This is a genomic window from Aeromonas sp. (assembly GCF_050252055.1).
In the GTDB taxonomy this organism is placed as follows: domain Bacteria; phylum Pseudomonadota; class Gammaproteobacteria; order Enterobacterales; family Aeromonadaceae; genus Aeromonas; species Aeromonas caviae.
Window position 1 is genome coordinate 167,527 of sequence record NZ_JBFWLQ010000005.1, and the last position, 56,274, is coordinate 223,800.

Here is a 56,274-nt window from a genome sequence, read left to right on the forward strand (position 1 = left end):
GGCCACGTTGCCCGAGCCCGACACCGAGACCCGCAGGCCATCGAGGGACTGGCCGCGATGGGCCAGCATGGCTTCGACAAAGTAGAGCAGGCCGTAGCCGGTGGCTTCCGGACGAATGAGGCTGCCGCCAAAGGAGAGTCCCTTGCCGGTGAAGACGCACTCGGCGCTGTTGGTGAGCTTCTTCATCATGCCCGCCATGTAGCTCACCTCGCGCCCGCCCACCCCGATGTCGCCTGCCGGCACGTCGGTGTTAGCCCCCAGGTGGCGATAGAGCTCCAGCATCAGGGCCTGGCAGAAGCGCATCACTTCTCCTTCGCTCTTGCCCTTGGGATCGAAATCGCTGCCCCCCTTGCCGCCGCCCATGGGCAGGGTGGTGAGGGCGTTCTTGAAGGTCTGCTCGAAGGCGAGGAATTTCAGCACAGAGAGATCCACCGAGGGGTGGAAGCGCATGCCACCCTTGAAGGGGCCGATGGCGGAGCTGTGCTGCACCCGGTAGCCGCGATTCACCTGCACCCGACCCTGGTCATCCACCCAGCTCACCCGAAACTGCACCAGGCGCTCGGGTTCCACCAGTCGCTCCAGCAGGCCGTGTTGCAGGTAACGGGGGTGGCGCTCCACATAGGGCCAGATGGAGGCGATCACCTCGCTCACGGCCTGGATAAACTCGGGCTGGTGAGGGTTGCGGCTGGCGACCTGGGCCAGGAAGGCCTCCTGGGAGAGGGAATGACTCATCTTTAACTCCTGTCGTGAATGATGAAAGTGGCGTCCTGCCAGAGAGGGGATCATGCCCGTCTTCAGGGTTCGCGGGGCTCAAGGGGCCCGTTGTTGCGCCCCGATGGGGGTGTCATTTCCCGTCGTCGGCGGGTCAGAGCAGATAATTCGCGATGACCAAAATCTTTTTATGCATTTTTGCTGGATAAATATCAAGCGTTAGATCATCTGGCTATCTGCCGAAGGCCGCACCCTATCTTCGGCGGCGGGGGCCCGGCCCATGAAGTGAGTACCATGAAGTGAAAAGAGGCGGGGAGTGCGCGGTGCAGCCCAATCAGGGCCGCGGCGTCACCGCACGCGGATAATGGGGGGGGCCTGCTGCTGCATCAGGGGCAGCCCCCCTGTGAGCCAGCGGCCAGGGTGCGACGGGGCCGGGCGCGGGCCCGTGCAATGTGCTACTGTAGCGGCGTTTTTTGCCGAACATGCAGGGCGCAGGCCCTTATTTCATGGAGTTGTATGCAGACGAACCCGACCACAGCGCGGCTGATCCAGCCAGCCATTCTCAAGGCCCATCCGACCCGGGAGGTGACCCATGCTGGCCGATGAATCCATGCGCCTGAACAAATACATCAGCGAGAGCGGCATCTGCTCCCGTCGTGAGGCCGATCGTTTCATCGAGCAGGGCAACGTCTTCATCAACGGCAAGCGGGCCGGGGTGGGGGATCAGGTGTTTGCCGGGGATCTGGTCAAGGTCAACGGTCAGGTGATCGAGCCGCGCGAAGCCGACAGCCTGGTCTTCATCGCCCTCAACAAGCCGGTGGGCATCGTCAGCACCACGGAGGCGGGGGAGAAGGACAACATCGTCGACTTCGTCAACCACAGCACCCGCATCTTCCCCATAGGGCGACTCGACAAGGACTCCCAGGGGCTCATCTTCCTCACCAACCACGGGGATCTGGTGAACAAGATCCTGCGGGCGGGCAACGATCACGAGAAAGAGTACCTGGTGACCGTGGACAAGCCGGTGACCGACGAGTTCATCCGGGGCATGGCGGCCGGGGTGCCCATCCTCGGCGCCGTCACCAAGAAGTGCAAGGTGAAGCGAGAGGCGCCCTTCGTGTTTCGCATCACCCTGGTGCAGGGGCTCAACCGCCAGATCCGCCGCATGTGCGAGCACTTCGGCTTCGAGGTGACCAAGCTCGAGCGCATCCGCATCATGAACGTCAGCCTCAAGGGGCTGCCGGTAGGGGAGTGGCGCGATCTCACTGACGACGAGCTGATCGAGCTGTTCAAGCTGATTGAGGACTCCTCCTCCGAGGCGAAACCGGCCAAGGGGGCTCAGGTTGCCAAGCCCAAGGCGGCTGCGGCCGGCACCCCGACCCAGGGCAAGAAGCCGCGGCGCAGCGACGATCACGAGATTGGCGGGCGGCCCAATGTGCCGGGTCCCGAGGCCTTCGAGAAGAAGAGCCCCGCAGGCAAGGGCGGGGCGGGCAAAGGGGCTGCCAGCAAAGGGGGGGCAGGTAAAAGCGCGCCCGGCAAGGGGGGCAAACCCGCCCCGGGCAAACCGCGGCCAGGGCAGGGCGGGCGCCAGAAGAAGGGGCGCTGAGCGCCAGGCCTTCCCGCACCCTGATGAACAACACCGGCCAAGGCCGGTGTTGTGCTTTCTGGCCCCCAAGGCCGGTGCTCGCCGGATCAGGCAGGCTTGTGGCCTGCCGTCTGCACAGCCATGGCCTGCTCCGGGGGCAGGCCCATGGCCCTTGGGTAGTGGCGCGGGTTGAGACGCACCACCAGCAGGCTCATCAGGACCAGGGCACCGAGCTGCCACTGCCAGGCGGCGGCGAAGTCACCGCTTGCATGGTGCAGGCGGGCCGCCACCCAGGGGCCGGTAGCCGCCACCATGAAGCCGACCCCCTGCATCAGGGCGCAGAGGGCGCCCGCCCGGCGCGGGTCGGGCAGGTGATCCAGCGCAATCACCATGATGAGGGAGAAGCTCCCCCCAAGCCCGGCGCCGCACAGCAAACACCAGAGCAGGGGGGCGGTCTGAGGAGCGAGCCAGAGGCCGCCAAAGCCCGCCAGCTGCATGGCGATGGCCAGCGCCATCCAGGGGCGGCGGTCCAGCCGACCGGCTGCCAGCAGGGGCAGGCCAAGGCCGCTCGCGGTCTGGGCCAGGGCGAGCCAGGCCACCAGCTCGCCCCCTTGCTGGGCGCTCCAGCCCGCCGCCATGTAGGCCGGGGCCAGCCAGGCCACGACGATGCCGTAGCCGCTGTTGATGATGCCAAAACAGGCGATGAGCAGCCAGGTGCGGGGCAGGGGGAGCAGCCGCTGCTCCCCGGTGGGGGCGGGCGTGCTGGCCGGGGCGGGCAGGGGCACCCGCCAGGCCAGCCAGCCGAGGGCCAGCAGCACCGGCAGGCCCCAGAGCGCCAGCGCCCGAGACCAGTCCAGATACTCGGCAAGGCGCGGGGTGAGCACGGCCCCGAGCGCCCCGCCCCCCATCATGCAGGCGGAGAAGATCCCCATCACCAGGGGCACCTTTTGGGCGAACCCCTCCTTGATGAGGCCGGGCAGCACCCCCTGCACCAGGGCCGAGCCCAGCCCGCACAGGGCGGCGCTGGCGATGAGCAGGGCGCCGCTCGCCAGGTCGACGCGCAGGGCGCTGCCAAGGGCGAGCAGCAGCAGGGCCGCCCCGAGCAGGGGGCGCGGGCCTGTGCGACCCAGGAGCGCCGGGGTGAGCAGCACGCCGACCCCGATAAGCCAGAGGGGCAGCAGGGTGACCCAGGCCAGGGTATCTACCCCGAGGGCCAGCCTCGCGTCAATGCGAGGGGCCAGGGGGCCGATGGCGGTGAGGAAGGGGCGCAGGTTGAGGGCGATGAGGATCACCAGCACCAGCAAGGCGCCGCTGCCCGGGGGGAGGCGGCGCTTATGCATGGGGCAGGGGACCGTAGAGGGTTTCGGCCGCGATGGGGCTCGCCAGCTTGATGAGGGGCAGGGGCGGCGGGCACAGGGGCAGTCGCAGGGCCGCGTAGGCCGCGCGGCTGTCATAGCCGAAGGGGGCGGCATCGTCGTTGTCAAAGGCGTAGTAGACCGCCTGGATGCCGCTCATCACCAGGGCCGACAGGCACATGGGGCAGGGGTGCCCGCTGGCATAGACGATGGCCCCGGCCAGCGGCCCCTGGCGACTCCCTTCCCGCAGCGCTTCCAGCTCCGCGTGACGGGTGGGGTCCCCCGCCTCCAGCATGCGGTTGACGGCGCTCGCCACCAGCCGGTTCTCCCTCACCAGCAGGGCGGCGAAGGGGCGCCCCCCTTGCTGGCGATGGGTCAGGGCCAGGTGCAGGGCCTGCTCCAGCCACTCCTGATGGCTGGGGGCCGAGGCGGCGGTGAGGGAGTTGAGGAGGCGGGCACCGGACTGGGAAGGGGGTGGCATGGTCATATCCTGGCAAAAAAGGGGGAGGACAGCAGCCTAGAGGGTCGCCGCATCATTTGGAAATTAAATGATAAAATGACTTCCAGTGGTTTTATAAATGGAGATTGCCCATGGAGCGCCCCCTGCTGGACCCCCAATTGCTGCAGAGCTTCGTCGCCATCGTCGAAACTGGCAGCTTTACCCGCGCCGCCGAGCGTATCCACCTCACCCAGTCCACCCTGAGCCAGCAGATGCGCCGCCTGGAGCAGCAGCTGGGTTGCACCCTGCTCGACCGATCCGGCCGCCAGGTGGTGACCACGGCCCAGGGGGAGACCCTGCTCGGGCTGGCGCGCCGCATCCTGGGGCTGCTGGCCCGGGCGGGGGAGCGGGTGAGCGAGGCGAGCCATCCCCTGCGCCTCGGGGTGCCGGAGGATTTTGCCGCGGGGGCCATGACCCCGGTGCTGGCCGCCTTCGCCCGCGCGCACCCGCAGGTGCGGCTGGAGGTGCAAAGCGATCTCAGCCATGCCCTGTGGCAGGCGTTCGAAGGGGGAGAGCTGGATCTGGCCCTCATCAAGCAGGGGCGCGGCCAGGGGGAGCCCATCGCCCGCTGGCGCGAGCCCCTGGCCTGGGTTGACAGCCGGGAGTGGCCCGCCGCCGGGCGCGACCCCCTGCCTCTGGTGGTGTTTCCAAGCGAGGGGCTCTACCGGCGCCAGATGACCGACGCCCTGGATGCCGAGGGGATCCCCTGGCGCATCGCCTATGTGAGCGGCAGTCTCGCCAGCCTGCAAGGGGCGGTGAGCGCGGGGATCGGGGTCAGCCTGCTGCCGGCGCGCCTGCTGCAACCGGATCAGGTGGTGCTGGCCCACTGGCCTGCGGTGCGCTCGGTGGAGCTGGCCCTGCACCAGGGGCCGGGCACGAGCGAGCCCCTCGCCCGGCTGGGGGAGGCGCTGATCGCGCTCTGTGACGAGGTGATGGGGCCGAGGTAGCCCGGGCGGTCAGGGGTCAGGCCAGGGCCTGTTTTGGCACCACGGCGAGCCAGATTTCCACTTCGCCGCTGCCGGTGGCGGCGTCAAAGCGGGCGCCGTAGCGCTCGAAATCCGGCTGCTGGGCAGATTGATAGTCCGATTGCGCGAGCCACGCCAGGGCCTGCCTCCAGGTATGTGGCAGGGTCGCGACATGCCCCTGATGCAAGAAGATGGCGTAGGTCTGGGGGGCGATGCGCATGCGGCCAAGCCCGGGAGGCAGCACCTCCAGGGTGGCGACCTCCACCCCGCAGAGGTATTCGCAGTGGGTGTCGGTGGCGGCGCAGATGACGCCATAGGCATGCTCACCGAGTTGCCCCGGCAGGGGAAGCAGGGCGCTGAGGTCGCGCCACTGGTCGGCGAAGTCCCCCTGCTCGAAGGGGTGGTGACGGCGCAGCCCCCCGAGGAGCATGGCGCGGCCTTGTTCGATGCGAATGGGGGCTGACATGGTGCCTCCTGCGGGGGCGCTCAGGCCTCCCGACCTTCCTCGAGCTTGCGCTCATAATCCCGGCGAACGATGGCGAGTGCCGCCAGCGCCAGCGCGGGGGCGATGTGGTTGGTTTCCAGCAGTTCAATCAGATCCACCGCGAGCTGGACCTCGGGGGGGGCATTTTCCAGGGACATCTTGGGTTCTCAAGGGCAAGGGTGGTCGCCATTATAGCGCCCGGCGGCGCGAAGACACGCCCCGGCAGCCCGGGGCGGGACAGGTCACATGTGCTGGCGCATCTCCTTGTCCAGCTCCTCGCGCAGGGCCATCAGCTTTTTGGCGTACTGCTGCAACTGCAGATCGCTCTCGCTCACCGGCTGCCACTGGGGCACCGGAGTGGGTTTGCCATGCTCGTCCATGGCCACGAAGATGATGATGCAGTGGGTGGTCTTGCGCCGCTCCGGGTCGGTGGGGTGGCGGCTGTAGACATCCACCGCCAGGTGCATGCTGGTGGTACCGGTGTGGATCACCTTGGCGTGCACCTCCACCAACTGGCCTATCTGGATGGGGCGCAAGAAGCGGATGCCCCCCACATAGACGGTGACGGCATAGCCGCCACACCAGCCGGCGGCGCAGGCGTAGCCGGCCTGGTCAATCCACTTCATCACCATGCCGCCATGGACTTTGCCGCCAAAGTTGACGTCGGCGGGTTCGGCGAGAAATTGCAGGGTCAGTTCACGGGCGCTCATGGTACTTCCTTATGTCGATGCAAGGGGGGGACTCCTTGGCTGTCCCCCGGGGACAATAGCAGCGGGCGGGGCCGGCACTGATCCAACCAGCGCCTCTTCTTGTCTGCGCCGTCATTCACCTTGAGTTCAGCGCAGGCGGCCCAGCATGACTCATCACGCGAGCGAGGAGGCCCCATGAAACAGATGCTGGAGCAATTGATGGGAGCTGGCAAGGGCTGGCTCAACGACGGTGGTGACACGCGCAAGGCCCAGATGAAGGGCATGGCGCAGGGGGGATTGGCCGCCGGGGCCATGGCGCTGCTGCTTGGCAACAAGAAGATGCGCAAATATGGCACCAAGGTGGCGGCGGTGGGGGGCGCGGCGGCTCTCGGGGGGCTGGCCTACAAACTCTATCAGGACTGGCAGACCCAGCAATCCACCCCGGCCCAGCCGACCCAGCCCCTGGACACCCTGGAGGGCAAGGCCCTGGATGCCCGCGCCAACCTGCTGGTGCGCGCCATGGTGGCGGCAGCCCGGGCCGACGGCCACATCGATGCCGCCGAGCGCCAGAAGATCCAGGAGTACCTGACCGAACAGGGGGAGCGGGATGCGGCCCGCTGGATTGACGCCGAGCTCTCCCGCCCCCTCGACCCCCATGTCCTGGCGCGAGAAGTGACGGACATGGAGCTGGCGACCGAGGTCTACCTCGCCTCCCTGCTCACCATCGAGGTGGATCACTTCATGGAGCGCGGCTATCTGGACGAGCTGGCGCGGGCCTTGAAGCTGGATGACAACCTCAAGGGGAGCATAGAGCGCCAGGTGGCCCAGCTGGGGGCGCCGGGCTGATCCCGCATTGCCATCAGGATTGTCCACAAGGCCCCGTCATGGGGCCTTGTCGTTGCCGGTGGGCTGTTGATTGCCGTGACGAGCCGATAAGATGCGGGTTCCAAAGGGTGACCGCCGAGCCTCTTTCCTCGCTGGCGCCCCTCACTGCAAGGAGCATCAGGTGGACATTCGCAAGGCAACTGAACAGGATATCGACGCCATTCTGGCCCTGAACCGGCAGATAGGTCAGCTCCACTTCGAGCAGGTGCCCGAGGTGTTCTGCCCCCCGTCCCCGGAGGACAGGGCCTTCTTGCTCGGCGCCATAGCCGACGAGGCGCGTCTTTTCTGCGTGGCGGTGGTGGCGGGGGAGGTGGCGGGTTTTCTCACCGCCCGCATCGACCTCAACGAGAGCGTCCCCTTTCTCAGCAAGCTGCCCGTCTGCCGCATCACGACCGTGGTGGTGGATGAGGGGCAGCGCTCCCGGGGCATCGGCCGGGCGCTGATCGCCCACGGGGACCAGTGGGGCAAGGCACGGGGCGCAAGCCAGTTGCGCCTGGAGGTGATGGCTTTCAACGAGCGGGCCAGGGCCCTCTACGAGCGACTGGGTTTCAAGGCCCAGTCACAGACCATGGCCAGGTAAGGCGCATTCGCTTGCAAAAGGGCCCGTTACGGGCCCTTGTCGTGTGAGGCGTCTGGGGGGCTCTGCCAGGTTTCCCGTTGCCGGGCGATGAGGCCCGCAAGCCGGTTGAGCGCCGCGTCCAGCTGAGGGCTCCAGGGATGGGAGCTGTTGAGGCGCAGGCAGTGGTTGTGCTGGCCCTGGCTGGAGAAGAGGGCCCCGGGGGCGATGGAGACGCCCTGCTCGATGGCGCTGGCATAGAGCGCCCGGCCATCGAGGCGGGCGTCAAATTCGAGCCAGAGAAAGTAGCCCCCGTCGGGGGAGGAGATGCGCGCCTCGGGGAAGAGGCGCATCAGGGCTGCCCGCATCTGCTGCTGGCGCTGGGCCAGGGTGTGGCGCAGGCGGCGAAAGTGGGCGTCCACCCCGCCCTGGCGCAACATGTCGGCCAGCGCCAGCTGACTGGGCACATTGGTCGACAGGGTCGACATCAGTTGCAGCCGCTGGATGCGCTCGGCGTGGCGCTTCGCCACCACCCAGCCGACCCGAAAGCCGGGCGCCAGACACTTGGTCCAGGAGCCGCACAGCAGGCTCTCTCCCCGCGCATCCCAATGGGTGATGGGCCTTGGCCGCTCGCGCCCGACATAGAGCTCCGCATAGACGTCATCCTCCACCAGGGGGACCTGATGGCGGTTGAGCAGCCCCATCAGCGCCTGCTTGTGCTCATCGGGCATGGTGTGGCCGAGGGGGTGCTGCACATTGCCCATCAGCCAGCACGCCTTGACGGGGCGTTGGGCGAGGGCGTCCTCCAGCAGGGCGAGATCGATGCCCACCCCGGGGATCACCGGGATCTCCACCACCTTGAGCTTGAGCCGCTCGATGGCCTGCAGGGCGCCGTAGAAGGTGGGGGACTCCACCACCACCCAGTCGCCGGGCTCGGTCAGCACCTGGAGACTGAGGGAAAGCGCCTCCATGGCCCCCGTGGTGATGATGATCTGCTGGGGATCCACCGCCATCCCCTCGCCGGCGTAGCGCCGGGCGATGGCGCGGCGAAGTGCCTCGTTGCCGGGGGGCAGATCTGCCACCGTGCTGAAGGGATCGAGGCGGCGCATGCAACTGCCGAGGGCCCGGCCGAGCTGGGGGTGGGGGAAGAGTGTCGGGTCCGCCACCGCCATGCCAAGGGGCACCAGCTCCCGTGACTTGCTCGCCTGCAGCACCTCGAACACCAGATCGTTGATGTCCACCGAGCCGCTGTAGCGGGCCTGCTGGGGCTGGCTCTCCCGCCGGGCCGTGCTCGCGGCCTTGACGTAGTAGCCGGACTGGGGCCGCGCCAGGATGAAGCCCCGGCTTTCGAGCAACTGATAGGCCTGGAGCACCGTCATGGGGCTGAGGCCATGGGTCTTGCAGCTCTGGCGGATCGAGGGTATGCGCTCCCCCGGCTGCCAGAGGCCGCTCGTGATCTGCTGTTGCAGCTGGTCTGCCAACTGGCCGTAGCGTGACATGGTGGGCCCAAACTGTTATAGGTGTTTTTCACTATAACTGCATCTGTTATAGGTGTCATGGACCATGGTGTACTTGGCGGGCGAAAACCTGTCCGTTAAATGCAACATAGAGAGTCATGCATGATAAGCCTGGATGATGTGGTCAGCCTCTCCCGAATACAGTTCGGGGCGACGGCGATGTTCCACTTTCTGTTTGTGCCCCTCACCCTGGGGCTGTCCTGGATCCTGGTGATCGCCGAGTCGGCCTACGTGATGACCGGCAAGGTGATTTACAAGGACATCACCCGTTTCTGGGGCAAGCTGTTTGGCATCAACTTCGTGATGGGGGTGACCACCGGGATCACCCTGGAGTTCCAGTTCGGGACCAACTGGGCCTATTACTCCCACTATGTCGGCGATATCTTCGGCACCCCGCTGGCGGTGGAGGGGCTGATGGCCTTTTTCCTCGAGTCCACATTGGTGGGCCTTTTCTTCTTCGGCTGGGACAAGCTCTCCCGCGGTCAGCACCTGCTGGTGACCATGCTGGTGGCGCTCGGCTCCAACCTCTCCGCCCTCTGGATCCTCATCGCCAACGGCTGGATGCAAAACCCGGTCGGCGCCGAGTTCAACCCCATGACCATGCGCATGGAGCTGGTGGACGTGGCCGCGGTCATCTTCAACCCGGTGGCCCAGGTCAAGTTCGTCCACACGGTGGCGGCAGGCTATGTGGCGGCCTCTCTGTTCGTGATGGGGGTGAGCAGCTGGTATCTGCTGCGCGGCATGGAGGTGCGCTTCGCCCTGCGATCCTTTGCCATCGCATCGGGCTTTGGCCTCGCGGCCATCCTCTCGGTCATCGTGCTCGGGGACGAGTCGGGCTATCGCTCGGGTGAGGTGCAGAAGGTCAAGCTCGCCGCCATCGAGGCGGAGTGGGAGACGGAGCCCGCCCCGGCTTCCTTCACCCTGTTCGGCCTGCCGGATCAGCGTGCCGAGACCACCCACGCGGCCATCAAGATCCCCTATCTGATGGGCATCATCGCCACCCGCTCCCTGGATGAACAGGTAACGGGCCTCAAAGATCTGAAAGCGCAGCACGAGGCGCGCATTCGCAGCGGCATGCTGGCCCACGAGGCGCTCGAAGCGATGCGGGCAGATGGCAGCAACCAGGCGGCCCGCGCCACCTTCGATCGCCACCGCAGCGATCTGGGCTACGGCCTCTTGCTCACCCCCTATGCCAAGGAGATTGGCAAGGCGGACGAGGGGGCCATCGCCAAGGCGGTGGAGGACTCCATCCCCCAGGTGGCGCCGCTGTTCTGGAGCTTTCGCCTGATGGTGGGCATCGGCGTGGCGCTGCTGGCGCTCTTTGCCGCCGCCTTCCTGCAGCTGTGCCGGGGCAGGCTGGTGCAATCCCCGCGGCTGCTCAGGGCCCTGCTCTGGTCTATTCCTCTGCCCTGGATTGCCATCGAGGCGGGCTGGTTCGTGGCGGAGTTCGGTCGCCAGCCCTGGACCATCAGCGACGTGCTGCCGGTGTCGGCCTCCGTCTCCCTGCTGCAACCGGGGCAGCTCTGGTTCAGCCTCATCGTCATCTTCCTCATCTACAGCAGCCTGCTGGTGGTGGAGTTGTTCTTGTTGCGTCATGTGATCCGCAAAGGGCCTGCCAGCCTGCAGACGGGTCGTTATCAAGGTGAAGTGTTGCAAAACGGGAGTCCTGCCTGATGGATTACGAAACCCTGAAAGTGATCTGGTGGGGGTTGGTGCTCTTCCTGCTGGTCGGCTTCGTGGTGATGGATGGCTTCGATCTCGGGGTCGGCATGCTGTTGCCCGTGGTCGGCAAGACGGATGACGAGCGGCGGGTGCTGCTCAACAGCGTAGGGCCGGTGTGGGAGGGCAACCAGGTGTGGCTCATCGCCGGTGCCGGCACCCTGTTTGCCGCCTGGCCCCTGGTCTATGCCGCCGCCTTCTCGGCGCTTTACGTGCCCTTCATGTTCCTGCTGTTCGGCCTCTTTTTGCGCCCGGTGGGCTTTGACTATCGCAGCAAGCTGCCGGACCCGGTCTGGCGCCGCTGGTGGGACCGCGCCCTGGTGGTGGGTGGTCTGCTGCCGACCCTGGTGTTTGGTGCCACCCTTGGCCTGGTGCTGCAAGGGCTGCCGTTTCGCTTCGATGCGGCCCTTCGCATCCACTATGGCGCCTTTGCGTTCCACTGGCCGCTGCTGTTGACCGCCATGGGGACGGCGCTGGCGCTGCTCTTGCTGCACGGTGCCAGCTTCCTGCAGTGCAAGACCCAGGGGGCCATAGCGGCGCGCAGCGCCCGCCTCGCCCTCTGGCTCGGCCCCCTGGCGAGCGCCCTCTTTGCCCTTGGCGGCGTCTGGCTTGGGGAGATGGCGGGGTATCGCATCACGGCCATCGGCGATCTCAACGGCGCCCTCACTCCGCTGATGAAAGAGGTGGTGGCGGTGCCGGCGGGCTGGCTTGGCAACTTTGTCGCCCATCCGGTGCTCTGGGCCGTGCCTGTGCTCGGGCTCCTGCTGCCCCTGGTGTGCGCGCTGGCAAGCCGCCTCGGCAAGTCCGGGCTGGCGCTCGTTGCCAGCGGCGGTGCCTGCGCCGCCATGATGCTGACCGTGGCCATCGCGCTCTTCCCCTTCGTGCTGCCCTCGTCCCTGGATCCGGCCAGCAGCCTGACCCTGTGGGACAGCACCTCCAGCGAGCGCACCCTGCTTATCATGCTGGGGATTGTCGGGGTACTGATGCCGGTCAACATCGGCTACACCCTCTGGGTATACCGGGTGGTGCGCGGCAGGGTCAGCGCCGAACAGGTGCGCCAGCACGGCCACAGCCTCTACTAATCCGCTTCAACACAAGGATCAACGCGATATGTGGTATTTCACCTGGTTGCTGGGGCTGGGGTTCGCCCTGCTCTGCGGGCTGGTCAATCTGCTCTGGCTGGAGGCGCGCTGGGCTGCCGATGAGGAGCTCAAGGAGCCCTGAGCCTCGCATCTTGCCCATGACAAAAGGCCGACACAGGGTGTCGGCCTTTTGCTTGCCCGGGGTCAGGCAAGGGCGGCGCGCCGCTCGCCCGCTTCGCTGACATGGGTGAGGCCGTAGGCCAGCAGCACGATGAGGGCGCCAATCCAGGGGGTGTGCATCAGGCCGAGGTGCTCCACCACGAAACCGCCGACCACGGAGCCCAGCGCAATGCCGACGTTGAAGGCGGCGATGTTGAGACCGGAGGCCACATCCACGGCATTGGGGGTGTGGCGCTCGGCCTGTTTCACCACCAGTACCTGAAGACCCGGCACGTTGCCAAAGGCGAAGGCGCCCCACACCAGCACGGTCAGTACCGCCAGCACCGGGTGCGGCGCGGTGAAGGTGAGCACCAGCAGCACTAGGGCGAGACCTGCAAACAGCAGCTTCAGCGCAGGCAATGGGCCCATCCGGTCGGCGAGCTTGCCGCCCCAGATATTGCCGACGGCGACCGATACCCCGTACACCAGCAGAATGAGGCTCACCGCGCCGGCGCTAAAGCCGCTCACCTGTTGCAGGATGGGGGCGAGGAAGGTAAACGCCGTGAAGGCACCGCCGTAACCGAGCGCCGTCTTGGCGTAGACCAGCAGCAAGGGCTTCCTGGTGAGCACCGAGAGCTGCTCGCGAACGCTGGAGGCGGCCCCCTTCGGCAGGTTCCCCGGTACCAGCAGCATGCTGCCCACCATGGCGACGAGGCCGAGCAGGCTCACCACCAGGAAGGTTTCGCGCCAGCCAAAGACCTGACCAATCCAGGTGCCAAGTGGGACGCCAGTCACCAGGGCGACCGTGAGGCCGCTGAACATGATGGCGATGGCGCTGGCCGCCTTCTCTTTGGCCACGAGACCCGTGGCGATGGTGCTGCCTACCGAGAAGAAGACCCCGTGGGCCAGCCCGGTGAGGATGCGGGCCACAATCAGGCTCTCGTACCCGGGGGCCTGCCAGGCCAGCAGGTTGCCGACGGTGAAGAGGGCCATCAGTCCCACCAGCAGCCACTTGCGCGGCAGCTTGCCGGTGAGCGCCGTGAGCACGGGGGCGCCGATGGCCACCCCAAGGGCATAGAGGCTGACCAGGAGGCCTGCCGAGGGGAGCGAGACATTGAGCTGCTCGGCGATGGTGGGGATGAGCCCCACGATCACGAATTCGGTGGTGCCTATGGCAAAGGCACTTAAGGTGAGGGCAAATAACGCCAGTGGCATAACAACTCCTTGGATTGGGACTCCCGACGGGAGAATGGCGCCAGTATGCCGAGGGTGTTTGTTGGTAAAAATGACGACAACGTCAAATTACTTTTGCCAAATCAGCAGCAATGGGGCCGTGAAAGTGGGAGTGGCTGAGGTTGCAGAGACAAGAGTGGGCCGTACAGCGCGAGTTGAATGCAGAGGCAAAGCGTACAGACCGAACTGGGAATAAAGAGGGAGGGCAGCGGAAGGATGCAGGGGAGGGGGCCAGCGGCGCGGGTGGCAGTGACGCGCGGTATTGGGGACAAAAAAAGCGGGAGGCATTGTGCCTCCCGCTGGTGCTGAAGAATGTCATTGAGCCTTATTTGCTCCCTTCTCCCCTGGCGGGAGAAGGGCTGGGGATGAGGGGGATCAATCCCAATCCGGCGCAAAGTCCGGGTTGGCGCAGCGCTCACCCCGATCCAGGGTGGCAATGGCGGCCATCTCATCGCTGCTGAGCCGTACCTTGAGGGCGGCCAGGTTGGCGGCCAGATTCTCCCGTTTGGTAGAGCTCGGGATCACCGTCATGCCCTGGGCCAGCAGCCAGGCCAGCGACACTTGGGCTGCCGAGACGCCGTGGCGCTGGCCGATCTCCATCAGCAGCGGCTCGGCGAGCACCTTGCCATAGGCGAGCGGCATGTAGGCGGTGATGGCGATACCGTGCTCCTGGCAGAATTCGACCACCTTGCGGTTTTGCAGCAGGGGGTGGATCTCCACCTGCTGGTGGGCGATGGCGCCCGGCCCCAAAATCTCGATGGCCTGTTTAAGCTGGGCCACGGTGAAGTTGGAGACCCCGATCTCCCGGGTCAGGCCCCGGGCTTTGGCCTCGGCGAGCTGCTCCAGATAGACCGCCATCGGCACCTCATCCTGGGGGGAGGGCCAGTGAATGAGCGCCAGATCCAGATAGTCGGTGCCGAGTTTTTCCAGGCTCACTTCCAGGCTCGGGATCACCTTGCCCGGACCGAACTCGCTGGTCCACACCTTGGTGGTCAGGTAAATATCCTGGCGGGGCACGCCACTCTCTCTCATCAACTGGCCGACTTCGGCCTCGTTGTCATAGATCTGGGCGGTATCGATATGACGGTAGCCAAGTTCCAGCCCCTGGAGCAGGGAGTCGCGAAGGGGCTGATCTTTCAGGCGGAAGGTTCCAAGACCCAGGTTGGGCATCTTCATCATCAAATTCCTCAGGTTAGTGTTTCTACGCTCAAATGATGGGCTTTGCCTGCGCCGAGGGCGGAGGCAGTCAGGCGCGCCGGTAGCGGCTCACGACCTGGTTGGCAAACCAGGGGGAGGCGAGGCTGGCAAAGGCGATGTAGTGGGGCTGCTGCTGGTGGGCGAGCAGGGCGGCTTCACTCTCCCACTCCTCGTACAGCATCCAGCCGTGGGGGCTCTCCAGGCTCTGGTGCAACTGGTAGCGAAGGCACCCCGGCTCTTGCAGGGTAGCGGCGATCAGCGGCTCGAGGGCGGCGCGAAACTGGGCGGCGAATTCGGGTTTGGCGTCAAGCTGGGCAATCACAATCAGGGGGGATGGCATCTGAACCTCCTCGTTAAGACGGGAGTCAGTATGCCCGCCCCAGACTGGGGGATACAGGGCAGCAGTCGCAAAACACTATTGAGGTGAGTGCAGCAATGTGGCCTCCCCATGGCTGGTCGTGGTGCAGGTGGGCCAGGGGAGGGCGGAGTATTATCAGGCGCTGGCCGGTTCGGACCAGACCGCAAATTCATTGCCGCTGGGCTCGACAAAGTGAAAGCGGCGGCCACCGGGAAAATCGAACAGGGGGCGCACTATGGTGCCCCCTGCGCCGGCTACCTTGCTCTGGGTCGCCTCGATATCGGCGCTGTAGAACACCAGGAGCGCCCCGCCCTGAGCACTCTGGCTGCACAGTTCGGTGCGGTAGAAGCCGCCATCCAGCCCTTCCCCTTCGAAGGCGCAATAATCGGGGCCGTAGTCGGCAAACTGCCAGCCAAAGGCGGCGGTGAAGAAGGCTTTGGTGGCGGCAAGATCCCTGGCCGCAAATTCCACATAGTTCAGTTTTTCATGGGCCCTTGTCATAAGGGTTTCCTTGTCGATATCGGTGGTTATTTCGGTTGCCAGCGCTTTTGCGTGGGGCTCGTGGAGTGCGGCAAGGCGTCCCAGGGGGTCAGCTTGAGCTGCTTGCGCCTAAACCAGAACCAGGTCCCCATCAGCAGACCGAGCCCGATGCCAAACAGCAGGCTCTGGCGCAGGGCAAACCCCGGGCTCACCTCATCCTGCCAGCCGAGGCACCACATCAACACCCCCCAGATAGCGCCGATGGGGAGTCCCAGGGCAAGAACGTTGATCAGAAAGCGTTCGTAGTGGGGCGGCCTGATGGTGAACCCCGCCTTTCGCAGCAGCCAGATAATCGGCGGGTTGTAGTTGAGCGTTTGCACGCCCTTCTCGGCCAGCTCCCGATGGGCGGCGGCCAGCCTGTTGTCGAATGTCATTGATCGTCCCTGTCATAGTGTGGCGCCATACGGTGCCGGTTGGCGGCATTGTACTGGCAATGGCGCAGATAAAACAGGTGGTGCGTCACGATACGAAGCGACGCCTGTCTTGCCAACTCCCGGCCATTGCACCTATAAAGACCCATTACTCTTGCCAGGATGACAACAATGAAGACCCATTCCGATGAATTGACCCTGTTTGTGGCGGTGGTGGAGGCGGGCAGCTTTCGCCAGGCGGCGGAGAATCTCGGCATGGATAATTCCGTGGTGAGCCGCGGCATCAAGCGCCTCGAAGAGAAGCTCGCCACCGTGCTCCTCAACCGCACCACCCGCCGGGTCAGCCTGACCGAGGAGGGGAGCTGGTTCTATCAGCGGGCGGTGAAGATCCTGACCGAGATGAGCGAGGCGGAAGGGTTGCTGCTGATGCGCCGGGAGCAGCCGGAGGGCATATTGCGGGTGGACGCCGCCACCCCCTTCATCCTGCATAGATTGGTGCCCATCATCGGCGAGTTTCGCCGCCGCTACCCCGCCATCGAGCTGCAACTGCACAGCTCCGAGGGCTTCATCAACCTGATGGAGCGGCGGGTGGACATGGCCATTCGCATCGGCGAGCTGACGGACTCCTCCCTGCGGGCCCTGCCGCTGGGCCGCTCGCGGCTGCGGCTGCTGGCCTCCCCCGACTATCTGAAGGCACGCGGTACCCCGCGCCAGCCGGCTGACTTGCTGGCGGGCCACGAGCTGCTCGGTTTTTTGCACCCCGATCACCTCAATCATTGGCCCCTATTGAGCGAGGAGCAGGGGGACAGGTTCGCCATCACCCCGACCCTGCGGGCCAGCAGCGGGGAAACCTTGCGTCAGCTGGCGCTGGCGGGGCAGGGGATCGTCTGCCTGTCGGACTTCATGACGGGGGATGACAGGGCGAGCGGCGCCCTGGTGGAGGTGCTGGCCCGCAGCAACAGCGGTGCCTCGCGCCCCATCCATGCGGTCTTCTACTCCGATGCCCAACGGGACATCCGGCTGCGGGTCTGGCTCGATTTCCTGAAAGAGCAGCTCGGCGCTGAAGCGTTGTAAAGGGCATGTCGACAGTTCCAACCCCTTCCCGGCCTCCCCCTCCACGAGGGGGAGGGGTTATTTTCTCCCACTCCTCAAGGGGAGGGGGCCGAGGGGCTTGCGAGCGCCAATAAAAGAGGCCGACATTGCTGTCGGCCTCTTTGCTTTTTTCATCTCAAGGACGCGTCGGTTACCCCATCACTCCTCTTCGGCCCAGCGGCGTGAGCGTTCCACCGCCTTCTTCCAGCCGCTGTAGCGCTTGGCGCGATCGTCGCGGTCCATCTGCGGGATGAACTCGCGGTCCACGCTGAACTTGTCTTCCAGCTCTTCAGAGCTCTTCCAGAAGCCGACTGCAAGGCCGGCCAGGAAGGCTGCGCCCATGGCGGTGGTCTCGATGCGGGTCGGACGCACCACAGGGGTGTGCATCATGTCAGCCTGGAACTGCATCAGGAAGTCGTTGGCCACGGCGCCGCCGTCCACCTTCAGGGCTGCCAGCTTGATGCCGGAGTCCTGCTGCATGGCATCCAGCACGTCGCGGCTCTGGTAGGCGATGGATTCGAGCGCCGCACGGATGATGTGGTTGCGGTTGGCGCCACGGGTCAGGCCGACCATGGTGCCGCGAGCATACGGATCCCAGTAGGGGGCGCCCAGGCCCACGAAGGCCGGTACCAGGTAGACGCCGTTGGTGTCGCCCACCTTGCTCGCGAAGTAGTCGGTATCGCGGGCATCGTGGATGATCTTGAGCTCATCGCGCAGCCACTGGATGGTGGCGCCGCCCATGAAGACCGCCCCTTCCAGTGCGTAGTTCACTTCCCCTTTCGGGCCGATGGCGACCGTGGTCAGCAGGCCGTTGCTGGAGCGAACCGGCTCGGTGCCGGTGTTCATCAGCATGAAGCAGCCGGTACCGTAGGTGTTCTTGGCCATCCCTTTTTCGAAGCAGAGCTGGCCGAACAGGGCGGACTGCTGGTCACCGGCGATACCGGCGATGGGGATGCGGGCGCCGCCGCCACGGGTTGTGTAGCCATAGACCTCGGAGGAGGGTTTGACTTGCGGCAGCATGGAGGCGGGGATGCCCAGCTCGTCCAGCATGCGCTCATCCCACTTCAGGTCGCGGATGTTGTAGAGCATGGTGCGCGAGGCGTTGGTCGGGTCGGTGACGTGCACCTCGCCGTTGGTCATCTTCCACACCAGCCAGGTGTCGATGGTGCCAAACAGCAGCTCGCCATTCATCGCCTTCTCCCGGGCCCCTTCCACGTTGTCCAGGATCCACTTCACCTTGGTGCCGGAGAAGTAGGCGTCCAGCACCAGGCCGGTGTTTTCGCGAACGTACTCTTCAAGGCCCCGGGCCTTGAGCTCTTCGCAGATGGCCGCGGTGCGGCGGCACTGCCAGACGATGGCGTTGTAGATGGGCTTGCCAGTGGCCTTTTCCCAGACGACGGTGGTTTCACGCTGGTTGGTGATGCCGATGGCGGCGATCTGCTCGCTGTGCAGGCCGCTCTTGGCCAGCACTTCGGTGAAGACGGAGGACTGGGTCGCCCAGATCTCCATGGGGTCGTGCTCGACCCAGCCCGCTTTCGGGTAGTGCTGGGTGAATTCGCGCTGGGAGGTCGCGACGATGTTGGCGTCCTGATCGAAGACAATGGCACGGGAGGAGGTGGTGCCCTGGTCCAGCGCAACGACAAATTTCTTTTCAGCAGACATGATGTTCTCCACGTTTTTATTTTCCACGTTGTTACACGTTGGGGAGGGCCGCTCTCAGGCGGCGGCCTCTTCTTTGTTAGACAGCTTGGCGGCTTCTTCGGTGGCGACGCGGTTGCCCGGGACGCAGGGAGCCAGCACTTTCACATACAGGGCGGTACCGATCTGGGCGCCGACGATGGGGCCAAGGATGGGGACCCAGAAGTAGGGGTTGTCACGACCACCGGTCAGGGCCACGTCACCCCAGCCAGCCACGAAGGCGAACAGTTTGGGGCCGAAATCACGGGCCGGGTTCATGGCAAAGCCGGTCAAGGGGCCGAGTGAGGCGCCGATCACCGCGATCAGGATGCCGATGAGCAGGGCGGCGGCGAAGCCTTTGGGGGCGCCGTTGTTGTTGTCACCCAGTGCCATGATGCCCAGCATCAGGACGGCGGTGATCACCATCTCGACCGCGAAAGCCTGCATGTTGGAGAGCAGGGCATTGGGGTAGGTGGAGAAGATGCCTGCGGTGCCGAGGCTCTCGACGCTGCCGCGCACCACGTTGTGGGTCAGCTCCCACTGGGTGAACAGGTTGCTGTAGAGGGCGTAGACCAGGGCGGCGGAGGCGAATGCCCCGGCTATCTGGGCGATGATGAAGGGCACCACCTTGCGCTTGTCAAAGCCGCAGAAGGTCATCAGCGCCAGGGTCACGGCAGGGTTGAGGTGGGCACCGGAGATGCCACCGGTGACATAGATGGCGATGGCGACACCCAGGCCCCAGGTAATGGAGATTTCCCATTGCCCGAAGTTGGCGCCAGCCAGCACCAGGGCGGCCACACAGCCGACGCCGAAGAAGATCAGCAGGCCGGTGCCGATAAACTCGGCGAGGCACTCGCCAAGCAGGGTATTGGGTCTTTGTATGCTCATAGTTGTTATTCCTTATATCCACCCACAGTAGGTTTGATGTTCCGTTTTGTTATCTTTCATTCCCATTCATTGCGCCCGAAAACGTTTCTTCTTGTTTTTTGAGCTTGCGCAAACGTTATGCTCGTTTGCGCTCGTTCTTGGACGAGAGAGAAAATAAACCTTCTGCGTCAATTCACCATACCCCCGCCACCGGAAATGTGGGCAAGATCCCATTCATTGCTAAGAAAATGTGACGAAAAGCAACAGTTGTCGGCCATATTACTCCTTAGTGAGTAGCCAAAAGCCACGCCATGCGTGGGCTGACCCTGGATGCGCGTTCACTCACTGCGTCACAATTTTTGTAATAAAACTGCAATAATTTAGCGCTCATCACAGATTAAATGTTCACAAATGAGCACAATAGGCTCGCTTGCGAATCAAGACGCGTCTGATCGCGGCATGAGCGGGGCGTCCTCAACCGCCCAGAACAACAATAAAAGGAAGCAGAACATGCTTAGTCTCTTCAGGCCTGCACCCCATATTGACCGGCTGCCGGCCGACAAGGTGGATCCCTTCTACAAACGCATGCGTTGGCAGGTGTTCTTCGGGATCTTCTTCGGGTATGCGGGTTACTACCTGGTACGGAAAAACTTCAGTCTGGCGATGCCCTACCTCATCGAGCAAGGCTTCTCCCGCGGGGATCTGGGTCTGGCCCTCTCCGGCGTCTCCATCGCCTACGGTCTCTCCAAATTCCTGATGGGGAACGTGTCGGACAGATCCAACGCGCGCTACTTCCTCTCCGCCGGTCTGCTGCTCTCGGCAGGCATCATGTTCATGATGGGGACCATGCATTGGGCTACCTCCAGCATTGGCATCATGTTCGTGCTCCTGTTCCTGAACGGCTGGGCACAGGGCATGGGCTGGCCCCCCTGCGGCCGTACCATGGTGCACTGGTGGTCGCAGAAGGAGCGGGGTGAGATCGTCTCGGTCTGGAACGTGGCCCACAACGTGGGCGGCGGCATGATAGGCCCCCTGTTCATCCTCGGCATGGGCTGGTTCAACGACTGGCGCAGCGCCTTCTATGTGCCTGCGGCGGCGGCGGCGGCCATCGCGGTGATCGCCTTCTTCGTGATGCGCGATACCCCGCAATCGGTCGGTCTTCCCCCCATTGAGGAGTACAAGAACGACTACCCGAAGGATTACAACGAAAGCCACGAGCAGGAGTTCTCCGCCAAGGAGATCTTCATGAAGTACGTGCTGCACAACAAGCTGCTCTGGTACATCGCCATCGCCAACGCCTTCGTCTACCTCATCCGTTACGGCGTGCTGGACTGGGCGCCCACCTATCTGAAAGAGGCCAAGGACTTCAGCGTGGATCACTCCTCCTGGGCCTACTTCCTCTATGAGTGGGCGGGGATCCCGGGCACCCTGCTGTGCGGCTGGATCTCCGACAAGATGTTCAAGGGCCGCCGCGCCCCGGCAGGCATCCTGTTCATGGTGCTGGTGACCCTTTCCGTGCTGGTCTACTGGTTCAACCCGGCGGGCAACCCGACCATCGACATGATGGCCCTGGTCGCCATCGGCTTCCTCATCTATGGCCCCGTCATGCTGATCGGCCTCTACGCCCTGGAGCTGGCGCCCAAGAAGGCGGCCGGTACCGCGGCGGGCTTCACCGGCCTGTTCGGTTATCTGGGTGGCGCGGTCGCGGCCAACGCCATGCTGGGCTATACCGTTGACCACTTCGGCTGGGACGGCGGCTTCCTGGTGCTCACCGTCTCCTGCGTGCTCTCCATCATCCTGCTGGCCATGACCCTCAAGCACGAGAACGAGTCGATTGCCGCCAAGGCGGCTGCCCATAAGGCATAAAACGTGATCCTGCCCTTATCGATTGGAAAAGGGATCAGGTACACTGCCAAAGGCCCCGCACCTGCCGGGGCCTTTTTTCGTCTCATCTGCGGAGTGCAAGCGTGAAGCAAACCCAACGACATCTGGAGATCCTGGACGTCCTGACCCGGCAGGGTTTCGTCTCGACCGACGATCTGGTGACCCATTTTGACGTCAGCCCCCAGACCATTCGCCGGGATCTCAACGATCTCGCCGAACAGAACAAGATCCGGCGCCATCACGGCGGGGCCTCACTGCATTCGAGCACCGTCAACACCGCCTACAGCGCCCGCAAGGTGATGCAGCTCAAGGAGAAGGAGCGCATCGCCCGGGAAGTGGCCGCCAATATCCCCGACGGCTCGTCGCTCTTTATCGACATCGGCACCACCACCGAGGCCATCGCCCGGGCCCTGCTCGACCACCGGGAGCTGCGCGTGGTCACCAACAACCTGAACGTCGCCAGCATCCTGACCGCCAAGGATGACTTCACCGTCATCATCGCCGGCGGCGAAATTCGCAACCGGGATGGCGGCATCGTCGGGGAGGCGACCCGCGACTTCATCGGCCAGTTTCGCATGGACTACGGCGTCATCGGCATCTCGGGCATCGACAGCGACGGCTCCCTGCTCGATTTCGACTATCACGAGGTGAAGATCGCCCAGGCCATCATCGCCCACTCCCGCCAGGTGTTCCTTGCCGCCGACCACACCAAGTTTGGCCGCAACGCCATGGTCAACCTCGGCAACCTCAACCAGATCCACGCCCTGTTCACGGATCAGGAGCCGCCGGAGAAGCTGATGCGCCTGATGTCCCAGCATCAGATCGCCTGCCATATCTGCTGAGCTTCCCCGCACAGGCATCAGGCCGCCTCGGGGCGGCCGCTTTTTTTCCTGCCTCCTCCCGGCTTGCGGCGTCTCCCTTGCGGCGTCTCCCTTGCGGCGTCTCCCTTGCGGCGTCTCCCTTGCGGCGCCTAAGCGGCCAGTTCCTGGCGCTGACACTCCTTCTTTGACCCCCTGATGTTGCCCCCGCACTCGGGCGCCAGGTTTGCACCGACGCTAGGCGCCTGCGAGGGATTCACGCCATCGCGTTCATCACCTTGCTTCATGGGCGCCCCCATCCGGGACTCTTTGTTCTCCTCCCTGCCCGAAATGGCTGTTTCCGGCAGACCTTAGCCTTACCAGGCCGTCACCGACTGGCAGCATTTTTAGCATTGTGAAAACAATCGCGATCACATTTCTCTCACGAAATGTTCGTTTATTGGTTTTTCATGTTCTAATATGAGCGAAATCAAACATTGCTGTCATGGCAAACACAAAATAAGAAAGTAGGTGAACATGAGCGAACATTATGATCTGGTCGTCGTCGGCGGCGGCATCAACGGGGTCGGCATCGCGGCAGATGCGGCGGGGCGGGGGCTGAAGGTGGCGCTGTTCGAGGCGAGCGATCTCGCCTCTGCCACCTCGTCCAACTCCAGCAAGCTGATCCACGGCGGCCTGCGCTACCTCGAACATTACGAATTCCGGCTGGTGAAAGAGGCACTGGCAGAGCGGGAGGTCCTGCTCGGCATGGCTCCCCACATCGCCCGTCCCATGCGTTTTCGTCTGCCTCATCGCCCGCACCTGCGTCCGGCCTGGATGATCCGAGCCGGTCTCTTCCTTTATGACAACCTGGCCAAGCGGGACAAGCTCAAGGGGAGCTGCGGCCTGCGCTTCCTGCCGCAGGACGGTCTCAAGAGCGGCATCAACAAGGGCTTTGAATACTCGGATGCCTGGGTCGACGACGCCCGGCTGGTGGTGCTCAATGCCATGCTGGCGCGGGACAAGGGCGCCGATGTGCAGACCCGTACCCGCTGCGTCAAGGCGGTGCGCGGATCCAAGCACTGGACCCTGACACTGGAGCGGGAAGGGGGCGAGCAGTTCACCGTCAGCTGCCGTGGTCTGGTCAATGCGGCGGGCCCCTGGGTCAAGACCTTCTATGACGAGAGCCTGAGCGAGAAATCCCCCCGCGGCATTCGCCTCATCAAGGGGAGCCACATGATAGTGCCGCGCATCCATGAGCGCGAAGAGGCCTACATCCTGCAAAACGAGGACAACCGTATCGTCTTCGTCATCCCCTACCAGCAGGACTATTCCCTCATCGGCACCACGGACGTGGAGCACAAGGGCAGCCCGCGCGAAGCCAAGATCAGCGATGCCGAGATCAACTACCTGTGCAAGGTGGTCAATGCCCACTTCACCAGGCAGATAAGCCCGGCAGACGTGGTGTGGACCTATGCCGGGGTGCGCCCCCTGTGTGACGACGAGTCCGATTCACCCCAGGCGGTGACCCGGGACTACACGCTCGAGCTCAGTGGTGAATCCGACGGCGCGCCGCTGTTGTCGGTGTTTGGCGGCAAGCTCACCACCTACCGCAAGCTGGCCCAGGCCGCCTGCAACAAGCTCAAGCCCTGGTTCAGCCAGATGGGAGAGGACTGGACCGCCAACAGCCGGCTGCCCGGTGGCGAGTTCGACTGCTCGGTGCGTGAACTGGCGCGAGCCTTTGCGCTGGAATTCGACTGGCTCGACGATCGCAGCGCCCTGCGCATCGCCGAATCCTATGGCGCTCATGCCCGCCTCTGGCTGAAGGAGGAGCGCGGCCAGCACTTTGGCGCTGGACTGTATGAATCCGAAGTGCGCTATCTCATCGCGCGCGAATGGGCCCACTCCCTGGAGGACATCCTGTGGCGCCGCAGCAAGCTGGGGCTGCGCCTGTCGGAATCCGAACAGCAGCAGCTCGGTGCCTGGCTGCTCGAACACCACCACGCCCTGCCCAAGGCCAGCTGATGACCCACGGCGGGCGGCCTTTGCCGTCCGCCGTCAAACTGCAATAAACCCCTGCTATAACAATTACCTGCATCCTACACACCATAACAACGAGATCTCTTGATGAAGCAACCTCACCGTACCCTGATAGCCCTTGGCCTCGGGGCTGCCCTGGCGCTGCCCGCACTGGCGGCCGACGAAGGCAAAATCGTGATCGCCCACCGTGGTGCCTCCGGTTACCTGCCGGAACACACCTTGGAATCCAAGGCCCTGGCCTATGGCATGGGCGCCGACTATCTGGAGCAGGACCTGGTGATGACCAAGGATGACCAGCTGGTGGTGATGCACGATCACTTCCTTGATGGCATCACGGACGTGGCCGAGCGCTTCCCCGGCCGGGCCCGCCCGGACGGTCGCTACTATGTGGTGGATTTCACCCTGGACGAGGTGCGCTCCCTGCGCATGACCGAGCCGTTCCAACTGGTGGACGGCAAGCAGGTGCCGGTCTATCCGGCGCGCTTCCCGCTGTGGAAGTCCAGCTTCAGGATCCACACCTTCCAGGAAGAGATCGAGATGATCCAGGGGCTCAACAAGAGCACCGGCAAGCACATCGGCATCTACCCGGAGATAAAGGCTCCCTGGCTGTTCCGCCACGAGGGCAAGGACATCTCCAGGGCGGTGCTGAACGTGCTCAAGGAGTACGGCTACACCAGCAAGAGCGACAAGGTCTATCTGCAGTGCTTCGATGCCAACGAACTCAAGCGCATCAACGGCGAGCTGATGCCCGCCATGGGCATGGATCTCAAGCTGGTGCAGCTGATGGCCGAGACCGACTGGAACGAGACCATGGTCTACGATGCCAAGGGCAAGGCAACCCCCTATGACTACGACTGGATGTTCAAGCCGGGGGCCATGAAGACCATCGCCACCTATGCCGAGGGAATCGGTCCCTGGAAACCCATGGTGGTGACCGAGCCGGGCACTCCCGGCAAGCCGGTCTTCACCGGCATGGTGAAAGAGGCCCACGCGGCCGGCCTCAAGGTGCATCCTTATACCTTCCGTCAGGATGAGGGGCAGATCCCGGCCTATGCGAAAGACTTCACCGACCTGCTCAACATCTTCCTCTACCAGGCCGATGTGGATGGGGTATTCAGCGACTTCCCCGACAAGGCGGTCGAGGCTATCAAGGCTCACGGTAAATAATAAAAGAAGAGCAACACGGGAATGCAAGCGGGGCCAGGTGCCCCGCTTTTTTGTGCCCGGCATTATCGCCGGGATGAAGGGCCGGATAAGGGGCCATGAGAGGGGGCAGAGAGATGATATTGAAACGGATGTGTGTAATTAAATCTTTACGATTTGGGGCTGGTTTGGCCTCGCGAGTCGCTACTTTTGAGTTGTTTCACTCTGTATTCTTGGTCATTTATCCATCTGTCAGCGTGCAAATACGCTAGTTTCACTTGATTGTTTGTTTTTCCTTGGTAAGGTGGGGGCGGTTGCGTAACAAAGCGCTGACTCGTGTAAACAAGAATGAACGGTCAGCGCCCTTGGCTTGAAACAGTAGAGAGAATGAGAAGATGCAAAGAGATCCCCTGAACAACATCCATATCCAGTCCGAACAAGTGATGATCACGCCTGCCCAGCTCAAGGAGAAACTGCCCATCTCCGATCGCGCGCTGGCATTCGTGCAAGGGGCCCGCAATACCATCGCCGACATCATCCACCGTCGCGATCACCGCTTGCTGGTGATCTGTGGTCCCTGCTCCATCCACGACATGGACGCTGCCAAAGAGTACGCAACCAGACTCAAAGCGCTGCATGACACCTATCAGGACTCTCTCTACATTGTCATGCGGGTCTACTTTGAGAAGCCGCGCACCACGGTCGGCTGGAAGGGCTTTATCAACGATCCGAACCTGGACGGCACCTTTGACGTGGAACTGGGTCTGCACCGCGCCCGCGAGCTGCTCTGCTGGCTGGCCGAGCTGGAGTTGCCGCTGGCGACCGAGGCGCTCGACCCCATCAGCCCGCAATACCTGGCGGAGCTCTTCTCTTGGTCGGCCATCGGTGCCCGCACCACCGAATCCCAGACCCACAGGGAGATGGCCTCTGGCCTCTCCATGCCGGTTGGCTTCAAGAACGGCACCGACGGCAACCTGGGCACCGCCATCAATGCGCTGCAGGCCGCTTCCAGCCCCCATGCCTTCATGGGGATCAACCAGCAGGGCCAAGTCGCGCTGCTGCAGACCCAGGGCAACCCGGATGGTCACGTGATCCTGCGCGGCGGCAAGCACCCGAACTACGACTCGGTCAATGTGTCGCTGGCGGAAGAGGCGCTGGAGAAGGCGGGCCTGCTGCCCGGTCTGGTGGTGGATTGCAGCCATGGCAACTCCAGCAAGGATCACCGGCTGCAGCCCAAGGTGGCTGACAACGTCATTCACCAGATCCAGGAGGGCAACCGCTCCATCATCGGGGTGATGCTCGAATCCAACCTGTTCGAAGGCAACCAGTCCAGCGAGCAGCCCAAGTGCGAGATGCGCTACGGCGTCTCCATCACCGATGCCTGCATCGACTGGGAGACCACGGATGCGCTGCTGGCCCGCTGCCACAGTCAGCTGGCGGCACCACTTTTGGCCAGAACATCGGCATAAGCCGTGGTATCTTGTTGTAACTGATTGAACCATCGAGGTATCACTGCCCACGCAGTGATACCTTGTTGCCTCTTGAATGACAGGGCGTCGCTGCGGGCGGCGCCAGTAGGGACTGGACATGGCGGAAGAGTTGAATGCCCTCAGGGACAAAATCGATGCGGTGGACAAGCAGCTGATTGATCTGCTGGCCGCCCGTCTCGCCCTGGTGGGGGAAGTGGGGGAAGTGAAAAGTCGGCACGGCCTGCCCATCTACGCGCCGGATCGGGAGGCGAGCATGCTGGCCCGCCGCCGCGCCGAGGCCGAGGCACTGGGGGTGCCGGGGGACCTTATCGAGGATGTGCTGCGCCGGGTGATGCGCGAGTCCTATATTCTGGAGTCCGCCAGCGACAAGGAGCACCACTTCAAGTGCATGAAGCCTGAGCTCGGCAAGGTGGTGATCATCGGTGGCCAGGGGCAGCTTGGGCGCCTGTTCGGCAACCTGTTCAGCCTCTCGGGCTACCGGGTCGAAACCCTGGGTCAGGCCGATTGGCCGCGCGCCGACGAGATCCTGCACGGCGCCGGGCTGGTGATGGTGGCGGTGCCCATCGACGTCACCTGCCAGGTGATCGACCGGCTCGGCAACCTGCCTGAGAACTGCCTGCTGGTGGACGTGACCAGCGTCAAGAGTGAACCGCTTGCCCATATGCTGGCGGTACACCAGGGGCCTGTGCTGGGGCTGCACCCCATGTTCGGGCCGGACGTGGCGAGCCTCGCCAAGCAGGTGATCGTCTGCTGTCAGGGGCGCGAGCCCGCCGCCAGCCAGTGGCTGCTGGAGCAGATGACCATCTGGGGGGCGCGTTTGCAGCAGGTGGAGGCCAGGGCCCACGACGAGGCGATGACCTTCATTCAGGCGCTGCGCCACTTCGCCACCTTCGCCTACGGCTGGCACCTCTCCCGGGAGCAGGCCAACCTCGACCGCCTGCTTGCCTTGAGCTCTCCCATCTACCGGCTGGAGCTGGCCATGGTGGGACGGCTGTTTGCCCAAGATCCCCATCTCTACGCCGACATCATATTGTCGTCGCCCCAGAACCTCGCGATGATCCGCCGCTACTACCAGAACTTCGGCGAGGCGCTGGGCCTGCTGGAGCGGGGCGACAGGGAGGGCTTCATCGAGGCCTTCAGCCAGGTCTCCGGCTTCTTCGGCGAGCGGGCGGAGGAGTTCCTGCGCGAGAGCCGCACCCTGCTGGCCCAGGCCAACGACCGTCGCCATCACGGCTGATGCACAAAGACATCCATATAAAAGGGGCCTGATGGCCCCTTTTTCATGTTTTTTGTGCTGCACCGATAACTACGGTAGATGAAAACACTGGTCTGGGCGTGAAATCGCCCTGTTTCATTCGGCAGGCGGTTGACGCAAGTCGGCGTCATGCCAGCCCAGCGGCAGGGTGAGCAGCTGATCGATCAGCTCCCGTCGGTCGGATTTCTCCAGATAGGCGAGGTAGAGCGGGCGGCTCAGGGATTGGCCCCCTTCCACCAGATGAAGCTGCCCCTGCTCCAGGAAGGGGCTCACCATGCGCCTTGGCAGGTAGGCGGCGCCGCCGTTGGCCAGCACGAATTGCAGGGCCATGCTGGCGGAGCTCGAATGCAGCACCGGGGTCTTCTGCAGGCTCTGCAATCGGCTCGATGGCGGTTCGAAGCTGGTGCCCCAGTCGAGATGAATGTGGGGCATCTGCATCAAGCTGTCGGCGTTTGCGGCCGGCTCCCGGCTCACCAGTTCGAACACCAGCTCGCCGATGGGGTGCAGGGCAATCTCGTCGATCTTGGTCGGCTCGGAGAGCAGGGCGAGATCGAGGGAGCGCTCCAGCAGCTGGCGACAGAGGTGCTCGCGGGAGGCCGTTTCGAGGCGCACCGCGAGGCCGGGGGCCAGGGCATAGACATGGTTGAGCCAGTCGTTGAAGTCGAGCTCCCAGAAGACGGCGGGGGCGCCGATGGCAAGCTGCTGGCTGAAACCGGGGGAGAGGGCCACGTCCTGCTTGGCGCGCCCCAAAGTATGCAGAATGGCGTCTGCGTAGGGCAGCAGACGCTCACCGGAGGCAGTCAGGCGGATGTTGTTGCGATGACGGGCAAACAGGCTGACCCCGAGTTGCTGCTCGAGCTGGCGGATCCGGAAGCTCACCGCCGACTGGGTCAGGTAGAGATTTTCAGCCGCCCGGCCAAAGTGCCGGGTCTTGCTGACCTCGATGAAGGTCCGAAGCAGCTCGGTATCCATTAATCGAGGGACTCGTCGCTGCCGCCACCGCCGCCTTCAAAGCTGCCACCCGCATCTTCATTGGCGCCGCCTGCGACGGTGCACAGACGGTGCACGCGCTTGGGACCAATCACCTTCAGGTATTTGAACCACACCTTGGCGTGGGGGTTGTTGCCGGCTGCGCCGGATTTGACCTGTTCGATAAAGGCACTTTCTACGTCATCGCGCGGGGCCAGGTTGCCCTGATAGAGCGCCAGCATCACGGTGCCATATTTTTCCAGACTGTCCGCTTCGGCCACGGTGAATTCGCCACTGCGACGCAGGCCACGGGGAAAATGTTTGAAGTCGTTGAAACGCTTGTCTGATTCGAAGCTCATAGTGCTCTTGTTCTGGTTAGTTTGACCTTTGCGGGCAAGTATCATCAGGCCGTCGCAGAGTGCAAAATCAATTTTCTTACTATGTTAATAAATATCTTTTATCGAACAGGGTTTGTCGCATCCCGAGGGGGCATTTTGCGGTGCGCTGCACAAAAAAGCCTGAAAAATAGTGGAGTTATGTCAGATTTTGTACAGGAAAAACCGCTCAAAAACGGGCTCGGAAGCTAAAAATAAGGCGCCGTATGGCGCCTTTTTATCATCATGACTGAGCTGAACCCGAGTGCGCGGCACTCACTCAATCATGGCTGGCTGTGCCAGGTTGTCGGCACGCCACAGACGATAGCGCACCTCGTACTCCTGGGGCACATAGATGACGAAGGGCAGCTTGGAGTTGTAGTTCACGAAGAAGCCCTGACCGTAGATCTGGACGAAACTCTCTTTTTTCTGGCCGTCCGGGCAGGCCATCAGGGTACTGACGGGGCCGGTGACCTGGCCCAGGGTCAGGTAGTTGTAACCCCAGCCCTTGACGCTGTGCTGTTCCAGATTGCCCGCGAAGCGGGGCAGGTTGCAGTCGACCAGCATTTTCTTGCCGACTTGCAGCTCGACCATCATGTCGGCTTCGTTCTCGACTTCCGGCAGACGGATCACGACACGTTCCTGGTTCACTTCGGCGGCGGGGAACATGCTGATATCAAATTTTTTCGGTTCGGCGGCGAAGGCATGGCCACTCAATAACAAGGCGCCCAGCAGGCTAAAACGCAACACGGTTTTCATCTGTACCTCTTGGGATTGGTTCAACGCCGCTAGACTAACCGCTCTGCCGGTTTCATGCCAGCGCTGCGGCGTGCAAAACCGCCCTGAACAGGCATCACATGACGCAATTTGATGCTTTTTTGACGGCCAGGGTCACCCTGGCGCCTCTTGCCTCGTGTAAAACAGGGGGCCGGGTGGCCCCCATGGCCAGGCTGTCACCTCACCAGCAGGACCTGTTTCGCCCAGGCGCGGGGGGCGCGCTGGGCGACGGAGCCGCTGGTGATGTCCAGGTAGGCGACGCCCTGAAGGGCCGGCACCGGGGTGGAGGACCAGAGATAGACATAGCCGTCGTTCACCTCCTTGCCATCCCCGGCCATGGCGCGGGGGAAGATGGTTTCGTTCAATGCCGGTTTGTAACAGGCGGACTCCAGAATGCTGGCGAGCTCCTTGATGGTGGGCAGGCGCCAGTCGTGATGACCACCAAAGCCATACAGGGCATGGCTCGGTTCGGTGCGGATCCGTTCCGCCGTCTGCAGTGCCTGTTGCCAGTAGAGGCGGGTGGGTTCCCCCTCGCAGCTCTGGTTGCGCCAGGTCTGGCCGAGCTGGCAGCGCATCCAGGTCAGACCGGTGCCCCTGTCGGTGACGGTGCCGTTGCCGTGATCCTGGAAACGGGCGGTGGGGCTGGTACGGGGCAGGGCGTCGTCGCAGATGGCGATGGCCAGTGCCAGGGGGCTGCACAGGGTGAGCAGCAGGGTCAGAAGATACTTGTTCATCGGGTTACCTCGGCCACCAGGCGCAGTTGCAGACCGTTGGCGTCATTGCTGTTTTGAACTGGGGTGGGATAGTCGGCTCCGGCGTCCTCGCCGAGGAAGATGTGGGCGATGGCGCTCAGAGGCGCGCTCTCCAGCCGGCGGGACGGGGTCAGGGTCTGGCTCCAGTAATAGCCATCGAAGCCATTGAGTCCGGTGCCGACATCGGGGAAGTAGCGCACATCCAGGGTGACGAGCTGGCCATCCTGGCGGGCGAGGGAGCCGTAGTGCTGCAAACTCATCAGCTCACGGGCGTGGGGCAGGCGCCAGTGGGTGATGCCGCACAGTTGCTGTGCATTGAGCCACTGACGGTACTGCTCCGTGGTGCAGATGGCCTCCCCTTCGGGGCAGGCGTAATCCCGCTCCTCCTGGGTCGGGTGATAGTTGTCGAACTCCCAGGCGAAGGTGCGGTGCAGATCCCTCGGACTGTCCGGATCCGCCAGCTTCTTCTCCCAGACGAGGCCGGTATTGAGATCCTCCACGCACTCCCACTCGTCGGCATTGTCCGCCAGGGGTTGCCCCTTGCCGTCCAGCTTGCGATAGCGCAGGGGCGCCAGGCCCAGGCTCGCCTCCTGGCCCGGGTGATCCGCAGGCTCCTGGGTCAGCAGGTAATCCACCCCGTCCGTGTAGGTGGTGACGCCGCTGGCGGTCACCAAGGCCCGGGGTTGCTGCTGCATCAGCACGGCGGCGAGTCTGTCCTGCTGGCTCAGTAGCTCGGGGCTTGCGGCAAAGTGCCGGGCGAGCTCGGGCAGCAGGGTGACCAGGCCTTGCCAGATCTGCTGGCGGCGTTCGCTGGCGGCCAAGGCGGGCAGGGTGGCCTCGTCATCGAAGGCGGTGAGGGCCAGCTCGGCGAGGGCGCGGTTGAAGTCGCCCAGCTGCGCCAGTGCCGCCAGATCTGGGCCGGGGTGAAGGGGCGCCAGGGCGAGCAGCACGTCCGTCAGGGCCTGAGCCGGTGGCAGCCCGTCCGAGATACGCGTTTGCAGCAGGGTGCTGAGGGGGCTGGGGGTGAGGTGCTGGTTGTCCTGGCGCGCCGCCGGGTGGGCCAGGGGCAGGGCGGCGGGATCCGCCGGAATGAACAGCAGGGGAGCGGTGAGCAGATCAGGGTGGCGCCGGGTCAGAGTGTGGGCACCGGCCTCGCCGCTGACGGCGGGCTCATTGGCTTCGCAGCCGTCGTTCTGGTTCAGGTTGATGCACAGGGTGCCCGCAGCGGGCAGGCTGACCGTCAGGCGGTAGTCCGGCGCGGTCAGGGGAGCCTCGTCCGAACCGCCGCCACAGGCGCTGAGCAGGGGGGCCAGCAGGCAGACGATCGGGGTCATTCTCATGGTCATGGTGTGTCCTTGGAGGGGCCTTGGCCCCTCTCTTCTTTATATAGGGAGAGTCAGAGGCGACGCAGACGGCGCCACAGGGCCAGCGGCAGCAGCCAGAGCAGGGAGAAGGACCCCCCGCCACTGCTGTCCGAGGTATCGAAGCGGATGATGCCGTCATCCGGCACGGGCACGGTGTTGCCGCACTGGGCGCCGGTACGCTGACTGATGCTCCACCCGTTCAGGAGACCCTGATTGCCCGGTTTGCTGTCCACCACCTCCAGGGTCCAGCGACCGGCCAGGGGTTCTCCTTCGAAGGCGCTGAAGGGTTGCAGGGACTGCAACTCGGTGGGGAAGACCCCTTTCAGGCTCGGCAGGGGGCTGTAACCCTTGTCCCAGATCTGGACCCGGGTGCCGGCGGGGGAGCTGAGCCAGATCTCCAGCTCATCCAGCGCCTCGTGCTGCAGATCCAGGCTCAGTTGCAGCCTGTCGCTCACACGGGCATCGCTCTTCTCCAGCAGCAGGCTGGTTTCGCTCAGGCCGCGCACCTCCTCGCTCTGGGCATCGTTCAGTCGCTGTGACCGACCACTGGCCCGGCTGATGACGGGGGTGCCGATGGGCAGGGTCAGGGATTGCTGCCACTGGCGCTCGGTGGGGCTGGTACCGCTCATGGCGAGATTCACCGAGAGGCTCGCCTCGTCGCCGCAGGCGAGCGGGCTCTGGGCCAGCAGGCGCAGGGTGGTGGTCATGCTGGCACCGGCGGCCAGGGTTGCTGGTTGCCAGTTGTCAGGATCGGCCTGCAACCCGGTTGGCAGGGTGAGGGCCAGCTCGTTGAGGGTCACTTCCCCTTTGCCCGGGTTGCTGAGGGTCAGCTGCACCGACTGGCGCTGCCCCAGCGGGATGGCGCTCCCCTCGGCGAGGGCAATATTGACGGGAGCTTGCAGCAGCCCGTGCTGGCGAAATGCCTGCTCCAGCAGACGGGCATAGGCTCGCGTCGGGTAGAGACGGGCGGCAGTATCCACGGTGATCCGGGCCAGTTGCGGCATGCGAATGGCCGGCCCCAGGCCGAAGTGGGATTCGATGATGACGCGATCAAACTCGTCCCTGGCCGCCTCACCGTGCTCGGCCACCGCCGTCAGCAGGGCCTGGAACAGCGGGGTGCCCCAGAGCTGATCCCCGTTGCTGCCGTTGATGGTGCGGTGGGCGGGGTAGCGGTAGTCCGGATGGTAGCGGGCGCGCAGATCGTCGAGCTGGCGCGGGGTGCGGTCGGTGAAGCGGGCATCCCAGTTGAACACCATGGCGGGTTCGAACTGGCGACCGGCTTCGCTGCGCTGGCGATGACTGGCGGCCAGGTAGTCGCCAAAGCCCTCGCCGATGGCTCCCCAGTCACCCTCTTCCCCGAGATCCGGCAGGATGTGGTGCTGTACCCCGTGGCCGAACTCGTGCCAGATGACCATGGGATCCTCGGCATCGGGCACGCCGCTGCGACCCAGCTCCAGCCTGCGTTCGAACGGATCGTAGAGGGAGTTGTCCTGATAGCCCGCGTCCGTGTCGATGTCGAGCGCCCCGGGGATGAGATCGGTGAAGCCGAGCGCCTTGAGGTGGCGCTGGGCGAGATCCAGATGGTAGTAGGCGTTGATGTCCGCAAAGCCGCGATCGTCCCGGGTCAGGCGAAAACCCTGCACGTCACTGCTGCTGTAGGGGGCCGATTCGGGGGCCATGACATCCACCACCCTGGCATGGGGGCCGCTCAGGCGATACTGCCCGGCTTGCAGGCTCACCGGCAGGGGAACCGGATCCTGATAGGCGGCCTGTGCCAGCACCAGCGCGTCGTGCCAGACCAGGCTGGCGTCCTGCAGGCGGGTGCGGGGATCGGGGTCGAACACCCGGGCCTGAACCTGCATATCGCCGGCGTCGGCGACATGCAGAGGGCGGGTGGTCGCCTGAGCCCCGAGACGGCCAAGCTCCTGCTCCCCGTCGCAACGGGCAAACAGCTGCACCTGGCTGGCCTTGGCATTGCCTGCCTTGTGCTCGCGCACCCGCTGGCGCAGGGCAGGCACCAGGGTATCGCCGTCTCGCCAGTACCAGGCTTCGACCGGCCCCAGCGTCTCTATCTGGTTGCCGTCGGTGCGCAGGGGGGCGAGCAGGGGATCCAGGGTGCCGCTGGCATCGCAGCCGGGCGCTGTGCTCTGCAAGGGGCGCAGGTTTTGGTAGAGGCGCCAGGGGCGGCCGTCCCCGTCGACACTGACGGCGGCCTGGGTGGCGGCCACCGGCAGGCCGTTCACCAGCTGGCGAAAGCTGTAATGGTGGCCGAGCAGGCTGGCCCTGTCGTAATCGGGGGCGAGGAGCACACCGAGGCGCTGCTCGAGCCAGCGCTTCGGCGTCGTGGTGAGGGGTGGTTCATCGACAAACTGCAGATCGGCCGCCAGCAGCGGCGATGAGATCAGGGTTGCCGCCAGCCAGAGGGCCAGGGAAGAGGGTTTCATGGTTCACTCCAGAAAAAGAGGGTAAGGGGTCAGTGGTTGACGCCCGCCAGGGTGAGCAGGAAGGCAAACTCCTGCGCCGCACGCAGCGCCGCCGTTCGGGGGGCGCCCAGGTGGCCGCCGTCGAGTTCGGTGCGCAGCAGATAGGGGCCTGTTCCCGTGCTATGGGATCGCAGGCGGGCTATCCACTTGAGGGGTTCCCAGTAGGGCACCTGACTGTCGTGCAGGCCGCCCGTCACATAGACGGGGGGATAAGGGGCCTTGTGCAGGTTGTCGTAGGGGCTCAGGCGACGCATCGCGGCATAGTCACCCGGGATGGCCGGATTGCCCCACTCGGCGTACTCCTGCCGGGTGAGGGGCAGCTCGGGATCCTGCATGGTGCCCAGCAGGTCGACGAAGGGAACTTGCAGCACGGCCCCGGCGAAACGGGTGGGCGCCTGGTTGAGTGCCGCTGCCACCAGCAGGCCGCCGGCGCTGCCGCCCATGGCAAACAGCCGGGCGGGATCGATGGTGGGATCCCGTGCCAGGGCATCGGCCACGGCGAGAAAATCATCCACGCTGTGCTGTTTGTCCCGGCCACGACCCTCCCGATACCAGGATTCGCCGAGCAGACCGCCCCCGCGCACATGGGCGATGGCGTAGACGAAGCCGCGATCCAGCAGGCTCAGCACCCGGGGCTGGTAGTAGGGGCGCATGGGGGTGCCGTAAGCCCCATAGCCGTAGAGCAGCAGTGCCCTGGGGTGGGTAATGCCCTTGCGCCAGACCAGGGAGACAGGCACCTTGACCCCGTCCTTGCCCGCGATCCAGCGTCGCTCGCTCTGATAGGGAGAAGTGTCCCTGCTCTCGGGTGTCCCCTCCCAGGCGCCGGAGGCGAGATCCAGCCAGCGCTGGTGAGGTGGCTCGGCCATCCCCTGGCGGCGAATGAGCACCTTGTCGCTGGCCGGTTCCTGGCTGCCCTGGATCCAGGCCGTGCCTGCGCCATCGGTGAGCGGCAGGCTGTGGGTCAACGCACCCTTGGCGTCCAGCACATCGAGCCAGTCATCCCCTTCCTTGCGGTATTGCAGCACGGTGTGCCGGGCAAAGAGGCGCCACTTCTCGAGTTCCCGGCCCTCGCCGGACCAGAGCCGTTGCCACTCTCCCTTCGCCACCAGGCTCAAGTCGGCCACCTGATAGAGGCCGAGGGCGCCGTCCCGGTTGCTCTTGATCAGCACCCTGTCCCCCTGGGTATCCAGGTAGTATTCGAGGCCGCGCTCGCGCCCCTTGAGCAGGTCGGCCCGACCCGCGTCCAGCAGGTATTGCTCCGAGCTGTCGTGGTTGTTGCTTTGCAGCACCAGGTGGCGGCGATCCGTTGTGCGATAGAGGCCGAGCAGCCAGGCGGGATCGCGCTCCTCATACACCAGGGTCTCCTTGCCATCCTGCCAGGCCAGCAGTTGCCAGGGGCGCAGGGTCTGGCGCTCGTTGGCGAGGGTGTAGAGGGTCTTGCCATCCAGACTCCAGAGCAGATCGCCGGCGCGGTGAGGCAAAGAGGCGAGTGTCTCGCCACTCGCCAGATCCAGCAGGGTGATGCGGTAGTCCCGATCTCCTCTGCGGTCTTCGGCCAGGGCAAGCAGTTGCCCGTCCGGGTGCAGGGCCCAGGCGGCGAGCTCGTAATACCCCTCGGCCGGCTGGTGGGGAGCCAGCCGCTTTCGGGGAGCGTCATTGGCGTCGCTGCGTTGCCACAGGCTGCCGTCCGCCTCCATGCGCCACTGGCTGCCAGCCTGGCTCAGCCAGTCGTCCGGCACGGGTTCGCCCCGCTCCCGGCCCTGCCACTCCGTCTGCAGGCGCTGCACCAGTGGCGCCTGGCCGGCGAGCTGCCGCTCGGTCCAGCGGTTCTGCTCGCGCAGCAGCGTCAGGAGGGCGGGATCCTGGCGGCTGTCGTCACGCCAGCCACCATAGGGATCGAGACGGGCTATCTCCCCCTTCATCAGTTGCGGGCGCTCGGGGATGAGGGGCGCAGCCTCCAGGGTTGCCTCAGGCAGGGGGGAGGCGGGGGCCGGCGTGGCCAGCAGGCTGGCCAGGATCAATAGGCTGTGCATCAGATCCCCACGAAGGTGTAGCGCAGGCTGGCACTCAGGGTGCGGCCGCTCTGGGTGAAGAGGGACGCATCGGTCCCGGCTTCCAGCCCGGCCACATCCTGATAGCGGGTGTAGCGGGTGTCGAACAGGTTGTCGAGCTTGAGGTTGACCTTGAGGGCGTCGGTGACCAGCCAGTCGGCCGTCAGGGCGAAACTGAGCCAACCGGCACTTTCGAGGCAGTCCCCCTGGCGGCCGGTCAGGCTGTTGCCGCAGGTGGGCACCCGGCTCATGGCGGCGGCATAGTCCGCCTGAATGCCCAGACTCCACTCATTGGCCTGATAGCTCAGACGGGTGTTGCCCTCGAGGGGCGTCAGGGTGCGCAGCGCTTCACCTTTGTTGTCCTCGCCATCGACCCAGCCGAGTTTGGTGGCGAGCTCCCACTCCTGGGTCAGCCAGTAGCTGGCGGCGAGTTCGGCCCCCCAGGTTTCGGCCTTGGCGACGTTGCGATATTGGCGCAGGATGACGCCATCGCTCAGGCGCAGCCCCACCTCGCGCCAGTCGATGAAGTTGTAGTAGCGGTTGTAGAAGAGCGCTGGCTTGATGCTCCAGTTGTCCCCTTCTCCACTCAGCCCCCACTCTATGCTGTGGCTGGTTTCCTCCTTGAGCCCGGTGTTGGCGATGATCTCGAAGGGCGGCAGGGCGAAGTAGTGGGGGATGTTGCCGTACACCTTGTCGTAGGAAGGCGCCCGGAACCCGTTGGCATAGCTGAGCCAGCTGCGCCACTGGTCGTTGAAGCGGTAGCTGGTGGCCAGGCTCGGGGAGAGGTGCCAGCTGTGGTTGCTGTCGTGGCTGCCGTCCAGCGGCGTGAGCCACTGGTGATCCATGCGCAGGGTGGGGGTGAACTGCCACTGGCCCAGGCTGGCCACGTCGCCGAGCCAGACTCCGGCCCTGTCGGTACGGGCGCGGCTGAAGGGGGCGGACTGGCCGGGTTGGGGAATGCCGGCCTCCAGACTCAGCTTCTCCACCGGCCGTTCGTGGGTGGTGCGCTCCAGCTCGATGCCGTAACTGAGTTGATGGGAGATATGCCCGGTGGCGAGATCCCGGCGCACATCCAGCTCGGTACCGATCCTGTCTTCGGTGAAGGTGGCGAGTTCCCGTTCGCTGCGATAGCGCGGATAACCGCTCAGCAGATCGTTTTGCAGCAGGCTGCGCTTGTTGGCGGTGTTTTTCGAGTGATTGCCGTAGGCACTCCAGGTGAGGCTGTCGGCCAGTATTGTGTCGAGGTTACTCGCCTCCCAGGCCAGCTTGCCCCCCTGGGTGCGTTGGCTGCCCTGCTCGTGGTACTGGCGCACCTGCCACTTGCCATCGGGCTGGGGCACTTCGCGCGGCCCCTGATCCCGTTCGGCGTTGTCCTCGAAGTAGTCGAGTTCGAGGCGCAGCAGATGATGTTCGTTCAGCTGGATGCGAGAGCTGGTGGAGGCGCTGAGGCCATCCAGATCCGCCGGGATGCGGCTCTCGTCGTAGTTGGCGGTCTCATGTCCCTGCCAGCCGGAGAGGCGCAGCAGGTGTTCGGTATCCCGTATCCGGGCGGCGCCGGTGGCGCTCAGCTTCTGCTTGTCACTGTTGCCATCGTGCAGCACCTTGCTGCCGAGATAGGCATCCTGGCCATGAAGGTAATCTTCCGGCTGCTTGGTGCTGATGACGATGGTGCCGCCGATGGCATCGGAGCCATGGAGGGAGGAACCGGCTCCCTTGGCTACCTCTATCTGTTTGACATCGTCGAGATCGAAGCTGAAGCGGCCCACCTTGTCGTTGAGGTCGTCGGCGCCAAAACCGTCGCTGACCCGCACCCCGTCCTTGATGATGAGCACCCGGTTGCCGCCCATGCCGCGGATGATGATGTTCTGGGGGCGGCCGGCGGAGCCGGTCACCGAGACGCCGGGTTCGTTCTTGAACACATCGGTGAGCTCGGTGGCAACCTGGCGATCCAGATCCTCCTCCGTGATGACGGTGATGGAACCGGACACGTCGGAGAGCTTCTGTTCGATGCGCTGTCCCTTGACCACGATGGTTTCCCGCCCCTTGAGTTCGGGGGGCATGTCCGTTGTGTCGACCCCGGCGGGATCGCTGGCAGCCAGCGCCGTACCGGACAGCAGCATGGGCCAGTAGTGAAGAAGTCGAATTTTCATATTTGAGAATAATTATTATTTAAGCCTGAAGGGCGCGGATTATTGCAGAGGGAGTCAAGCAGATCAATAAATGACAATCATTATCATTTTGTTTTTATGACATTGATCGAATTGAATTTTTTGAGAGTTAAATCAGTAAGGTGGTGGCATACGTTTGCGAGTGACGCCATGGGAAACAGGAGGACGGGTGTGGTGCGGGCAAGAAAAAGCCCGCCATAGGGGCGGGCTCAAGGAGGTGGGCTGGCGCAGATCAGGGGGCGCGATAGAAGCGATTGAGCTCGTTCATCACCTGGATCAGGGTGCCCATATCCGGGGTGCCGTGCTTGATGGGGCGATAGGTGTCGCGGTCCAGCAGCTCGAAGTCCCCCTGCTTGTTGAACTGGGTGATGGTGTTGCCCTGATAGATGGCGAAGTCATTCTGATCCCCCGCCAGCAGCCAGGCGCGTGTACTGGCTTCGAACAGGTTGCGCCCCGTGCTGTAGTCACGATAGGGGTTGCGTACACCCAGCATGTTCTTCATCAGGGTCGGTACCAGATCCAGGTGGCTGCTCGCCTGCGCCTGGGGCGCAGGTTCGGCACCAGGCCAGGCCAGCACCAGAGGGACCTGTACCTGATAGGTCGAGTAATTGCTGCCATAGCCCCAGCTGTTGCTCTGGGTCTCGTTGAACTCCTGGCCATGGTTGGAGGTGACCACGACGATGGTCTGATCATCAAGCCCCTGCAATTGCAGTTGGGTCAGCATCTGCTCCAGCAGTTGATCGGTATAGAAGACCGCGTTCTTGTAGCGGTTCTCCAGCTTCTGCAGGTTCTCGGGCCGATAGGCAGTGGCCGGGTTGAAGCGGGTCAACTCGGGCTGGAAGGGGCCCTTGATGCTGGCGGGCACCTGATAATCCCCCGGGCTAGAGAGATAGACCAGAGAGAACCAGGGTCTGTCCGCGGTGCGCGTGCCAAGCCACTGCTGCCAGTCGTCGATGAGCCTGCGGTCATCGGTCTGGCGGGAGACGAAGACCTGCTTGCGCAGACCCGCAAGCAGGCTCTGGCGATACTGCTTGGCATCTTCCAGTGCACCGAACAGGCCGAACTGGTAGTCCTGACGCAGCATCTCGTCGAACAGCACAGGGGGGCGCTTGTCGGCCCGGATGTCCCCGTAATAGTGGCCGGGCAGCCCGTAGAAGAGGCTGAACATCCCCATGGCTTCATCATTGCCACCACTCATGTGCTGGCGGAAATTGAAGTGGTTGTCCGCGTAGCGCTGCAGATTGGGCATGTTGATGTTGTTGAGCATGTCGGCTCGCAGGGAGTCGACCACCACCACCAGCAGGTTCTTGTGATCGCTGGGTGCGCTCACGCTGAGGGGGCGCAAGGGATAGAGCAGACGGTGCTCAGCGCTTCCCTGATCTTCGGCCTTCTTCTCATACTGCTCGAGGTCGAGCCAGCCATGCTTGGCCAGGAAGCTCCTGGCGGTCATGGGGTAGGAGAGGGGGAAGTTGGCCCGCTGCATGGTGATGGGTTGATACAGGGTCGCATCCGCCCAGCTGTTGACCAGATGGGTCAGGATGAAGCAGACCAGCAGGGCCAGTCCCACCTGATTGCCGTACTGGCGGCGTTTGCGCTTGTTGATCTTGCGCCACACATAGGCCGACAGCAGCAGTTGCAGCAGGAAGATGGCGGGCACCGCCACGAAGATGATGCTCCAGATAGAGCCCTCTTCGGTCTGTGCCTGATCCAGCAGCAGTTGCCACACCTGGCCATTCAAGTGGAACTTGAACAGCTGGAACACCTGGGTGTCGATAAGCAGCAGCACCAGCGCCAGGGTGGCGATAATGGATGAAATGAAGCGCAGCGGCTTCTCCCTGGGCAGGATGAAGCTCAAGGGGAAGATGGTCAGCAGATAGGTGACGAAGCTCAGGAACGAGAAATGACCTATCCAGCTGATGACGAGATAGGTCACGCCGAGCGTGGTCGACGGCCAGCTGATGGCGCCCAGGTAACGGGTCGAGATCAGCATGGCCAGGATGATGTTGAAGAAGGAGAACCAATGCCCCCAGGTGATCAGGCGAGAGACATTATCGCGATAGGGGTTGCCGGTTTCGACCATAATGATCCATCTGCTTGAAAAACATCAAAGAATGCGAAGAAACTCAGTGCGCATCGTGGCGATGGCCCACCGAGGCGGTGAGTGCCTGGATGAACTTCTCGGTGATCGCCTGGCGCTGGGCCGGGGCCATGCCGTTGATGATGTTGGTGGTCAGGTTGCCAAGGACCATCAGACTGAGATCCACCGGTGCCTTGTGTTTCTCCAGGGCGGTGATCAGGTCATTCATCAGGGCGTCAAACTGCTCGTTATTGTACTTTGATACGATGGGCATAATCTTGGGTTCACCTCGGTTCAAAGCGCCTTATAATACTTCACCCTTTCGGCTAACACTATGGCTTTGTGACATGAGTCTCGATATCGACAAGATCATTCTTCACTCCCTGCGGGCGGGCAACGATGGCCAGCCCCACGCCGATACCCGCAGCCAGACCCTGCCTGCCGACGAGGCGGTACAAGGGCTGATGGCGGAGCTGCATCGCATCTACAACGGCAAGGGGGGAAAGGGCTTTGGCTTCTTCGCCGATCCCGAGGCCGCCGTCGCCGAGCTGGCGGAGGGGGAAGACGCCCCCAAGCAGCCTTCCCCCGCCTTTCGCATCGCCCTGGAGCAGTTGCTGGCGGAGCAGACCGAGTTCGTCCCCTTTTCCGTCAACCTGACCCAGATGCTGGTCAAGCAGCTGGTGGAGCATGCCCTGGACGAGCAAGGGGTGTTGCTGATTGCCAAGTACAACTATGTGGGGGTGGATTACCTGATGATCGCCCTGCTGGAAGGCAAGGAGAGCGTCACCGTGAGCGAGGCGCTGGAGCTGCGCCACATTCAGTACCTGGATATCGGCAAATTGAACCTGGTGGCCCGCATCGATCTCACCGAGTGGAAAACCCAGGGGGATTCGCGTCGTTATATCACCTTCAGCAAGGGCCGGGTCGGTCGCAAGCTGGGGGATTTCTTCATGGATCTGCTGGGGGCCCGGGAGGGCATGGATGCCAAGATCCAGAACAAGGGGTTGCTGCAGGCGGTGGACGATTACTGCGACAGCCGCCAGCTCGAACCGGCCGAGCGCAATGACTACAAGAAGCAGGTCTTCAAATATTGCACCGAGCAGGCCAGCGCCGGCGAGGAGATCGAGATCAAGGAGCTGTCGGCGGAATTGCCCGGTGATGGGGACCTCGATTTTTACAGCTTCATCGGTCAGGAGTACGAGCTGGAGGAGCGCTTCCCGGCGGACCGCTCCACCCTGCGGGGCTTGACCAAGTTTGTGGGCTCCGGTGGCGGCCTGACCCTGAGCTTCGAGCAGAAGTTGCTCAACAGCCGGGTCTTTTACGATCCCCAGACCGACACCCTGACCATCAGGGGAGTCCCGCCCAATCTCAAGGATCAATTGCTGCGCCAGTCGTAATGTGATCCAGCCGTCATTTCTTGCAAAAAGGCACCGGAGTCCGCTCCGGTGCCTTTTTATTTAAGGGGGTGATGTAGATGGAAACCACCTCAGTACTTTTGTTAACACATTGAACAAAATATCGGGAGTGAAAGGGTTTTCAGTGGGGTGAAATCCCTTTCAATGGCGTAAATTAATTTCCTTTCTGTAATTTAATTTCCATATCTTGGCAAAAATATGGGGATATCCCTTCCTAAGTCGCTGAAATAAGAAAATGTTTTCATAACTTTCTGGAAGAAAATACGTAATTGCATTTCAAAAATGCGAGGCGTGTCATGTGAGGCATTGACTGCTTGGGATAATATTCATCTGCACACAATGCTCTTACAGCGCGGAACTAATACAAGGAAAGGCTCATGAAAAAGAAATTGCTGTCATCCCTGATCGGTCTGGCTACCCTGGGCGTGGCCTGCTCTGCCACTGCTGCCATTGATGAAGGTCAGCTGACCATCTGGATCAACGGTGACAAGGGCTACAACGGCCTGGCCGAAGTCGGCAAGAAGTTTGAAGCCGAAACCGGCATCAAGGTCACCGTCGCCCACCCGGATCAGGTTGAAGTCAAATTCCAGCAAGCCGCCGCCACCGGCAACGGCCCGGACATCTTCTTCTGGGCTCACGACCGTTACGGTGAGTGGGTCAAGTCCGGTCTGCTGGTTCCCGTGACCCCGAATGCCGCCACCAAGGCCAAGTTCGAGCAATTCGCCTGGGATGCCATGACCGTCGATGGCAAGACCTATGGCTACCCGGTCGCGGTAGAAGCAGTCAGCCTGATTTACAACAAGGATCTGTTGCCCAACCCGCCGAAGACTTTCGAAGAGATCGCCAAGATCGACGAAGACCTGAAGAAAAATGGCAAGCGCGCCATCATGTGGGCCTATGACACCCCCTACTTCAGCTACCCCCTGGTGGCTGCCAACGGTGGTTATGCCTTCAAGAAGACCGCCACCGGCTATGACGTCAAAGACACCGGCGTGAACAACGCAGGTGCCAAGGCTGGCGTCGGCTACATCTCCGAGATGATCAAATCCGGTCACCTGGAGAAGGGCATCGACTACGGTGTGATGGACGCCAAGTTCAACAAGGGCGAAGTAGCCATGATGATCAACGGCCCCTGGGCCTGGAGCAACCTGGACAAGAGCGGCATCAAGTATGGCGTAGCCCAGCTGCCGACCCTGAAAGGCAAGCCGGCCAAGGCCTTCGTTGGCGTACTGGGTGCCACCATCAACGCCGCCAGCCCGAACAAGGATCTGGCCATCGAGTTCCTCGAGAACTACCTGCTGACCGATGCCGGTCTGGCGCCGATGAACGCCGACAAGCCGCTGGGTGCCGTGGCCCTGAAGTCCTTCCAGAAGACCCTGGAAGCCGACCCCAACATCAAGGCCACCATGCTGAACGCCCAGAACGGCGAACCGATGCCGTCCGTGCCCGAGATGAGCCGTTTCTGGTCCTCCTTCGAAACCGCCCTCAAGAACGTCACCTCTGGCCGTCAGGGTGTTGACGAAGCCCTGGATACCGCTGCCAAGCGTATCGTCCAGTAAGCATGCACTACCCGGGAGGCCTTCGGGCCTCCCACTCTCTCAATCTCTCTTGGCGCAATAAAGGTTAATTGGCATGGAAGTAGTACCTTCTATCGAATCCTATGCCGGTCCGAAGAAAGACAAGTACGTCTGGCTGAAATGGACCATGGCGGCACTGATCGCAGTGCTTAATGGTTATGCGGCCGTGATGATGTATGCCAGCGGCGAGTGGGTATTTGCCCTGCTCGATCTGGTGGTCGTATCCGTCGGTCTCTATGTCTTCATGAACAAGAAGACCTATGCCCACCGTTATATTTTCCCCGGTGTGGCAGGCATGGTTGTTTTTATCATCTTCCCTCTTGCCTACACGATCGGCATCGCCTTCACCAACTATTCGGGATCCAACTTGCTCTCCCTTGAGCAGGCTCGGGATTACCATCTGAAAAAAACCTACAAGGTGACCGGCGGTGAATTCGATTTCACCCTCCTGGGTGGTGAGAACAATCAGTTTCAGCTGCTGCTGAAACAGGACGACCAATCCTTTATCAGTCAACCCCTTACCTTGCTGAACAACAAGGCGCGTACCCTGGCCGTCCGTGAAGGACGGGTCCGTGACGAGCCCCAGGTTGTTCAGTTGCAGCCTCTGGACGGGGCCACGGTCGGCGAGGCGGCACCCATTCGTGCCATCGTTGATCACCGCACCCACCTGAGCGCCCTGGATGTGGTACTGCCGGAAGGCAATATCCATCTGACCCTGAGCAGCCTGCGCAAGTTCGCCGCCCAGAAACAGCTCTATACCCAGCTGGTCGACGGCGCCGTGCTCAAGTCCGGCGTCATGATCAAGGACAGCAACCTGCTGCGTGACAACCAGAGCGGCGAGCTGATGCTGCCCAACGGTGACACCGGCTTCTACCAGTACATCGATGCGGAAGGTCACTTCGTCGGCAAGGGCGTTGCCCCCGGTTTCGTGGTGAGCGTGGGTTGGAAAAACTTCATGCGCATCATGACGGACCCGGGTATCCAGAGTCCCTTCATGCAGATCTTCGTCTGGACCGTGATCTTCTCCGCCTGTTCGGTGGCGTTCACCCTGGCGATCGGCATGGTGCTGGCGTGTCTGGTGCAGTGGGAGCAGCTCAGGGGGCGTGGTTTCTACCGGGTCATGCTGATCCTGCCCTATGCGATACCGGCGTTCATCTCCATCCTGGTGTTCAAGGGCTTGTTCAACCAGAACTTCGGTGAAATCAACCTGTTCCTGGAAGCGGCCTTCGGCATCAAGCCGGACTGGTACACCAATCCCTTCCTGGCCAAGGTGATGATCCTCATCGTCAACACCTGGCTCGGTTACCCCTACATGATGATCCTCTGCATGGGCCTGCTCAAGGCGATTCCGGAAGATCTCTACGAGGCGTCTGCCATGGACGGGGCGGGGCCGGTACAGAACTTCTTCAAGATCACCGTACCGCTCTTGATGAAGCCGCTGACACCGCTGTTGATTGCATCCTTTGCCTTCAACTTCAACAACTTCGTACTTATCCAGTTGTTGACGAACGGGGCGCCGGACATCATCGGGGCCACCACGCCGGCCGGGACCACCGACTTGCTGGTGAGCTACACCTACCGGATCGCGTTCCAGGGCTCGGGTGGTCAGGACTACGGTCTGGCCAGTGCCATCGCCACCGCCATCTTCCTCATCGTGGGTGCGCTGGCCTTGCTCAACCTGAAATTGTCCAAAGCCGACAAGCAACTGTAAGGAGGCTTCAACATGGCAATCGTACAACCCAAATCAGTCAAATACCGGGTGTGGGCAACCCACCTGGTGATGTGGGGCTTCCTGGCACTGATCATCTTCCCGCTGATCATGGTCATCGCCATCTCGTTCCGTAACGGCAACTTCTCGGTGGGGGAGATCATCCCCACCAATCCGACCCTGGATCACTGGAAGCTGGCGCTCGGCATGTCCATCACCAACGCCGACGGCAGCATCACGCCGCCGCCGTTCCCGGTGCTGACCTGGTTGTGGAACTCCATCAAGGTGGCGGGCATCACCGCCCTGATGATCGTGGTGCTCTCCACCACCTGTGCCTACGCCTTCGCCCGTCTGCGGTTCCGTGGCAAGTCCACCATCCTGCAGGGCATGCTGATCTTCCAGATGTTCCCGGCGGTGCTGGCACTGGTGGCCATCTACGCGCTCTTCAACAAGATCGGTGACTACATCCCCTGGCTGGGTCTCAACACCCACGGCGGCCTGATCCTGGCCTACATGGGGGGCATCGCCCTGCACGTCTGGACCATCAAGGGCTACTTCGAGACCATCGACTCCTCCCTGGAGGAGGCGGCGGCCATCGATGGCGCTACTCCGTGGCAGGCGTTCCGCCTGATCCTGTTGCCCCTGTCGGTGCCCATTCTGGCGGTGGTGTTCATCCTGGCCTTCATCGGCTCCATCACCGAGGTGCCCATGGCCTCCATCCTGTTGCAGGATGTGAACAATCTGACCCTGGCGGTCGGAGCCCAGCAGTACCTCTATCCGCAGAACTACCTGTGGGGTGACTTCGCCGCAGCCGCCGTGCTGTCAGGCTTCCCCATCACGGTCGTCTTCCTGCTCGCCCAGCGCTGGCTGGTGGGCGGTCTGACCGCAGGCGGCGTGAAAGGTTAACGGTTCATGGCCGGGGGAGCTGGCTCCCCCCGTCATCACGATTTGCAAAGATTCAAGAGCGGAGCTCGACATGGCTGAAGTAGTACTCAACAACGTTCGCAAAAATTACGACCCGGCTGTCCACAAGGACACCCTGCGCAGCATCAACCTCGATATCAAGGAAGGGGAGTTCATCGTCTTCGTCGGCCCTTCCGGCTGCGGCAAGTCCACCTTGCTGCGGATGATCGCGGGTCTGGAAGACATCACCAGCGGCGAGCTGACCATCGGCGGGCGCTACATGAATGACGTGCCGCCGGTGGAGCGCAACGTCGGTATGGTGTTCCAGTCCTACGCCCTCTACCCGCACATGAACATCTACGAGAACATGGCTTTTGGCCTCAAGCTCAAGAAGATGGACAAGGAGAACATCCACAAGCGGGTGATGCGCGCCGCCGAGATCCTGGGTCTCGAGCCTTTGCTGGACCGCAAGCCCAAGGCCCTTTCTGGCGGTCAGCGTCAGCGGGTGGCCATCGGCCGCTCCATCGTGCAGCAGCCGCAGGTGTTCCTGTTTGACGAACCGCTGTCGAACCTCGACGCCGCCCTGCGGGTCAAGATGCGCATCGAGATCGCCAAGCTGCACAAGGAGCTCAACTCCACCATCATCTACGTGACCCACGACCAGGTGGAGGCCATGACGCTGGCCAACCGCATCGTGGTGCTGAGCCCGCTCAAGGGCGAGGCGGCCACCAACCTGGAGCAGTTCGGCACCCCCCTCGAGCTCTACCACAACCCGGACAACAAGTTCGTGGCGGGCTTCATCGGCTCCCCCAAGATGAACTTCCTGGCGGGCGAGCTGGTGGAGATCGGCGAGCAGGAGTGCGTGGTCAAGCTCACCTCCGGCGATACCGTGCGTGCCCGGGTGGATGCCCGTCGCGGCGCGGTGGGTGACAAGGTGGAGCTGGGCATTCGCCCCGAGCACCTGGTGCCGCTGGGTCATGCCCATGCCGACAGCCGCGTGAGCGGCGTGGTGCAGGTAGCCGAACACCTGGGGGCAGAATCCTTCGTCTACATGGACGTGGATGGTCACGACTTCACCGTCAAGGCGAGCTCCGACATCGACGTGGCCACCGGCCAGGAGTACAGCGTCGGCATCCCGGCCGAAGCCTGCTACCTGTTCGATGCCAAAGAACAGGCGTTCCCGCGCACGGCCAAATATATCCGCGCCTGAGAGGGCGAGAGTGCCAGGTTTTCCTTTCTATACGTTCAATGCCTTTTGCCGGTCGCAAGACCGGCTTTTTATTGCCCGTCATCCGAAGCCCGGGTTCCGGCCAGCGGGGGCGGCTGGCCGGGGTCCCGTCACTGTCCGTGCTTGTCTGACTCGAGGGCGGCGGTGACGTCCGGCACGAAGTGCTGGCTGGTGAGCGGTGGGCGCTCATACCCTTCGGTCTTGATGGGGGGCAGGGTGATGGGCTCGTAGTGGATCGCCTCGTAGGGCACCTTGCCAAGGAGGTGGGAGATGCAGTTGAGGCGGGCGCGGCGCTTGTCGTCGGCGTCCACCACGAACCAGGGGCAATCCTCGGTATCCGTGTAGGTGAACATGTCATCCTTGGCGCGGGAGTATTCCACCCAGCGTGAGCGGGATTGCAGATCCATGGGGCTGAATTTCCAGCGCTTGATGGGAGTGTTGATGCGCTCCTTGAAGCGTTTCTCCTGTTCTTCGTCGCTGACCGAGAACCAGTATTTGATGAGGGTGATGCCGGAGCGGATCAACATCCGCTCGAATTCGGGGCAGGCGCGCAGGAATTCGCGATACTCGTCGTCGCTGCAAAAGCCCATCACCCGTTCGACCCCGGCCCGGTTGTACCAGGAGCGGTCAAACAGCACCATCTCGCCCGCCGAGGGCAGGTGCGCCACGTAGCGCTGGAAGTACCACTGGGTGCGCTCCCGATCCGAGGGGGCGGGCAGGGCGGTGACCCGGCAGACCCGGGGGTTGAGGGGCTCGGTGATCGCCTTGATGACGCCCCCCTTGCCCGCGGCGTCGCGCCCCTCGAACAGCACCACCACTTTGAGCCCCTCCTGCTTGACCCACTCCTGCAACTTGACCAGCTCCTCCTGCAGGTGGGCGAGGTGATGTTCGTAGGTCTTCTTGTCCAGACGGGGGCGTTTCTTGCTCTTTTCCTTGGCCATCATCCTCTCCTTGGTGACTCCTCGTTGTGAGTCTCTCCAGCTTGCACCAGGCGGGCACCCCTGCCAAGGGTGGCGTGTTACACTGCCGCCTCATCAGCCGTTGGCAACAGAAAAACAGGAAAGCCAGTTTCATCGCCGCTGGCAACAGGAGAAAACATGAAGCAGTTTATGGAGATAGCGGGCCGCCGCATGGCCTATCTGGACGAGGGGCAGGGTCCGGCACTGCTCTTTGGGCACAGCTACCTGTGGGACAGTGCCATGTGGGCACCGCAAATCGAGGCCCTCAAGGGGCAGTATCGCTGTATCGTGCCCGAGCTCTGGGGTCACGGGGATTCCGATGTGCTGCCCGAAGGGCCCTGCACCCTGGCGACCCTGGCCCGGGATCACCTGGCGCTGCTCGATGCCCTTGGCATCGACGAGTGCGTGCTGGTGGGGCTCTCCATCGGTGGCATGTGGGGCGTGGAGCTGGCGCGCATGGCGCCTGCTCGCCTCAAGGGACTGGTGCTGATGGACAGCTTCGTCGGCCTTGAACCCCAGATCACCTGCGAGCGCTATCTCGGCATGCTGGCGATGATCGAACAGGTCGGCGCCGTGCCTGCGCCCATCGCCGATCAGGTGGCGCCGCTCTTCTTCGCCCATCAACCGGATGCGGCCCTGATGGCCGGTTTCAAGGCCCGGCTGGCCCAATGGCCCGCCGACAAGGTGGCGAGCCTGGTGGCGGCGGGGCGCAGCTTCGTGACCCGGGAGGATCGCATCGACTGGCTCGAAGAGATGAGGCTGCCCGCACTGGTGATGACGGGTTGCGAGGACAAGGCTCGCCCTGTGCTGGAGGGGTATCTGATGGCCGAGGTGCTGGGGTGCCCGTTCAGGGAGATCCCGGGGGCCGGTCACATCTCGACCCTGGAGAACCCCGCGTTTATCAACCGGGCGCTCGCCGAATTTCTCGCCGAAGTGGCAGGGTGACGCTGCGCCGGATAGCCGTAAAAAAGGAGCCATGGGCTCCTTTTTTGTTGCCCAGTCCGGATGGGGCTACCAGATGTAGCCCACCCCGAAGCCTGCATAGAGTTCTCCCTGATGCTGGACGATGGGGCTGTCCGCGATGTCGTCGTCGTAGCGTTCGTAGTTGATGCCAAAGCCGCCAATCCAGTTGGCGCTGAAGCGATAGCTGCCGATGAGGGAGACCATGGGGGAGAGGGTGGTGCCCGTGTTCCACGCTGGCCTGTCCGCCCTCGCTTCGTCTTGCGAGACACCGCCGAAGTAGTAGTTGGCGAGGTTGTGGCTGCGCAGCATGACGCCGGCTCCCGGCATCAGCAGCAGGGGGCCGCGGATGATGGGGAAGTTGGCCCACAGCATCAGCTCCTGACCGTTGCTGGTGCCGGTCACATCCGTGGTGGCCCGCACGCTCCAGAGGGCGTAGGGAGTGATGAGATCGGCCCCAACGCCGGCCTCGAACTGCCCCTTGCGCTTCTCCATGCCATGGAGGAAGGGATCGTCGTCCGGGTCCAGGTTGCCAAAGCGCATCCGGCCGAAGGCATAGGTCGAGAGGTTGCCATCCCGGCTCAGGTAGTAGCGGGCCCGATCCCCCAGATACATCAGGTTGTCACCAAAATAGAGGGCCCCCGGGATGGGCATCAGGGTGTCGTCCTGGTGCTGGTAACGGGCCTGACCGCCGATGACGGCCCCGCCCAGCACCAGCCCCTTGGGAATGGGGCTGTCAGGGCTGTCGCTGGAGAAGGCGCTGAGGGCCCCGATATCGAGGTCTGCCCGGACGGGAGAACAGAACAGCAGTGCCAGAAAGGCACCCAGAGAGGCATGGCGCAGGGCAGGGACTGGGGACATGACAGATCCTTGTCGGTGGGTGGGCAGTGGGAACGAATCAGACCGGCGTAGCAAGTCAGACGGAAGTCGGTTTTCAATTAAACCCGACAAGGCAAGCATGAGCCAGCGTCACGCAGGTGCTGCTGGTGGCCGGTATCTGGAAGGGGCGAGACCCGGCCTCGCCCCTTGCCAGGGTCAGGGGGTGGGGCGGGGGAGATCTTCCCGCTTGGGCCAGGCGTTGAGCACCGCTTTGACCAAGGTGGCGAGGGGAATGGCGAAGAAGACGCCCCAAAAGCCCCACAGACCGCCAAACACCAGCACGGCGATGATGATGGCCACCGGGTGCAGGTTGACCGCCTCGGAGAAGAGCAGGGGGACCAGCAGGTTGCCGTCGAGGGCCTGGATCACGAAATAGGCCACCATCAGCCAGGCGAAGTCGGGGGTCAGCCCCCACTGGAACAGGGCCACCATGGCCACCGGCACGGTCACCGCGGCGGCGCCGATATAGGGGATGAGCACGGAGAAGCCCACCGCGACCGCCAGCAGGGCGGAGTAGCGCAATCCCATCAGGGCGAAGGGCACATAGGTGGCGATGCCGACGATGACGATCTCGATCACCTTGCCGCGGATGTAGTTGATGATCTGGTCGTTCATCTCCACCCAGACCCGGTTCACCAGGGTGCGGTTGCGGGGCAGGAAGCGGCGCAGGCCTCCCATCAGCACCTGTTTGTCCTTGAGCATGAAGAAGACCATCAGGGGCACCAGGATGGCGTAGATGAGGATGGCCACCACGTTGATGAGGGAACTCAAAGAGGCGCTCACCAGTTGTTCGCCGCCGGTCAGGATGCGCTGGCGAATGTTGTCGATGATGGTCTCCACCAGGCTGACGTCGATGATCTCGGGGTATTTTTCCGGCAGGGTGCGCACATAGTCCTGGGCATGGGCCAGCATGGCGGGCGCCTCCTTGGCCAGGTTGACCCCCTGGCTCACCAGCGTCGGGATGAGGCCCAGCAGCATCAGGGTCGTCACCGTGATGAACAGCAGCAGGACCAGGCTGGTGGCCAGGGTGCGGGAGAGGCCGCCCCGTTGCAGGCGACTCACCGGCCACTCCAGCAGATAGGCCATCACCAGGGCCACCAGCAGCGGTGCCAGCAGATCCCCAAACAGCCAGAGCACGGCAAAGCAGAAGACCAGCAGCAGGAAGAGGGTGACGGCATCGGGGTCGGAAAAACGGGTCTGATACCAGCGCTTCAATACATCTAACATCGAGGCTTCCTTGAATGGCGGCTCACGGGGTGGGTGGCATGGGCTCGGGGGCGAGCAGGGCGTCCCGGAGGGGACAGGCAACGACGAGCAGCAGGGAGAGGCGGGCAGCTGACTCTTCCCGGGTCTGGACATGGTGACCCTGACGGCGCAGATAGGCGGGAATGTCCTGCCGGGAGCCAGCATCCCCGAGCTGGATGCACACGGATTGACCGGGCCGGGCCTGGCGCAACCAGAGCTTGAGCCGGATGAGGGGCTCGGGACAACGCCAGGGGGTCAGGTCGAGCTGTTCCATGAGAACTCCATCGCGTGCGTGGCGGTCATTATGGCCGTGATGAGAGGATGAAACAACGCTTGTGGGCCTTGAATGGCAAGGGTATTCTGCCGATGCCCGCTGGGGTCTGATTGGAGATAGAGATAACGTGGCACGTTTTTCCCCCCTGATAGCATCGCTTCCCCTGTTGGTCACCCTGATGGGGGCGACCTTCCACGCCCAGGGGAGCAACCAGTTGCCCGACATCGGTACCGCCGGGGTCGCCGCACTGCCCATCGAGCAGGAGGTGCGCTACGGCAACGCCTTCATGCGTTTTGCCCGGGCGGGCCTGCCCATCATCGATGACCCCGTGCTGAACGAATACATCGACGATCTGGGCCAGCGGCTGCTGACCAATGCCGACGGGGTGCGCTTCCCGTTCACCTTCTTCCTCATCAACGATCCCAGCATCAACGCGGCGGCCTTCCTCGGTGGCCGGGTCAAGGTGCACACCGGCCTCTTCCTCTACGCCGAGAGCGAGAGCGAGCTGGCCTCGGTACTGGCCCACGAAATCACCCACGTGACCCAGCGTCACATCGCCCGTTACATGGAGGCACAGGCGAGCAGCTCCGCCATGACCCTGGCCGGCCTGGTGGGTTCCATTGCACTCGCGGTGATCAACCCCACCGCCGGCATCGCGGCCTTGCAGACCACGCTTGGCTTGTCGATGCAGTCGGCCATCAACTACACCCGGGACAACGAATACGAGGCGGATCGTATCGGCATGAAGACGCTGTATGACGCCGGGTTCGATCCCATGGGCATGGCCAACTTCTTCCAGAAGCTGGCGGCGGAGTACCGCTACGCCAGCAAGCCGCCGGAGATGCTGCTGACTCACCCCCTGCCGGAGACCCGGATCAGCGAAGCCCGTGCCCGGGCCGGGAGTTATGGCGCGCGCGCCCTGCCGCCGAGCCTGGACTTCTGGCTGGCCAAGGTGCGCATCCAGGTGCGCTATGGCACCGAGACGCCCCAGGCGCTGCTCACCTACTTCGACAGCCGCCTGCAGAAGGGGGATTACCCCCTCAAGGATGCCGCCATCTATGGCAAGGCGCTGGCCCTGTTGCAGCTCAAGCGCACCGACGAGGCCGACACCCTGATGCAGGAGCTGGCGACCCGTCACCCGGAGGATCTCTTCGTGGTGGATGCCCTGACCGACATCGATCTCGCCAAGGGGCGCAGCGCCCAGGCCATCGCCAGACTTGAGCGCTTCCGCACCCGGATGCCGGACAACGAGGTGGTGGTGGTGAACCTCGGCAACGCCTATCTGGAGGGGGGCAACTACAAGAAGTCCATCGCCATCCTGGACCCTTATGCCCGGGAGCACGACGAGAACAGCCTGGCCTGGAGCCTGCTGTCGGACGCCTACCGCAAGGCGGGCAGGATGACGGACCTGCACATGGCACGGGCGGAGACCCTTTCCCTGCGCGGTGACTATCAGGCGGCCATCGACGAACTGATCGTGGCGCGGGGCACCACCAGCGACAAGCTGACCCTGGCCCGCATCGAGGCGCGCATCACCCAGCTGGAGCGGGCCAAGAAGGATCTGGACAGCCTCAAGGGCTGAGTCCGGAGCGGGTTGATGGCAGGCGGGGTGCTCCTTTGGGGGCACCCCGCCTTGTTTTGCAGGCTAAAATAGGGCCTTTCATCGGTTTCAACGCATCTTGATGATGAAGAAATGAGAATGATGGATGGCTCTGCTATGGGGCGCTCGCCACGCGGCGTTTTATCTCGGCGAGCTTCTGTTCGTCCAGCTCTCCCACCAGGGTCTCCAGCAGCGTGCCCCTGGCATCGAGCAGATAGCTGGTGGGCAGCGCCCCGGGCCTTGGGAACGGGAGGCGGGCGTCGTCATCCGGGATCATCAGGGGAACCCTGATGGCGTGGCGCCGTGCCAGCTCGGTCAGTTCGGCGGGGGAGGCGGGGTCATAGTTGATGGCGATCACCCGGATCTGACCTTCCTGGTGCAATGTTGCCAGCAGGGGCATCTCCCGCAGGCAGGGGGCGCACCAGGGGGCGAAGTAGTTGACCAGCAGCGGCTTGCCACCGAGATCCGCGAGACTGACCTTCTTTCCCGCGCCGTCGGTGAAGTCGGGTGCCGGGCTGCAGGCCCCCAGCAGGGTTGCCACAATCAGCCAACAGATCCGTTTCATTTCCATAGCCTTCCTGCTTACCCTGACCATCCGTTTCCCCTACAATAGCGCCATTTCTTGTCCCATCTTGCGATTAATCAGGGAGTTATCATGAGCGAGACCCAAATCTACCACAATCCGCGCTGCTCCAAGAGCCGTGAAACCCTGGCCTTGCTGGAACAGCACGGGGTCGCCCCCGAGGTGGTGCTCTATCTGGAGCAGGCCCCGAGCGAGGCACAGATCCGCACCCTCCTGAGTCAGCTTGGCTTCACGGATCCCCGACAGCTGATGCGCACCAAGGAAGATCTCTACAAGGAGCTGGGGCTCGGCGAGGTGAGCGGCGATGACCTCATTCGTGCCATGCACCAGCACCCCAAGCTCATCGAGCGCCCCATTGTCATCAAGAACGGGCAGGCCCGCATCGGTCGTCCGCCCGAGCAGGTGCTGGAGATCCTCAAGTGAGCACCCGCTTCGCTCGCCTGCTGACCCTGGCCGGTTTTTTCGGCCTGCTGGCCTGGGTGCAGCTCTGGCACCTCTGGCTCTCGCCCCACCCGGATCTCGCCCCCTGGCTGTTGCCGGTGATCTGGACGGTGCCGCTGCTCTTCCCCCTCAAGGGCATAGTGCAGGGCAATCCCTACACCCACGCCTGGGGCAATTTCGTGCTGATGCCCTACTTCCTGCACGCCCTTACCCTGATCACCACGGATGAGGGGGAGCGGTGGCTGGCGGTGGTGGAGCTGGTGCTCACCACCCTGGCGTTTGTGGGCACCATCTATTATGCCCGCCTGCGCGGCCGCGAGCTGGGGCTGAGTATCCGCAAGAAGGAAGGCTGAGCCCCTCCCTGTCCGCCTGCTGGCGGGCAGGGTATGTGTCTGAAACCGACGCAAGCCAGCGAATGGCATCTGGCGGTATCGCCCCGAAGTGGCTTGCTTATCTCTTTGATTAATTTATGGATATTGATCGCTGATTGGCAGGGCAGCACCTCTGTTGACAGATCTGTTACCTGGTTTGCCAGCCTCAGTCAGCCCCTGTTATGCAAAAAGGGGTATGCTTGTGTTTTCAACAGACTCGAGTGATCCATATGACAATCCTGCGTTCCCCCCTGTTGCACAAGACCCTGCTGGCCCTGACCGTCTCCCTCTCCGTCAGTTCCCTCGCTGATGCCTGTACCCGCGCCGTCTATCAGGGGGAGGGAGCGCTGGTGGTGACCGGTCGTACCATGGACTGGCGCAGCGCCATGCCGACCAATCTCTGGGCGCTGCCCCGTGGCATCGCGCGGGAAGGGGAGGCCGGTGCGCACTCCATGACGTGGACGTCGCGCTACGGCTCCGTGGTGGCGGCAGGCTTCGATGCGGGCACCGCCGACGGCATGAACGAGAAGGGGCTGGTGGCCAACCTCCTCTATCTGACCGAGTCCGAGTATGTGACCCCGAGCGACAAGGATCCGCGCAAGACTCTCTCCATCTCGCTCTGGGCCCAGTACGCGCTGGACAACTTCGCCACCGTGGCCGAGGCGGTCGAGGCCCTCTCCAGAGATGAATTCTATGTGGTGACCACCCTGACCCCGGATGGCAAGCCGGGCCAGCTGCACCTCTCCCTCTCGGATGCGAGCGGCGATTCCGCCATCTTCCAGTACGTGGGGGGCAAACTGCAGATCTACCACGACCGCAGCTATCAGGTGATGACCAACTCGCCGACCTTTGACAAGCAACTGGCCCTCAACGACTACTGGGAGGAGATTGGCGGTCTCACCATGCTGCCCGGCACCAACCGCTCGGCGGATCGTTTTGCCCGCGCTTCCTTCTACATCAAGACCC

General features: G+C 63.4%; 53 protein-coding genes (2 of these 53 cut by a window edge). 24 read left to right on the forward strand and 29 right to left on the reverse strand.

Translation table 11 applies throughout. The features are described 5' to 3' along the window. On the reverse strand, positions 1-732 hold the 5' portion of the coding sequence (gene gdhA / locus AB7E19_RS10885) for an NADP-specific glutamate dehydrogenase (protein ID WP_069652750.1). The gene continues 612 nt to the left of window position 1, outside the view; the window shows 732 of its 1,344 coding nt (coding positions 1-732); its start codon is at positions 730-732; the stop codon falls past the left edge of the window. Between the two features lie 571 nt (positions 733-1,303). Between gdhA and rluF the strand changes: the two genes are divergently transcribed. Continuing rightward, the gene (gene rluF, locus AB7E19_RS10890) at positions 1,304-2,317 is read left to right on the forward strand and encodes a 23S rRNA pseudouridine(2604) synthase RluF (RefSeq protein ID WP_427935243.1); all 1,014 of its coding nucleotides are present in this window, start codon (positions 1,304-1,306) and stop codon (positions 2,315-2,317) included. A gap of 86 nt (positions 2,318-2,403) precedes the next feature. Here rluF and AB7E19_RS10895 read toward each other — a convergent pair whose 3' ends face one another. Then, a complete protein-coding gene (locus AB7E19_RS10895) occupies positions 2,404-3,636 on the reverse strand; it encodes an MFS transporter (RefSeq protein WP_408746866.1) in 1,233 nt (410 codons plus the stop codon). Next, the gene (locus AB7E19_RS10900) at positions 3,629-4,138 is read right to left on the reverse strand and encodes a nucleoside deaminase (protein WP_164883018.1); all 510 of its coding nucleotides are present in this window, start codon (positions 4,136-4,138) and stop codon (positions 3,629-3,631) included. Before AB7E19_RS10900 ends, AB7E19_RS10895 begins: the two co-directional genes overlap by 8 nt. Positions 4,139-4,254: 116 nt before the next feature. Here AB7E19_RS10900 and AB7E19_RS10905 point away from each other — a divergent pair, with 116 nt between their 5' ends. Further along, entirely contained in the window at positions 4,255-5,097 is an 843-nt protein-coding gene (locus tag AB7E19_RS10905; RefSeq protein WP_029314296.1) for a LysR family transcriptional regulator, read from the forward strand. Between the two features lie 16 nt (positions 5,098-5,113). Here the strand turns inward: AB7E19_RS10905 and AB7E19_RS10910 are convergent, their stop codons facing one another. From AB7E19_RS10910 to AB7E19_RS10920, 3 genes are all read right to left on the reverse strand, one after another. Further along, a complete protein-coding gene (locus AB7E19_RS10910) occupies positions 5,114-5,581 on the reverse strand; it encodes a GyrI-like domain-containing protein (RefSeq protein ID WP_319910558.1) in 468 nt (155 codons plus the stop codon). 20 nt (positions 5,582-5,601) lie between these two features. After that, positions 5,602-5,757 (reverse strand): pleiotropic regulatory protein RsmS, encoded by a 156-nt coding sequence (gene rsmS, locus AB7E19_RS10915; RefSeq protein ID WP_010674200.1) that lies wholly within the window; start codon positions 5,755-5,757, stop codon positions 5,602-5,604. 84 nt (positions 5,758-5,841) lie between these two features. Next, complete coding sequence (locus AB7E19_RS10920) at positions 5,842-6,309, reverse strand: acyl-CoA thioesterase (RefSeq protein ID WP_010674201.1); 468 nt, start codon at positions 6,307-6,309, stop codon at positions 5,842-5,844. Positions 6,310-6,483: 174 nt separating this feature from the next. Between AB7E19_RS10920 and AB7E19_RS10925 the strand changes: the two genes are divergently transcribed. Next, a complete protein-coding gene (locus AB7E19_RS10925; RefSeq protein ID WP_042015902.1) occupies positions 6,484-7,134 on the forward strand; it encodes a tellurite resistance TerB family protein in 651 nt (216 codons plus the stop codon). Between the two features lie 160 nt (positions 7,135-7,294). Further along, positions 7,295-7,753, forward strand: coding sequence for a GNAT family N-acetyltransferase (locus AB7E19_RS10930; RefSeq protein WP_039038605.1), 459 nt, complete (start codon positions 7,295-7,297; stop codon positions 7,751-7,753). A 26-nt stretch (positions 7,754-7,779) separates the two neighbouring features. Here AB7E19_RS10930 and AB7E19_RS10935 read toward each other — a convergent pair whose 3' ends face one another. Beyond that, on the reverse strand, positions 7,780-9,228 hold the full coding sequence (locus AB7E19_RS10935; RefSeq protein WP_427935248.1) for a PLP-dependent aminotransferase family protein: 1,449 nt from the start codon (positions 9,226-9,228) through the stop codon (positions 7,780-7,782). 120 nt (positions 9,229-9,348) lie between these two features. Between AB7E19_RS10935 and AB7E19_RS10940 the strand changes: the two genes are divergently transcribed. Genes AB7E19_RS10940 through AB7E19_RS10950 form a run of 3 tightly spaced genes read left to right on the forward strand, consistent with a single transcriptional unit; the run spans position 9,349 to position 12,189 of the window. Beyond that, positions 9,349-10,920, forward strand: a complete 1,572-nt coding sequence (locus tag AB7E19_RS10940; RefSeq protein WP_427935250.1) for a cytochrome ubiquinol oxidase subunit I — start codon at positions 9,349-9,351, stop codon at positions 10,918-10,920. Further along, the gene (gene cydB, locus AB7E19_RS10945; RefSeq protein ID WP_042015906.1) at positions 10,920-12,047 is read left to right on the forward strand and encodes a cytochrome d ubiquinol oxidase subunit II; all 1,128 of its coding nucleotides are present in this window, start codon (positions 10,920-10,922) and stop codon (positions 12,045-12,047) included. Before AB7E19_RS10940 ends, cydB begins: the two co-directional genes overlap by 1 nt. Before the next feature lie 28 nt (positions 12,048-12,075). After that, entirely contained in the window at positions 12,076-12,189 is a 114-nt protein-coding gene (locus AB7E19_RS10950) for a CydX/CbdX family cytochrome bd oxidase small subunit (protein WP_102948233.1), read from the forward strand. A 62-nt stretch (positions 12,190-12,251) separates the two neighbouring features. Here the strand turns inward: AB7E19_RS10950 and AB7E19_RS10955 are convergent, their stop codons facing one another. From AB7E19_RS10955 to AB7E19_RS10975, 5 genes are all read right to left on the reverse strand, one after another. After that, the gene (locus AB7E19_RS10955) at positions 12,252-13,421 is read right to left on the reverse strand and encodes an MFS transporter (RefSeq protein WP_113070459.1); all 1,170 of its coding nucleotides are present in this window, start codon (positions 13,419-13,421) and stop codon (positions 12,252-12,254) included. A 393-nt stretch (positions 13,422-13,814) separates the two neighbouring features. Next, positions 13,815-14,618: a 2,5-didehydrogluconate reductase DkgB gene (gene dkgB, locus AB7E19_RS10960; protein ID WP_427935253.1), complete on the reverse strand. Its 804-nt coding sequence runs from the start codon at positions 14,616-14,618 to the stop codon at positions 13,815-13,817. Between the two features lie 67 nt (positions 14,619-14,685). Next, the gene (locus tag AB7E19_RS10965) at positions 14,686-14,976 is read right to left on the reverse strand and encodes a putative quinol monooxygenase (RefSeq protein WP_427935255.1); all 291 of its coding nucleotides are present in this window, start codon (positions 14,974-14,976) and stop codon (positions 14,686-14,688) included. 153 nt (positions 14,977-15,129) lie between these two features. Continuing rightward, complete coding sequence (locus AB7E19_RS10970) at positions 15,130-15,495, reverse strand: VOC family protein (RefSeq protein WP_042880989.1); 366 nt, start codon at positions 15,493-15,495, stop codon at positions 15,130-15,132. A 26-nt stretch (positions 15,496-15,521) separates the two neighbouring features. Beyond that, entirely contained in the window at positions 15,522-15,908 is a 387-nt protein-coding gene (locus tag AB7E19_RS10975) for a DUF6404 family protein (protein ID WP_010674227.1), read from the reverse strand. Positions 15,909-16,076: 168 nt separating this feature from the next. Here AB7E19_RS10975 and AB7E19_RS10980 point away from each other — a divergent pair, with 168 nt between their 5' ends. Then, the gene (locus AB7E19_RS10980; RefSeq protein WP_041212776.1) at positions 16,077-16,979 is read left to right on the forward strand and encodes a LysR family transcriptional regulator; all 903 of its coding nucleotides are present in this window, start codon (positions 16,077-16,079) and stop codon (positions 16,977-16,979) included. A 177-nt stretch (positions 16,980-17,156) separates the two neighbouring features. Here AB7E19_RS10980 and glpK read toward each other — a convergent pair whose 3' ends face one another. Together glpK and AB7E19_RS10990 are read right to left on the reverse strand one after the other, a co-directional pair. Further along, positions 17,157-18,659: a glycerol kinase GlpK gene (glpK, locus tag AB7E19_RS10985; protein ID WP_010674229.1), complete on the reverse strand. Its 1,503-nt coding sequence runs from the start codon at positions 18,657-18,659 to the stop codon at positions 17,157-17,159. Between the two features lie 54 nt (positions 18,660-18,713). After that, the gene (locus tag AB7E19_RS10990; RefSeq protein ID WP_039038615.1) at positions 18,714-19,562 is read right to left on the reverse strand and encodes an MIP/aquaporin family protein; all 849 of its coding nucleotides are present in this window, start codon (positions 19,560-19,562) and stop codon (positions 18,714-18,716) included. Positions 19,563-20,051: 489 nt separating this feature from the next. Between AB7E19_RS10990 and glpT the strand changes: the two genes are divergently transcribed. The 6 genes from glpT to tyrA all read left to right on the forward strand — a co-directional run bounded on the left by glpT (position 20,052) and on the right by tyrA (position 28,132). Further along, entirely contained in the window at positions 20,052-21,407 is a 1,356-nt protein-coding gene (gene glpT, locus AB7E19_RS10995) for a glycerol-3-phosphate transporter (RefSeq protein WP_319859305.1), read from the forward strand. A gap of 101 nt (positions 21,408-21,508) precedes the next feature. Continuing rightward, on the forward strand, positions 21,509-22,267 hold the full coding sequence (locus AB7E19_RS11000) for a DeoR/GlpR family transcriptional regulator (protein ID WP_010674233.1): 759 nt from the start codon (positions 21,509-21,511) through the stop codon (positions 22,265-22,267). Positions 22,268-22,759: 492 nt separating this feature from the next. Next, positions 22,760-24,247 (forward strand): glycerol-3-phosphate dehydrogenase, encoded by a 1,488-nt coding sequence (glpD, locus tag AB7E19_RS11005; RefSeq protein WP_045525385.1) that lies wholly within the window; start codon positions 22,760-22,762, stop codon positions 24,245-24,247. 102 nt (positions 24,248-24,349) lie between these two features. Next, on the forward strand, positions 24,350-25,429 hold the full coding sequence (gene glpQ / locus AB7E19_RS11010) for a glycerophosphodiester phosphodiesterase (protein WP_039038618.1): 1,080 nt from the start codon (positions 24,350-24,352) through the stop codon (positions 25,427-25,429). Between the two features lie 371 nt (positions 25,430-25,800). Beyond that, on the forward strand, positions 25,801-26,874 hold the full coding sequence (locus tag AB7E19_RS11015; RefSeq protein WP_322131072.1) for a 3-deoxy-7-phosphoheptulonate synthase: 1,074 nt from the start codon (positions 25,801-25,803) through the stop codon (positions 26,872-26,874). A gap of 118 nt (positions 26,875-26,992) precedes the next feature. Beyond that, a complete protein-coding gene (gene tyrA / locus AB7E19_RS11020; protein WP_322131073.1) occupies positions 26,993-28,132 on the forward strand; it encodes a bifunctional chorismate mutase/prephenate dehydrogenase in 1,140 nt (379 codons plus the stop codon). A 114-nt stretch (positions 28,133-28,246) separates the two neighbouring features. Here tyrA and hdfR read toward each other — a convergent pair whose 3' ends face one another. The 10 genes from hdfR to AB7E19_RS11070 form a co-directional block, all read right to left on the reverse strand. Then, on the reverse strand, positions 28,247-29,122 hold the full coding sequence (gene hdfR / locus AB7E19_RS11025) for an HTH-type transcriptional regulator HdfR (protein WP_039038620.1): 876 nt from the start codon (positions 29,120-29,122) through the stop codon (positions 28,247-28,249). Then, complete coding sequence (locus AB7E19_RS11030) at positions 29,122-29,478, reverse strand: DUF413 domain-containing protein (RefSeq protein ID WP_010674239.1); 357 nt, start codon at positions 29,476-29,478, stop codon at positions 29,122-29,124. The genes hdfR and AB7E19_RS11030 overlap by 1 nt, the downstream gene beginning before the upstream one ends. A gap of 291 nt (positions 29,479-29,769) precedes the next feature. Then, positions 29,770-30,252 carry a serine protease inhibitor ecotin gene (gene eco, locus AB7E19_RS11035; RefSeq protein WP_253584651.1) on the reverse strand — a complete coding sequence of 161 codons (483 nt, stop codon included), beginning with the start codon at positions 30,250-30,252 and terminating at the stop codon, positions 29,770-29,772. A 194-nt stretch (positions 30,253-30,446) separates the two neighbouring features. Next, positions 30,447-31,004 carry a DUF1566 domain-containing protein gene (locus tag AB7E19_RS11040; protein ID WP_043155288.1) on the reverse strand — a complete coding sequence of 186 codons (558 nt, stop codon included), beginning with the start codon at positions 31,002-31,004 and terminating at the stop codon, positions 30,447-30,449. Continuing rightward, positions 31,001-32,368, reverse strand: coding sequence for a DUF1566 domain-containing protein (locus AB7E19_RS11045; protein ID WP_427935262.1), 1,368 nt, complete (start codon positions 32,366-32,368; stop codon positions 31,001-31,003). The genes AB7E19_RS11040 and AB7E19_RS11045 overlap by 4 nt, the downstream gene beginning before the upstream one ends. Before the next feature lie 50 nt (positions 32,369-32,418). Continuing rightward, on the reverse strand, positions 32,419-34,830 hold the full coding sequence (locus AB7E19_RS11050; protein ID WP_427935264.1) for a proprotein convertase P-domain-containing protein: 2,412 nt from the start codon (positions 34,828-34,830) through the stop codon (positions 32,419-32,421). A 29-nt stretch (positions 34,831-34,859) separates the two neighbouring features. Continuing rightward, complete coding sequence (locus AB7E19_RS11055; protein WP_427935266.1) at positions 34,860-36,902, reverse strand: prolyl oligopeptidase family serine peptidase; 2,043 nt, start codon at positions 36,900-36,902, stop codon at positions 34,860-34,862. After that, on the reverse strand, positions 36,902-39,040 hold the full coding sequence (locus AB7E19_RS11060; RefSeq protein WP_427935401.1) for a TonB-dependent hemoglobin/transferrin/lactoferrin family receptor: 2,139 nt from the start codon (positions 39,038-39,040) through the stop codon (positions 36,902-36,904). The genes AB7E19_RS11055 and AB7E19_RS11060 overlap by 1 nt, the downstream gene beginning before the upstream one ends. A 280-nt stretch (positions 39,041-39,320) precedes the next feature. Then, complete coding sequence (locus AB7E19_RS11065) at positions 39,321-41,168, reverse strand: DUF3413 domain-containing protein (protein ID WP_113725339.1); 1,848 nt, start codon at positions 41,166-41,168, stop codon at positions 39,321-39,323. Between the two features lie 43 nt (positions 41,169-41,211). Further along, positions 41,212-41,439, reverse strand: coding sequence for a YejL family protein (locus AB7E19_RS11070; RefSeq protein ID WP_039038627.1), 228 nt, complete (start codon positions 41,437-41,439; stop codon positions 41,212-41,214). Positions 41,440-41,512: 73 nt separating this feature from the next. Between AB7E19_RS11070 and yejK the strand changes: the two genes are divergently transcribed. From yejK to AB7E19_RS11095, 5 genes are all read left to right on the forward strand, one after another. Beyond that, positions 41,513-42,562 (forward strand): nucleoid-associated protein YejK, encoded by a 1,050-nt coding sequence (gene yejK / locus AB7E19_RS11075; RefSeq protein ID WP_039038628.1) that lies wholly within the window; start codon positions 41,513-41,515, stop codon positions 42,560-42,562. Between the two features lie 395 nt (positions 42,563-42,957). Beyond that, positions 42,958-44,139: a maltose/maltodextrin ABC transporter substrate-binding protein MalE gene (gene malE / locus AB7E19_RS11080; RefSeq protein ID WP_010674249.1), complete on the forward strand. Its 1,182-nt coding sequence runs from the start codon at positions 42,958-42,960 to the stop codon at positions 44,137-44,139. Positions 44,140-44,212: 73 nt separating this feature from the next. Then, a complete protein-coding gene (malF, locus tag AB7E19_RS11085; RefSeq protein ID WP_041215465.1) occupies positions 44,213-45,868 on the forward strand; it encodes a maltose ABC transporter permease MalF in 1,656 nt (551 codons plus the stop codon). A gap of 12 nt (positions 45,869-45,880) precedes the next feature. Further along, on the forward strand, positions 45,881-46,771 hold the full coding sequence (malG, locus tag AB7E19_RS11090; RefSeq protein ID WP_010674251.1) for a maltose ABC transporter permease MalG: 891 nt from the start codon (positions 45,881-45,883) through the stop codon (positions 46,769-46,771). Positions 46,772-46,841: 70 nt separating this feature from the next. Then, entirely contained in the window at positions 46,842-47,978 is a 1,137-nt protein-coding gene (locus AB7E19_RS11095; protein ID WP_010674252.1) for an ABC transporter ATP-binding protein, read from the forward strand. 128 nt (positions 47,979-48,106) lie between these two features. Here the strand turns inward: AB7E19_RS11095 and ppk2 are convergent, their stop codons facing one another. Next, positions 48,107-48,937: a polyphosphate kinase 2 gene (ppk2, locus tag AB7E19_RS11100; RefSeq protein ID WP_010674253.1), complete on the reverse strand. Its 831-nt coding sequence runs from the start codon at positions 48,935-48,937 to the stop codon at positions 48,107-48,109. Positions 48,938-49,093: 156 nt separating this feature from the next. Here ppk2 and AB7E19_RS11105 point away from each other — a divergent pair, with 156 nt between their 5' ends. Then, entirely contained in the window at positions 49,094-49,900 is an 807-nt protein-coding gene (locus AB7E19_RS11105; protein WP_427935271.1) for an alpha/beta fold hydrolase, read from the forward strand. 66 nt (positions 49,901-49,966) lie between these two features. On the opposite strand, the gene AB7E19_RS11110 is transcribed toward AB7E19_RS11105, so the two are convergent. The 3 genes from AB7E19_RS11110 to AB7E19_RS11120 all read right to left on the reverse strand — a co-directional run bounded on the left by AB7E19_RS11110 (position 49,967) and on the right by AB7E19_RS11120 (position 52,313). Then, positions 49,967-50,776, reverse strand: coding sequence for a MipA/OmpV family protein (locus AB7E19_RS11110; protein WP_043155304.1), 810 nt, complete (start codon positions 50,774-50,776; stop codon positions 49,967-49,969). Between the two features lie 174 nt (positions 50,777-50,950). Then, positions 50,951-52,021: an AI-2E family transporter gene (locus AB7E19_RS11115; RefSeq protein ID WP_319896730.1), complete on the reverse strand. Its 1,071-nt coding sequence runs from the start codon at positions 52,019-52,021 to the stop codon at positions 50,951-50,953. A 22-nt stretch (positions 52,022-52,043) separates the two neighbouring features. Continuing rightward, positions 52,044-52,313 carry a sulfurtransferase TusA family protein gene (locus AB7E19_RS11120; RefSeq protein ID WP_316286602.1) on the reverse strand — a complete coding sequence of 90 codons (270 nt, stop codon included), beginning with the start codon at positions 52,311-52,313 and terminating at the stop codon, positions 52,044-52,046. Between the two features lie 127 nt (positions 52,314-52,440). On the opposite strand from AB7E19_RS11120, the gene AB7E19_RS11125 reads away from it, so the two are divergent. Further along, the gene (locus tag AB7E19_RS11125) at positions 52,441-53,895 is read left to right on the forward strand and encodes a beta-barrel assembly-enhancing protease (RefSeq protein ID WP_223918331.1); all 1,455 of its coding nucleotides are present in this window, start codon (positions 52,441-52,443) and stop codon (positions 53,893-53,895) included. Positions 53,896-54,028: 133 nt separating this feature from the next. Here AB7E19_RS11125 and AB7E19_RS11130 read toward each other — a convergent pair whose 3' ends face one another. Further along, positions 54,029-54,508, reverse strand: a complete 480-nt coding sequence (locus AB7E19_RS11130) for a TlpA family protein disulfide reductase (protein WP_223955563.1) — start codon at positions 54,506-54,508, stop codon at positions 54,029-54,031. A 60-nt stretch (positions 54,509-54,568) separates the two neighbouring features. On the opposite strand from AB7E19_RS11130, the gene arsC reads away from it, so the two are divergent. The 3 genes from arsC to AB7E19_RS11145 form a co-directional block, all read left to right on the forward strand. Further along, positions 54,569-54,919 (forward strand): arsenate reductase (glutaredoxin), encoded by a 351-nt coding sequence (arsC, locus tag AB7E19_RS11135; RefSeq protein ID WP_010674260.1) that lies wholly within the window; start codon positions 54,569-54,571, stop codon positions 54,917-54,919. Continuing rightward, positions 54,916-55,290, forward strand: a complete 375-nt coding sequence (locus tag AB7E19_RS11140) for a DUF2069 domain-containing protein (RefSeq protein ID WP_322131080.1) — start codon at positions 54,916-54,918, stop codon at positions 55,288-55,290. The genes arsC and AB7E19_RS11140 overlap by 4 nt, the downstream gene beginning before the upstream one ends. Before the next feature lie 248 nt (positions 55,291-55,538). Then, positions 55,539-56,274 carry the 5' portion of a linear amide C-N hydrolase gene (locus AB7E19_RS11145; RefSeq protein WP_042865248.1) on the forward strand. 335 nt of this gene lie beyond the right edge of the window, so the window shows 736 of its 1,071 coding nt (coding positions 1-736); its start codon is at positions 55,539-55,541; the stop codon falls past the right edge of the window.

Coding starts and splice junctions, on each gene's coding strand:
- glpK (WP_010674229.1), bottom strand. CDS start 18,659: ATGTCTGCTGAAAAGAAATTTGTCGTTGCGCTGGACCAGGGCACCACC.
- AB7E19_RS10980 (WP_041212776.1), top strand. CDS start 16,077: ATGAAGACCCATTCCGATGAATTGACCCTGTTTGTGGCGGTGGTGGAG.
- yejK (WP_039038628.1), top strand. CDS start 41,513: ATGAGTCTCGATATCGACAAGATCATTCTTCACTCCCTGCGGGCGGGC.
- AB7E19_RS10900 (WP_164883018.1), bottom strand. CDS start 4,138: ATGACCATGCCACCCCCTTCCCAGTCCGGTGCCCGCCTCCTCAACTCC.
- rsmS (WP_010674200.1), bottom strand. CDS start 5,757: ATGTCCCTGGAAAATGCCCCCCCCGAGGTCCAGCTCGCGGTGGATCTG.
- AB7E19_RS11050 (WP_427935264.1), bottom strand. CDS start 34,830: ATGAAACCCTCTTCCCTGGCCCTCTGGCTGGCGGCAACCCTGATCTCA.
- AB7E19_RS10935 (WP_427935248.1), bottom strand. CDS start 9,228: ATGTCACGCTACGGCCAGTTGGCAGACCAGCTGCAACAGCAGATCACG.
- AB7E19_RS10955 (WP_113070459.1), bottom strand. CDS start 13,421: ATGCCACTGGCGTTATTTGCCCTCACCTTAAGTGCCTTTGCCATAGGC.
- malF (WP_041215465.1), top strand. CDS start 44,213: ATGGAAGTAGTACCTTCTATCGAATCCTATGCCGGTCCGAAGAAAGAC.
- AB7E19_RS11040 (WP_043155288.1), bottom strand. CDS start 31,004: ATGAACAAGTATCTTCTGACCCTGCTGCTCACCCTGTGCAGCCCCCTG.
- AB7E19_RS10965 (WP_427935255.1), bottom strand. CDS start 14,976: ATGCCATCCCCCCTGATTGTGATTGCCCAGCTTGACGCCAAACCCGAA.
- AB7E19_RS11060 (WP_427935401.1), bottom strand. CDS start 39,040: ATGCTGCTGTCCGGTACGGCGCTGGCTGCCAGCGATCCCGCCGGGGTC.
- AB7E19_RS11105 (WP_427935271.1), top strand. CDS start 49,094: ATGAAGCAGTTTATGGAGATAGCGGGCCGCCGCATGGCCTATCTGGAC.
- AB7E19_RS11115 (WP_319896730.1), bottom strand. CDS start 52,021: ATGTTAGATGTATTGAAGCGCTGGTATCAGACCCGTTTTTCCGACCCC.
- dkgB (WP_427935253.1), bottom strand. CDS start 14,618: ATGATGAAGATGCCCAACCTGGGTCTTGGAACCTTCCGCCTGAAAGAT.
- malG (WP_010674251.1), top strand. CDS start 45,881: ATGGCAATCGTACAACCCAAATCAGTCAAATACCGGGTGTGGGCAACC.
- AB7E19_RS10975 (WP_010674227.1), bottom strand. CDS start 15,908: ATGACATTCGACAACAGGCTGGCCGCCGCCCATCGGGAGCTGGCCGAG.
- AB7E19_RS11015 (WP_322131072.1), top strand. CDS start 25,801: ATGCAAAGAGATCCCCTGAACAACATCCATATCCAGTCCGAACAAGTG.
- AB7E19_RS10990 (WP_039038615.1), bottom strand. CDS start 19,562: ATGAGCATACAAAGACCCAATACCCTGCTTGGCGAGTGCCTCGCCGAG.
- AB7E19_RS11110 (WP_043155304.1), bottom strand. CDS start 50,776: ATGTCCCCAGTCCCTGCCCTGCGCCATGCCTCTCTGGGTGCCTTTCTG.
- AB7E19_RS11030 (WP_010674239.1), bottom strand. CDS start 29,478: ATGAGCTTCGAATCAGACAAGCGTTTCAACGACTTCAAACATTTTCCC.
- AB7E19_RS10910 (WP_319910558.1), bottom strand. CDS start 5,581: ATGTCAGCCCCCATTCGCATCGAACAAGGCCGCGCCATGCTCCTCGGG.
- tyrA (WP_322131073.1), top strand. CDS start 26,993: ATGGCGGAAGAGTTGAATGCCCTCAGGGACAAAATCGATGCGGTGGAC.
- AB7E19_RS10970 (WP_042880989.1), bottom strand. CDS start 15,495: ATGACAAGGGCCCATGAAAAACTGAACTATGTGGAATTTGCGGCCAGG.
- ppk2 (WP_010674253.1), bottom strand. CDS start 48,937: ATGGCCAAGGAAAAGAGCAAGAAACGCCCCCGTCTGGACAAGAAGACC.
- AB7E19_RS11055 (WP_427935266.1), bottom strand. CDS start 36,902: ATGCACAGCCTATTGATCCTGGCCAGCCTGCTGGCCACGCCGGCCCCC.
- AB7E19_RS11065 (WP_113725339.1), bottom strand. CDS start 41,168: ATGGTCGAAACCGGCAACCCCTATCGCGATAATGTCTCTCGCCTGATC.
- AB7E19_RS10950 (WP_102948233.1), top strand. CDS start 12,076: ATGTGGTATTTCACCTGGTTGCTGGGGCTGGGGTTCGCCCTGCTCTGC.
- malE (WP_010674249.1), top strand. CDS start 42,958: ATGAAAAAGAAATTGCTGTCATCCCTGATCGGTCTGGCTACCCTGGGC.
- AB7E19_RS11095 (WP_010674252.1), top strand. CDS start 46,842: ATGGCTGAAGTAGTACTCAACAACGTTCGCAAAAATTACGACCCGGCT.
- glpT (WP_319859305.1), top strand. CDS start 20,052: ATGCTTAGTCTCTTCAGGCCTGCACCCCATATTGACCGGCTGCCGGCC.
- rluF (WP_427935243.1), top strand. CDS start 1,304: ATGCTGGCCGATGAATCCATGCGCCTGAACAAATACATCAGCGAGAGC.
- arsC (WP_010674260.1), top strand. CDS start 54,569: ATGAGCGAGACCCAAATCTACCACAATCCGCGCTGCTCCAAGAGCCGT.
- AB7E19_RS11130 (WP_223955563.1), bottom strand. CDS start 54,508: ATGGTCAGGGTAAGCAGGAAGGCTATGGAAATGAAACGGATCTGTTGG.
- AB7E19_RS10925 (WP_042015902.1), top strand. CDS start 6,484: ATGAAACAGATGCTGGAGCAATTGATGGGAGCTGGCAAGGGCTGGCTC.
- glpD (WP_045525385.1), top strand. CDS start 22,760: ATGAGCGAACATTATGATCTGGTCGTCGTCGGCGGCGGCATCAACGGG.
- eco (WP_253584651.1), bottom strand. CDS start 30,252: ATGAAAACCGTGTTGCGTTTTAGCCTGCTGGGCGCCTTGTTATTGAGT.
- AB7E19_RS11045 (WP_427935262.1), bottom strand. CDS start 32,368: ATGACCATGAGAATGACCCCGATCGTCTGCCTGCTGGCCCCCCTGCTC.
- AB7E19_RS10895 (WP_408746866.1), bottom strand. CDS start 3,636: ATGCATAAGCGCCGCCTCCCCCCGGGCAGCGGCGCCTTGCTGGTGCTG.
- hdfR (WP_039038620.1), bottom strand. CDS start 29,122: ATGGATACCGAGCTGCTTCGGACCTTCATCGAGGTCAGCAAGACCCGG.
- AB7E19_RS10940 (WP_427935250.1), top strand. CDS start 9,349: ATGATAAGCCTGGATGATGTGGTCAGCCTCTCCCGAATACAGTTCGGG.
- AB7E19_RS11120 (WP_316286602.1), bottom strand. CDS start 52,313: ATGGAACAGCTCGACCTGACCCCCTGGCGTTGTCCCGAGCCCCTCATC.
- glpQ (WP_039038618.1), top strand. CDS start 24,350: ATGAAGCAACCTCACCGTACCCTGATAGCCCTTGGCCTCGGGGCTGCC.
- cydB (WP_042015906.1), top strand. CDS start 10,920: ATGGATTACGAAACCCTGAAAGTGATCTGGTGGGGGTTGGTGCTCTTC.
- AB7E19_RS11070 (WP_039038627.1), bottom strand. CDS start 41,439: ATGCCCATCGTATCAAAGTACAATAACGAGCAGTTTGACGCCCTGATG.
- AB7E19_RS10920 (WP_010674201.1), bottom strand. CDS start 6,309: ATGAGCGCCCGTGAACTGACCCTGCAATTTCTCGCCGAACCCGCCGAC.